General features: G+C 42.8%; 48 protein-coding genes, 4 tRNA genes, 1 rRNA gene, 2 pseudogenes and 1 other annotated feature (2 of these 56 cut by a window edge). Of the genes and pseudogenes, 46 read left to right on the forward strand and 9 right to left on the reverse strand.

The genetic code is table 11. The annotated features are described in order from the left end of the window. From ACDD58_RS10395 to ACDD58_RS10435, 9 genes are all read left to right on the forward strand, one after another. Positions 1–2,169 (forward strand): 23S ribosomal RNA (locus ACDD58_RS10395) (it extends 724 nt beyond the left edge of the window). A gap of 100 nt (positions 2,170–2,269) precedes the next feature. Then, positions 2,270–2,342 (forward strand) — tRNA-Asn (locus ACDD58_RS10400). Positions 2,343–2,390: 48 nt separating this feature from the next. Continuing rightward, positions 2,391–2,462, forward strand: a tRNA-Glu gene (locus tag ACDD58_RS10405). Positions 2,463–2,477: 15 nt separating this feature from the next. After that, a tRNA-Cys gene (locus ACDD58_RS10410) sits at positions 2,478–2,548 on the forward strand. Positions 2,549–2,747: 199 nt separating this feature from the next. Further along, complete coding sequence (locus ACDD58_RS10415; protein WP_118209299.1) at positions 2,748–4,895, forward strand: methyl-accepting chemotaxis protein; 2,148 nt, start codon at positions 2,748–2,750, stop codon at positions 4,893–4,895. Positions 4,896–5,071: 176 nt separating this feature from the next. Continuing rightward, positions 5,072–5,584 carry an RNA polymerase sigma factor gene (locus ACDD58_RS10420; protein WP_370777319.1) on the forward strand — a complete coding sequence of 171 codons (513 nt, stop codon included), beginning with the start codon at positions 5,072–5,074 and terminating at the stop codon, positions 5,582–5,584. Between the two features lie 58 nt (positions 5,585–5,642). Continuing rightward, positions 5,643–7,838, forward strand: a complete 2,196-nt coding sequence (locus ACDD58_RS10425; protein ID WP_370777321.1) for a beta-propeller domain-containing protein — start codon at positions 5,643–5,645, stop codon at positions 7,836–7,838. A gap of 129 nt (positions 7,839–7,967) precedes the next feature. Then, positions 7,968–8,038 (forward strand) — tRNA-Cys (locus ACDD58_RS10430). A gap of 129 nt (positions 8,039–8,167) precedes the next feature. Then, a complete protein-coding gene (locus tag ACDD58_RS10435) occupies positions 8,168–8,989 on the forward strand; it encodes an alpha/beta hydrolase (RefSeq protein WP_370777323.1) in 822 nt (273 codons plus the stop codon). Between the two features lie 4 nt (positions 8,990–8,993). On the opposite strand, the gene tyrS is transcribed toward ACDD58_RS10435, so the two are convergent. Then, entirely contained in the window at positions 8,994–10,220 is a 1,227-nt protein-coding gene (gene tyrS, locus ACDD58_RS10440; RefSeq protein ID WP_117920871.1) for a tyrosine--tRNA ligase, read from the reverse strand. A 98-nt stretch (positions 10,221–10,318) separates the two neighbouring features. Next, positions 10,319–10,579: a binding site (T-box leader), on the reverse strand. A gap of 420 nt (positions 10,580–10,999) precedes the next feature. Here tyrS and ACDD58_RS10445 point away from each other — a divergent pair. The 11 genes from ACDD58_RS10445 (at position 11,000) to ACDD58_RS10495 (ending at position 21,034) form a co-directional block, all read left to right on the forward strand. Next, a complete protein-coding gene (locus ACDD58_RS10445) occupies positions 11,000–11,488 on the forward strand; it encodes an RNA polymerase sigma factor (protein WP_015561507.1) in 489 nt (162 codons plus the stop codon). A gap of 2 nt (positions 11,489–11,490) precedes the next feature. Beyond that, entirely contained in the window at positions 11,491–12,969 is a 1,479-nt protein-coding gene (locus ACDD58_RS10450; RefSeq protein ID WP_370777326.1) for a DUF4367 domain-containing protein, read from the forward strand. 226 nt (positions 12,970–13,195) lie between these two features. Continuing rightward, positions 13,196–13,645 (forward strand): MarR family winged helix-turn-helix transcriptional regulator, encoded by a 450-nt coding sequence (locus ACDD58_RS10455; protein ID WP_117920868.1) that lies wholly within the window; start codon positions 13,196–13,198, stop codon positions 13,643–13,645. Continuing rightward, positions 13,638–14,972 (forward strand): MATE family efflux transporter, encoded by a 1,335-nt coding sequence (locus ACDD58_RS10460; RefSeq protein ID WP_118209295.1) that lies wholly within the window; start codon positions 13,638–13,640, stop codon positions 14,970–14,972. Before ACDD58_RS10455 ends, ACDD58_RS10460 begins: the two co-directional genes overlap by 8 nt. A gap of 169 nt (positions 14,973–15,141) precedes the next feature. Beyond that, complete coding sequence (locus tag ACDD58_RS10465) at positions 15,142–15,972, forward strand: HAD family hydrolase (protein WP_370777329.1); 831 nt, start codon at positions 15,142–15,144, stop codon at positions 15,970–15,972. Between the two features lie 73 nt (positions 15,973–16,045). Further along, a complete protein-coding gene (locus ACDD58_RS10470) occupies positions 16,046–16,885 on the forward strand; it encodes a hypothetical protein (RefSeq protein ID WP_117920865.1) in 840 nt (279 codons plus the stop codon). A gap of 187 nt (positions 16,886–17,072) precedes the next feature. Further along, positions 17,073–17,630: a biotin transporter BioY gene (locus ACDD58_RS10475; RefSeq protein WP_117920864.1), complete on the forward strand. Its 558-nt coding sequence runs from the start codon at positions 17,073–17,075 to the stop codon at positions 17,628–17,630. Positions 17,631–17,671: 41 nt separating this feature from the next. After that, complete coding sequence (bioB, locus tag ACDD58_RS10480; protein ID WP_370777331.1) at positions 17,672–18,667, forward strand: biotin synthase BioB; 996 nt, start codon at positions 17,672–17,674, stop codon at positions 18,665–18,667. Positions 18,668–18,749: 82 nt separating this feature from the next. Further along, entirely contained in the window at positions 18,750–19,433 is a 684-nt protein-coding gene (gene bioD / locus ACDD58_RS10485) for a dethiobiotin synthase (RefSeq protein ID WP_370777333.1), read from the forward strand. A gap of 73 nt (positions 19,434–19,506) precedes the next feature. After that, a complete protein-coding gene (gene bioA, locus ACDD58_RS10490) occupies positions 19,507–20,697 on the forward strand; it encodes an adenosylmethionine--8-amino-7-oxononanoate transaminase (protein WP_117920862.1) in 1,191 nt (396 codons plus the stop codon). A 121-nt stretch (positions 20,698–20,818) separates the two neighbouring features. Further along, the gene (locus tag ACDD58_RS10495; RefSeq protein WP_117920861.1) at positions 20,819–21,034 is read left to right on the forward strand and encodes a hypothetical protein; all 216 of its coding nucleotides are present in this window, start codon (positions 20,819–20,821) and stop codon (positions 21,032–21,034) included. Positions 21,035–21,037: 3 nt separating this feature from the next. Here the strand turns inward: ACDD58_RS10495 and ACDD58_RS10500 are convergent, their stop codons facing one another. After that, positions 21,038–23,419: a transketolase C-terminal domain-containing protein gene (locus ACDD58_RS10500; RefSeq protein WP_370777336.1), complete on the reverse strand. Its 2,382-nt coding sequence runs from the start codon at positions 23,417–23,419 to the stop codon at positions 21,038–21,040. Next, on the reverse strand, positions 23,419–24,540 hold the full coding sequence (locus tag ACDD58_RS10505) for a 2-oxoacid:acceptor oxidoreductase family protein (protein WP_370777338.1): 1,122 nt from the start codon (positions 24,538–24,540) through the stop codon (positions 23,419–23,421). The genes ACDD58_RS10500 and ACDD58_RS10505 overlap by 1 nt, the downstream gene beginning before the upstream one ends. A 217-nt stretch (positions 24,541–24,757) precedes the next feature. Here ACDD58_RS10505 and ACDD58_RS10510 point away from each other — a divergent pair, with 217 nt between their 5' ends. The 16 genes and pseudogenes from ACDD58_RS10510 to ACDD58_RS10585 all read left to right on the forward strand — a co-directional run bounded on the left by ACDD58_RS10510 (position 24,758) and on the right by ACDD58_RS10585 (position 42,657). Next, a complete protein-coding gene (locus tag ACDD58_RS10510; protein ID WP_370777340.1) occupies positions 24,758–25,885 on the forward strand; it encodes an SLC13 family permease in 1,128 nt (375 codons plus the stop codon). Positions 25,886–25,892: 7 nt separating this feature from the next. Further along, on the forward strand, positions 25,893–26,759 hold the full coding sequence (locus tag ACDD58_RS10515) for a DMT family transporter (protein ID WP_241070818.1): 867 nt from the start codon (positions 25,893–25,895) through the stop codon (positions 26,757–26,759). 246 nt (positions 26,760–27,005) lie between these two features. Next, positions 27,006–27,803, forward strand: coding sequence for a glycerophosphodiester phosphodiesterase (locus tag ACDD58_RS10520; RefSeq protein WP_370777342.1), 798 nt, complete (start codon positions 27,006–27,008; stop codon positions 27,801–27,803). Beyond that, positions 27,800–28,777: an alpha/beta fold hydrolase gene (locus tag ACDD58_RS10525; RefSeq protein ID WP_370777344.1), complete on the forward strand. Its 978-nt coding sequence runs from the start codon at positions 27,800–27,802 to the stop codon at positions 28,775–28,777. The genes ACDD58_RS10520 and ACDD58_RS10525 overlap by 4 nt, the downstream gene beginning before the upstream one ends. Positions 28,778–28,782: 5 nt before the next feature. After that, positions 28,783–29,681, forward strand: a pseudogene (locus ACDD58_RS10530) (MFS transporter). Beyond that, on the forward strand, positions 29,662–30,357 hold the full coding sequence (locus ACDD58_RS10535; RefSeq protein ID WP_370777346.1) for a GTP pyrophosphokinase family protein: 696 nt from the start codon (positions 29,662–29,664) through the stop codon (positions 30,355–30,357). The pseudogene ACDD58_RS10530 and the gene ACDD58_RS10535 overlap by 20 nt, the downstream one beginning before the upstream one ends. A 159-nt stretch (positions 30,358–30,516) precedes the next feature. Beyond that, positions 30,517–31,524, forward strand: coding sequence for a substrate-binding domain-containing protein (locus ACDD58_RS10540; protein ID WP_370777348.1), 1,008 nt, complete (start codon positions 30,517–30,519; stop codon positions 31,522–31,524). A 135-nt stretch (positions 31,525–31,659) separates the two neighbouring features. Beyond that, the gene (gene pstC / locus ACDD58_RS10545) at positions 31,660–32,514 is read left to right on the forward strand and encodes a phosphate ABC transporter permease subunit PstC (RefSeq protein WP_117920855.1); all 855 of its coding nucleotides are present in this window, start codon (positions 31,660–31,662) and stop codon (positions 32,512–32,514) included. A gap of 15 nt (positions 32,515–32,529) precedes the next feature. Continuing rightward, complete coding sequence (pstA, locus tag ACDD58_RS10550; protein WP_117920854.1) at positions 32,530–33,423, forward strand: phosphate ABC transporter permease PstA; 894 nt, start codon at positions 32,530–32,532, stop codon at positions 33,421–33,423. Positions 33,424–33,461: 38 nt separating this feature from the next. Beyond that, on the forward strand, positions 33,462–34,214 hold the full coding sequence (gene pstB, locus ACDD58_RS10555; RefSeq protein ID WP_370777350.1) for a phosphate ABC transporter ATP-binding protein PstB: 753 nt from the start codon (positions 33,462–33,464) through the stop codon (positions 34,212–34,214). Between the two features lie 92 nt (positions 34,215–34,306). Further along, the gene (phoU, locus tag ACDD58_RS10560) at positions 34,307–34,963 is read left to right on the forward strand and encodes a phosphate signaling complex protein PhoU (RefSeq protein WP_118209283.1); all 657 of its coding nucleotides are present in this window, start codon (positions 34,307–34,309) and stop codon (positions 34,961–34,963) included. A gap of 178 nt (positions 34,964–35,141) precedes the next feature. Then, entirely contained in the window at positions 35,142–36,902 is a 1,761-nt protein-coding gene (locus ACDD58_RS10565; protein WP_117920851.1) for a Na/Pi cotransporter family protein, read from the forward strand. An 88-nt stretch (positions 36,903–36,990) separates the two neighbouring features. Continuing rightward, the gene (locus ACDD58_RS10570) at positions 36,991–37,662 is read left to right on the forward strand and encodes a response regulator transcription factor (protein WP_117920850.1); all 672 of its coding nucleotides are present in this window, start codon (positions 36,991–36,993) and stop codon (positions 37,660–37,662) included. Next, on the forward strand, positions 37,659–38,972 hold the full coding sequence (locus ACDD58_RS10575; protein ID WP_117920849.1) for an ATP-binding protein: 1,314 nt from the start codon (positions 37,659–37,661) through the stop codon (positions 38,970–38,972). The genes ACDD58_RS10570 and ACDD58_RS10575 overlap by 4 nt, the downstream gene beginning before the upstream one ends. A gap of 93 nt (positions 38,973–39,065) precedes the next feature. Beyond that, positions 39,066–42,362: an SNF2 helicase associated domain-containing protein gene (locus ACDD58_RS10580; RefSeq protein ID WP_370777354.1), complete on the forward strand. Its 3,297-nt coding sequence runs from the start codon at positions 39,066–39,068 to the stop codon at positions 42,360–42,362. A 64-nt stretch (positions 42,363–42,426) separates the two neighbouring features. Next, entirely contained in the window at positions 42,427–42,657 is a 231-nt protein-coding gene (locus ACDD58_RS10585) for a hypothetical protein (protein ID WP_118209280.1), read from the forward strand. A 186-nt stretch (positions 42,658–42,843) separates the two neighbouring features. Here the strand turns inward: ACDD58_RS10585 and ACDD58_RS10590 are convergent. The 6 genes and pseudogenes from ACDD58_RS10590 to ACDD58_RS10615 all read right to left on the reverse strand — a co-directional run. Then, positions 42,844–43,086, reverse strand: a pseudogene (locus tag ACDD58_RS10590) (CNNM domain-containing protein); the annotation flags it as partial. A gap of 285 nt (positions 43,087–43,371) precedes the next feature. Next, a complete protein-coding gene (locus ACDD58_RS10595; RefSeq protein WP_370777356.1) occupies positions 43,372–44,070 on the reverse strand; it encodes a response regulator transcription factor in 699 nt (232 codons plus the stop codon). Then, a complete protein-coding gene (locus ACDD58_RS10600) occupies positions 44,063–46,033 on the reverse strand; it encodes a DUF4118 domain-containing protein (RefSeq protein WP_158576207.1) in 1,971 nt (656 codons plus the stop codon). The genes ACDD58_RS10595 and ACDD58_RS10600 overlap by 8 nt, the downstream gene beginning before the upstream one ends. A gap of 73 nt (positions 46,034–46,106) precedes the next feature. Next, a complete protein-coding gene (locus tag ACDD58_RS10605) occupies positions 46,107–46,640 on the reverse strand; it encodes a hypothetical protein (protein ID WP_118209277.1) in 534 nt (177 codons plus the stop codon). Positions 46,641–46,677: 37 nt separating this feature from the next. Next, positions 46,678–47,325: a TrkA family potassium uptake protein gene (locus ACDD58_RS10610; protein ID WP_117920843.1), complete on the reverse strand. Its 648-nt coding sequence runs from the start codon at positions 47,323–47,325 to the stop codon at positions 46,678–46,680. Between the two features lie 18 nt (positions 47,326–47,343). Beyond that, positions 47,344–48,672: a TrkH family potassium uptake protein gene (locus ACDD58_RS10615; RefSeq protein ID WP_241070816.1), complete on the reverse strand. Its 1,329-nt coding sequence runs from the start codon at positions 48,670–48,672 to the stop codon at positions 47,344–47,346. 238 nt (positions 48,673–48,910) lie between these two features. Here ACDD58_RS10615 and ACDD58_RS10620 point away from each other — a divergent pair, with 238 nt between their 5' ends. The 10 genes from ACDD58_RS10620 to ACDD58_RS10665 form a co-directional block, all read left to right on the forward strand. Further along, positions 48,911–50,002, forward strand: a complete 1,092-nt coding sequence (locus ACDD58_RS10620) for a recombinase zinc beta ribbon domain-containing protein (RefSeq protein ID WP_370777359.1) — start codon at positions 48,911–48,913, stop codon at positions 50,000–50,002. Beyond that, positions 49,965–50,381 carry an O-antigen ligase family protein gene (locus ACDD58_RS10625; protein ID WP_158570868.1) on the forward strand — a complete coding sequence of 139 codons (417 nt, stop codon included), beginning with the start codon at positions 49,965–49,967 and terminating at the stop codon, positions 50,379–50,381. Before ACDD58_RS10620 ends, ACDD58_RS10625 begins: the two co-directional genes overlap by 38 nt. Positions 50,382–50,818: 437 nt before the next feature. Next, positions 50,819–51,397 carry a manganese efflux pump MntP family protein gene (locus ACDD58_RS10630; protein WP_370777361.1) on the forward strand — a complete coding sequence of 193 codons (579 nt, stop codon included), beginning with the start codon at positions 50,819–50,821 and terminating at the stop codon, positions 51,395–51,397. A gap of 100 nt (positions 51,398–51,497) precedes the next feature. After that, a complete protein-coding gene (locus ACDD58_RS10635; protein ID WP_370777363.1) occupies positions 51,498–52,454 on the forward strand; it encodes a calcium/sodium antiporter in 957 nt (318 codons plus the stop codon). A 789-nt stretch (positions 52,455–53,243) separates the two neighbouring features. Further along, complete coding sequence (locus tag ACDD58_RS10640) at positions 53,244–53,573, forward strand: S8 family serine peptidase (protein ID WP_118598686.1); 330 nt, start codon at positions 53,244–53,246, stop codon at positions 53,571–53,573. Between the two features lie 632 nt (positions 53,574–54,205). Further along, entirely contained in the window at positions 54,206–54,592 is a 387-nt protein-coding gene (locus ACDD58_RS10645; RefSeq protein WP_015561532.1) for a zinc ribbon domain-containing protein, read from the forward strand. An 11-nt stretch (positions 54,593–54,603) separates the two neighbouring features. Then, positions 54,604–55,998: a hypothetical protein gene (locus ACDD58_RS10650; RefSeq protein ID WP_370777365.1), complete on the forward strand. Its 1,395-nt coding sequence runs from the start codon at positions 54,604–54,606 to the stop codon at positions 55,996–55,998. A gap of 140 nt (positions 55,999–56,138) precedes the next feature. After that, complete coding sequence (locus tag ACDD58_RS10655) at positions 56,139–56,756, forward strand: SGNH/GDSL hydrolase family protein (RefSeq protein ID WP_370777367.1); 618 nt, start codon at positions 56,139–56,141, stop codon at positions 56,754–56,756. 91 nt (positions 56,757–56,847) lie between these two features. After that, positions 56,848–57,192 carry a DUF6054 family protein gene (locus tag ACDD58_RS10660; protein WP_370777369.1) on the forward strand — a complete coding sequence of 115 codons (345 nt, stop codon included), beginning with the start codon at positions 56,848–56,850 and terminating at the stop codon, positions 57,190–57,192. 396 nt (positions 57,193–57,588) lie between these two features. Continuing rightward, positions 57,589–57,671, forward strand: the beginning of a protein-coding gene (locus ACDD58_RS10665) for a glycerol-3-phosphate responsive antiterminator (RefSeq protein ID WP_117920834.1). The gene runs 487 nt beyond the window's last position; the window shows 83 of its 570 coding nt (coding positions 1–83); it begins with the start codon at positions 57,589–57,591; the stop codon falls past the right edge of the window.

The raw sequence follows: 57,671 nt of genomic DNA on the forward strand, positions 1-57,671 counted from the left end.
CCCATGTCCAGGTTGAAGTTGCCGTAAAAGGCAATGGAGGACCGAACGCACATCCGTTGAAAAGGGTGGCGATGAGGTGTGGGTAGGGGAGAAATTCCAATCGAACCCGGAGATAGCTGGTTCTCCTCGAAATAGCTTTAGGGCTAGCCTCATTTTAGTCTTATGGAGGTAGAGCACTGAATTTCCGCGGGGGCGTCAAAGCTTACCAAAGAATATCAAACTCCGAATGCCATGTAGATGATGAATGGGAGTCAGACTGCACGAGATAAGTTGGGTGGTCAAAAGGGAAAGAGCCCAGACCTACAGCTAAGGTCCCAAAGTGCGTGTTAAGTGGAAAAGGATGTGGGATTTCAAAGACAACCAGGATGTTGGCTCAGAAGCAGCCATACATTCAAAGAGTGCGTAACAGCTCACTGGTCGAGAGGTCCTGCGCCGAAAATGTCCGGGGCTGAAACACGACACCGAAGCTTAGGAATCACATAGTGATTGGTAGAGGAGCATTCTTAAGACCGACGAAGCTGTACCGGAAGGAGCAGTGGAGGGATAAGAAGAGAGAATGCCGGAATGAGTAGCGAGAGGAAGGTGGGAATCCTTCCGGCCGAATATCTAAGGTTTCCAGAGTAAAGCTGATCTGCTCTGGGTAAGTCGGGGCCTAAGGAGAGGTCGAAAGACGTATCCGATGGACAACAGGTTTAGATTCCTGTACCACATATAAACAGAACTGTGGGGACGCATGTGGAAAGCATAAGCCGGGAATGGAAATACCGGTACAAGCGGAAGAGGTGTCAGGCTGGCAAATCCGCCTGATAAGCCAAAGACGTGATGTGTAGCGAAATAAAAGTAGCGAAGTGTGTGAGCCATGTGCCGAGAAAAGCCGCTATTGTTTTATATGTGCCCGTACCGTAAACCGACACAGGTGGATGAGGAGAGAATCCTAAGGCCGACGGAAGAAGCATTGTTAAGGAACTCGGCAAAATGACCCCGTAACTTCGGGAGAAGGGGTGCCCACTTCAGGGTGGGCCGCAGAGAATAGGCTCAAGCAACTGTTTAGCAAAAACACAGGTCTATGCGAAACCGTAAGGTGAAGTATATGGGCTGACGCCTGCCCGGTGCTGGAAGGTTAAGAGGAGAGGTTAGTCGCAAGATGAAGCTTTGAATTTAAGCCCCAGTAAACGGCGGCCGTAACTATAACGGTCCTAAGGTAGCGAAATTCCTTGTCGGGTAAGTTCCGACCCGCACGAAAGGCGTAATGATTTGAGCACTGTCTCGACAATGCATCCGGTGAAATTGAAGTACCAGTGAAGATGCTGGTTACCCGCGCCAGGACGGAAAGACCCCATGGAGCTTTACTCCAGTTTGGTACTGGGATTCGGTACTGCACGTACAGGATAGGTGGGAGACTGAGAACTTGGGACGCCAGTTTCAAGGGAGTCGCTGTTGGGATACCACCCCTGCAGTATTGGGTTTCTAACCAGCCGCTGTGATCCAGCGGTGGGACAATGCCAGGCGGGGAGTTTGACTGGGGCGGTCGCCTCCGAAAGGGTATCGGAGGCGCTCAAAGGTTCCCTCAGAATGGTCGGAAACCATTTGAAGAGTGCAAAGGCAGAAGGGAGCTTGACTGCGACACCGACGGGTGGAGCAGGTACGAAAGTAGGACTTAGTGATCCGGTGGCATAAAGTGGGATTGCCATCGCTCAACGGATAAAAGCTACCCTGGGGATAACAGGCTTATCACTCCCAAGAGTTCACATCGACGGAGTGGTTTGGCACCTCGATGTCGGCTCATCGCATCCTGGGGCTGTAGCAGGTCCCAAGGGTTGGGCTGTTCGCCCATTAAAGCGGTACGCGAGCTGGGTTCAGAACGTCGTGAGACAGTTCGGTCCCTATCCGGCGCGGGCGGAGGATATTTGAGAGGAGCTGTCCTTAGTACGAGAGGACCGGGATGGACGGACCACTGGTGTATCTGCTGTCGACCAACGGCATGGCAGAGTAGCCAAGTCCGGAAGGGATAAACGCTGAAGGCATCTAAGCGTGAAGCCCCCCTCAAGATGAGATATCCCTCACAAAAGTGAGTAAGATCCCTTGAAGAGTACAAGGTAGATAGGGCAGAGGTGGAAGCACGGTAACGTGTGGAGCTGACTGTTACTAATCGATCGAGGGCTTGACCAAATAGAATCGGAGTTCTGTATGAAGTTTTGAAGGTACTAACTTTTAATACATATGATAAAAATGACGTATCAAATACGTCGTTTTGTTATATATTTAATATTCCTCGATAGCTCAGTTGGTAGAGCACGCGGCTGTTAACCGCGCTGTCGTAGGTTCGAGTCCTACTCGGGGAGTTTTTTTATCCGGTAAATCATAGTTTGTGTTTATCTGGATCATACTCCGGCTCCGTGGTCAAGCGGTTAAGACATCGCCCTTTCACGGCGGTAACACGGGTTCGATTCCCGTCGGAGTCACTTACAATATTATATGGCGACATAGCCAAGCGGTAAGGCACGGGTCTGCAACACCCTTATCATCGGTTCGATTCCGATTGTCGCCTCTGAAAAGTAGAGAGCTTTAGGATTTTCTAGAGCTCTTTGTTGTATTTATAAATATAAACAGAACAAAAAGCGCAATAAAAAGTAAAAATTTACAAAAATTGACTTTTTAAAACTCATTTTTTGTGATATTCTAGTATATATTCTAAATATTATTATGTTGGAGAGGCAGCAGAAGATTCTGCTCAAGAGGGTAGTGTTATGGCCAATAAGAACAAAAAATCACCTGTAAAAGGTGTAAGATCACAAAGGTCAAAAAAAGTTCCGAAACAGACAATGGTTCAAAAAAAGGAACAGAAGAAAGGCGTACTGTTTAGTATACGTGCGAAGATTTTTTTATGTTTTCTGGTTCCGATCCTATTTTTGATTTTGGTTGGGGTATTTTCTTATAAAAAAGCAGCTGCTGGTATGTATGATACATTCCGGGATTCAAATGAACAGACAATCAATATGGCAAACCAGTATATTGATGTAAGTAACTCTTTTATTGAGGCAGAGGCATTAAAGTATGCATTTCAGTCAGATCTTGGAAAATATATGATAGGTCTGTATGAGACTGATTCCACGCAGAAAAAATCTGTTATTAACAGTGTGGGATCAAGTATCCGTGCATCTCAGGCAGGAAATGAGTTTATCAGCAATATACATATTGTGACAATTGAAGATATCCAGATGTTATCCACAAGGGCAGGCGGAACTGCAATGGGTATCTACAAAGAGTATAAGGATGAAATGCTTGGATATTCTGATAATGAAAAAAAATTACCAGAATGGGTTGATTATCATAAGACTTTAGACGAAACCCTTGGTTTAAAACAGTCAGATTATATTATGGCATATCAAACAACGCCACAGTCTGGTAAAGGATTTATTGTAATTGATATCAAAGCATCTGCTATTCAGGAATTTTTAGATAGCCTTGATATGGGAGAAGGTAGTATCATTGGTTTTGTTACTAAGTCAGGAAGGGAAATTATTTCCGAAAAACTTCCGGAAGGTCAGGAGAGTACCAGAGCGGATGGTGAGACAGTATTCTATGGACAGGATTTCTTTAATAATATTGAAGACCAGCAGACTACCAAAGAGGTCAGCATAAATGGAAAGAGCTACCTGTTCTTTTACAGCCGGATGGAGCGTACAAATGCTGCGGTATGTGCACTTGTACCAATGGAGATTGTCAATGGACAGGCAGATGAGATCCGCAATGTGACGATCGCAGTAGTAGTAATTGCATGTATTGTTGCAGTAATGATCGGTATTATCATCAGTACCGGAATACAGAAGAATATGATACGTATTTCCGGAAGACTTGAAGAGGTTGCAGAGGGAAATCTTACAACTAAGGTCAGCGTTAAAGGTCATGATGAATTTAACAATCTTGCAGTTGTTGCAAATAATATGATCAATAATAATAAAAAGCTGGTTCAGAAAGTAAGTGGAGCAACTGACACATTAGAGTCATCTGCGCAGGAAGTAAGACAGGCATCAGATGTTATGAAAGATTATTCTGCGAACATTATCCAGGCGATAGATGAGATTAATGATGGTATAACAAAGCAGTCTGAACATGCAGAAGAGTGTGTAAGAAAGACAGATACGCTTTCAGAGGAAATTCAAAATGTCAGCAGCATTGTAGGCCAGGTCGAGAAACTTGTCTCTGAGGCAGAAAGTATGATTAGTCATGGTATGGAGATGGTTCAGACGTTGGGTGAACGTGCAACAAAAACAACAGATGTAACCATAAAGGTAGAGACCAGTATTGAGGAGCTCAAAAAGGAATCTGAGATTATCAATGAGTTTGTGGAAACAATCACAGATATTTCTGAACAGACGAATCTGCTTTCTTTAAATGCTTCTATTGAAGCGGCGAGAGCAGGAGAGGCAGGAAGAGGATTTGCAGTGGTTGCTGAGGAGATCAGAAAGCTTGCAGATCATTCTGCAGAGGCAGCCGGAGAAATTCAGAACAATGTAACTCATATCAGTGACCAGACGGTAAACAGTGTAGAAAATGCAAAACAGGCACGAGACATGGTTGCACTTCAGACAGAAGCTGTACAGGAAGTTGTTGGAGTTTTTGATGACATGAATCAGTGTATGCAGAAGCTGTTTGATGGATTGAAAGAAATCGTATCCAGTACAGAGCAGGCGGATAAAGAGCGTGAAGATACTTTGGCTGCAGTAAAGAATATTTCGGATATTATTGCAGAAACAGCAGAGGGAACAAAACTGGTTCAGAGTGTTGCTGCAAAACTTCAGGAGAATGTAGATACCATGAATCAGACGGCTCAGTCACTGGGTGATAATATGAATGATCTGAAATCGGAGATTTCAGTATTTAAAACAGAATAAAAAAATTATGTTAAATGGGGAAAGTATAGAGTGCTTTCCCCATTTTTATGTCGTAAGCGGCGTACTAATCAGCAGCCGGCTTTTTTTATTTTCTTGCAACAAAACCTGCCTTTATTTAGACTATATATATGACAGAAAAATAAGTATCTAATGAAAATCCCATGGAGAAAATATTTATGGAAAATTATCTGAAGCTTGTGTGGCGGGCAAAACGCGGAGACGTGGATGCATTTGCCCAACTGTATGCCGGAATATACGAGGATATGTACCGCTTTGCATTGTATACGTTGCGAAATGCAAGTGATGCGGAGGATGCGGTAAGTGATGCCGTTACTGACGCGTTTGCATCAGTTAAAAAGCTGCGCAGTGAAGAAGCATTTAAGAGCTGGATATTTCGGATTTTATCCAATAAATGCAAGGATAAACTGCGTGAGTATGCGGGCAAAAATGAGACAGGGATTGAGGATACAGAGGAGATTGCGTGTGATTCCGGACCAGAGATGACAGAATGTATACAGATCAGGAAGCTATTTTTTGAACTTGCGGATGAAGAGCGCCTGATCATCAGCTTGCATCAGTTTGCAGGTTATACGAGCCGTGAGATTGCTGAAATATTACATATGAATGAAAATACCGTGCGTTCCAAAGAAAGCCGCGCTTTAAAAAAAATGGAACAGCAGTTGCAATGAATGGTTATCAGAGGTAAATGCAGTAGTGAAAATTTTTCATTACAGAATGGAGGTGCCTATGTCAGAAAAAGAAATCTTAGACAAAATAAAGAAATCTGCCGAACAGGAAGAAATTCCAGAGAGTATTGAACCGGAGCAGATCAAAAGAAAATTAAAGGAGAACCAGAAAAATAAGGTAAAACGAAGAAGCGGGATCACTTATTACGGGGCTGTCGCAGCGGCGGCACTTGTGCTAGTCGTAGGTGTGGCAGGAGGAATCCATGCAGTTACCGGGGGAGAAACAGGGTTTATGACGGCGCCGGTGGGTATAGAAAAAGCGGCATCCGGGCAAAAGTCAGATGAAGGATCAGAAGGCAGCAGCGAATTAAAAGATGGAGCGACTGCAGGCGTAGAGAAAAATGCACAAAAAAAAGATGCAGGATCTTTGTATACAGTCGCAAAAAATTATGGAGAGGTCTATGATGCAATTTGCTCTGGCAGTGGTCAAGAAAAGGAAGCAGACGGAATAGCGGTTGCGGAGGGAGAAAATTCAAGTTCCGGTGATGTTACAACATATATTATGGGCGACACGGCAGATACAGCAGGTGCAGTAGTAGATGGTGTGGAAGATATAGGCAGTACACAAATGATAAAAGGTGCCGGAGCACAGTCAGGGAAGGAAACCGCAGATGTGTCATCTGATACGGCAGAACAGCGGTATTCCGGGACAAATCTGCAGACGCAAGGCGTGGATGAGAGCGATTTTGTCAAAACAGATGGTTCTTATATTTACACGGTAAGCCACAATGAAATATTGATTACGGATATCCGGAAAAAAGCATTAAAACAGACCGGAAAAATACAGATTTCTGAAACTTCATCCGACCGTGTGCTTGAGATGTATGTGGATGGTGATATTTTAAGCGTGATTGTGGAAAGTGAAGATTCCGGACTGGAAATGCAGGCAGATGATACAGAAAATTATACGGAAGACTGTATTTATTATTTCAGGGATGGAACAAAAACGAGGGTGATCACTTATGATATCAGTAATCCCAAAAAGCCTGTAAAGACCGGGTGTGTGACGCAGGATGGAAGGTATCAGACATCAAGAAAGATCGGAAATATCATTTATCTTTTTACCAATAAAAGAATCAGTATGCCACAACAGACAAAAGAAGAAGCCGTTACGGAAGAAAATGTAAGTGGATGGATTCCGTTAGTCAATGATAAGGCGGTAGATGCAGAAGATATTTACGTGGACAATGGCGTTGGAGGAAGCAACAGTCTGCTGATATCCTCAGTAAATGTGAAAAATCCGGATCAGGTTGTGGATAATACCATGATTTTAAGTCAGTATGTGGATATCTATGTGAGTGAAAGTGCGCTTTATGTGTATCAGATAAAAGGTTCCTGGAATGATGCGGTAACACAGATTGCAAAATTTGGGCTTGCTGATGGGAAGATGGATGCTGATGGAGCAGTTTCAGTGAACGGGAGAGTTACAGATACATTTGCGATAAATGAACAGAGCGGAAAACTACGGGTTTTAACGACCAGCCAGGATTCAGTAAATGGAGAGGACACGAATAATCTTTATTTGTTTGATAAAAATCTGAGTCTTACAGGCAAGATAGAAGGCCTTGCACAGGGAGAGGAAATCTATGCTGCGCGTTATCTGGGGAATATGGCATATTTTGTTACCTATCGCAATACAGATCCGCTTTTTGCTGTAGATTTATCGGATGATAGAAATCCAAAGGTACTTGGAGAATTAAAGATCAGTGGATTTTCAGAGTATCTGCATTTCTGGGGCGATGATAAACTGATCGGGATTGGATATGAGACGGATGAAAAGACAGGAGAACATACAGGTATTAAGATCACAATGTTTGATATTTCAGATCCTGCAGATTTAAAAGAGGTGGAGAGCCTTGTTTTAAAGGATTATAATTACAGTGAGGCGCTCTACAATTATAAATGTGTACTTGCAGATGCGGACGAAAATCTGCTTGGATTTGCACTGCAGTCTTATGGTGATGGGGAGAGTGTTACGTATCTTTTACTTACATGGAATGGAGAAAAATTTGAAACTCTGCTGTCACAAAGTCTGACTGATAAGGCGGGAAATCCGGATCAGTCCAAAGCGGCAGATACATCAGCATATAGGGGAATTTATGCGGGAGATATGTTTTATATTGTAAGTACTGAAAAAATCATCTCTTACGACAGAACACAGGAATATTGTATGAAAAAAAGCATAGATTTTAAGTAGAATTTTAAGTAGAAAATTAAAATCGGTCTTGACGCAGAAGTTTTGTTCTGATAAAATCTTAACAGAACTTCTGCGAGAGATTGGAAGTTAAAAATAACAGAAGAGACAGCATCTGTTATAACATCATATGGCGCGGTAGCCAAGCGGTAAGGCTCCGGTCTGCAACACCGTCATCACCGGTTCGAATCCGGTCCGTGCCTCTTAAAACCTCGAAAATATCTATTTTCGAGGTTTTGTTTTTTTATTCTTGATAATAGAACGTTTATGGAGCATGCATTTTGTTATAGTAAAAGTAATTTATAGCAGAAAATATAAATGGAGAAGAAATTATGTTAACGGAAGTTTTTCATTTACACGAAAAAGGTTCACTTGCGGATGCAAGACTTTGTACTTATATACTGGACGATTCGGATTCCATTGCGATTGATAAGCGTCCTATGATGCTGATCTGTCCGGGTGGCGGTTATGAACACACGTCTGACAGGGAATCAGAGCCGCTTGCCATGCATTTTTTGAGTATAGGATATCATGTGGCGGTGCTGCGTTATTCGGTGGCACCGGCAGTTTATCCGACGGCACTTTTAGAGGCGGCCGCATCCATGAAGCTGATTCATGAGCATGCAAAAGAGTGGCATGTGGATACGGATAAGATCGTTGTCCAAGGGTCTTCCGCGGGCGGACACCTTGCAGCATGCCTTTCTATGTTCTGGCATACGAAGTGGCTGGCTGAGGCTGCCGGTGTGACGAATGAGATATTAAAACCTGCGGCAATGCTTTTAAATTATCCGGTTATCACATCCGGGGAATATGCACACCGTGGATCTTTTAAGCAGCTTCTCGGTGGCAATGAGACAGAAGAAATGTTAGAATTGCTTTCTCTTGAAAAACAGGTGACAGAGTATACACCGCCGGCATTTATCTGGCATACTTACACAGATCAGTCAGTCCCGGTGCAAAATTCTCTGCTTTTGATCGAGGCAATGAAAAAATATGAGATACCGGTGGAATTTCATATGTATCCGGTCGGGAAACATGGTCTCAGTACCTGCAGCAGGCTCACAGCAATGCGGGATGGTACAGGAATCCAGCAGGAGTGCGAGAGCTGGCTGCCGTTGGCAAAGAGGTGGCTGATCGCACTCCGGGATAAGTAAAAAATTATTTTACAATAATTTTTACAAATTTCTTTTTACCACGTTTTACCACGAGTCCGTCAGCACCGAAGGAATCTGCATTGTAAGTGGTCTGGATGTCTGTTATTTTTTCATCGGCAACTGAGACACCACCCTGCTGTACGGCACGTCTTGCGTCGGAGCGGGATGGAGCAAGTTCTGCTTTTACTAAAAGTGCAAGGATATCTAAGTCTCCATCTGCAAAGTCAGCAGCAGTCAGTTCTAAGGTTGGCATGTGGGCAGAATCGCCACCACCTGCGAATAAAGCGTGGGAAGCTTCTTTTGCCTTGTTTGCTTCCTCTTCACCGTGTACCAGTTTCGTCAGCTCAAATGCAAGAATTTCTTTTGCCTGGTTAAGCTGTGCGCCTTCCCAGCTTTCCATTGCATCGATTTCTTCTAATGGAAGGAATGTCAGCATACGGATGCATTTTAATACGTCTGCATCAGAAACGTTTCTCCAGTACTGGAAGAAGTCAAACGGAGAAGTCTTGTTCGGATCAAGCCATACAGCACCGGACTGTGTTTTTCCCATTTTTTTGCCTTCCGAATTAAGAAGGAGGTTGATGGTCATTGCGTAAGCGTCTTTTCCAAGTTTTCTGCGGATCAGTTCAGTACCGCCTAACATGTTGCTCCACTGGTCGTCACCGCCGAACTCCATGTTGCAGCCGTATTTCTGGTATAAGGTGTAGAAGTCGTAGCTCTGCATGATCATGTAGTTGAACTCTAAGAAACTTAAACCTTTTTCCATACGCTGTTTGTAGCACTCTGCGGTTAACATACGGTTAACGGAGAAATGAGCACCAACTTCACGCAGTACATCGATATAATTTAAGTCCATCAGCCAGTCTGCGTTGTTTACCATAAGTGCTTTTCCATCGGAAAAATCGATGAAACGGCTCATCTGTTTCTTGAAGCAGTCACAGTTGTGCTGGATTGTTTCCGGTGTCATCATCTGGCGCATGTCGGTACGGCCGGATGGATCTCCGATCATGGCGGTTCCGCCGCCGATTAAAGCGATCGGTTTGTTGCCTGCCATCTGGAGACGTTTCATTAAGCATAATGCCATAAAATGTCCTACATGAAGACTGTCTGCGGTTGGATCAAAGCCAATGTAAAAAGTAGCTTTTCCGTTGTTGATCAGATCTTTGATTTCTGCTTCGTCAGTTACCTGGGCGATCAGACCTCTGGCAACTAATTCATCGTACAATGTCATAATTGTAAATCCTCCTAAAATTAAATTGAATCGTTTATAACAATAGATCAGCTCTTTTAGAGCAATATTTCCTGTTACATAAAAAAATCCCCGTCCTAAAAAAGGACGAGGATAAAAACCCGTGTTACCACCTTTGTTCGCAGGCAATTCACATTGTCTGCCTTATCGAGTGTCCGACAACACTCAGGCGCTTGTAACGTGCGCCGCTACGTCACAGCCTACTATCGCATCTTTCAAAAATACGAATTTGGTGTGAAGCTCGGGGATGTATTCGAAATAAGTTTTCCGTGCACCTCTCATCAGCCGGTTGCTTTCTGTTCGTTCCGCTTATTTTTACTTCTTCCCGTCAACGCTGTTGTTCTGCTTCAATTAACGCCATTATACGCATGATAGATAAAATTTGTCAAGAAAATAATTTTTTAAAAGCTGCGACCTTTTTTATTTTCCATGCGTCTAATCTATGTAAAGGTTCAGTGGTCAGAATGTTTCCACTGGATGATACAAATAGCATGAAAAATTGTATACTCAGAGGTAAAGGCAGCATGGGATATGCAATGACATGCCATTCTATGAGCTCATAAGAAACGCTATTGTTCACACACTGTGTGAGCAGTATCAATTACAGCCCATTTGAAATGCATCTTCGATGCATGGGGCTGTAATCTGGCAAAATATAGTCTTTGGCGCACAGTTTGACAGCAAGTGTCAAACTTGCGAGTGAACAGTAACGAAGAAACAACAGAATATACAGAATATGTAAGCCGGCGGAAAGGAAAGTTATGAAAAAAGAAGAATTGGGAGAGCTGATCATCGCATCGGAAGATATGATGTATCATGTGGCGAAAACGCTGCTGTATCGGGATGCGGACTGTGCAGATGCAATCCAGGAAACGATCGTGAAAGCATTTTCCAAATTACACACGTTAAAATCAGATGCCTATGCGAAAACGTGGCTGACCAGGATACTGATCAATGAATGTTATACCGTGATAAGAAAGGAAAAGAAAGTGGTATCGTTAGAAGATTATCAGATGGAGGAACAGGCTGCGGAGACAAAGGATTACTCCGAATTATATGAAGCGATCAGCCATCTGTCAGAGGATGCGAGGCTTTCTGTCACACTGTATTATATGGAAGGGTACAGTGTGCGGGAAATAGCAGGAATTTTAGGCGTGACGGAAAGCACCATAAAAAACCGCCTGTCACGTGCAAGGGCGAGATTGAAAAACGAATTGGAACAGGAAAACAGTTACGGAATGGAGAGTTGAGTATGAATATTGAAAATATGGAGCAGGAATTTCCGAAAATGCCGCAGAGTATGCGGGATATGATAGAAAAAGAAGTAGAAAAACAGGTAAAAATAACACCTCAGAAAGGCTATTTTTCATTGAAAAAAGCGGTGGTGGCGTCACTGGCGGCGACATTTATTCTTGGAACAACGATTTTTGCAGGAACAAAATTATACCGTATGAGCAGCAGTCCTCAGGGAAATTACGGCAGGATGACAGCAATTGAAAAGACAGATGGGACAGAAAATACCGGAAAAACAGGTGCTCAGGCATCACAGCTTACTGCGCAGGATACGACACAAAATGTAGCACCGGTTGCAATGAAATTATCTTATCTGCCGGATGGAATGAAAGAGACAGAAGAAGGAAAATACAGCTATGAACAGACACCCGGACAGGGGGGAATCTCCATTGTATTTTATCAGATGGATACAGGGGATGAATCTTTTGGGATGCAGGATGATTATGTGACGGAAAGTGAAAATATCCAGGTTGGAAATCATGATGGTGTCTATATAAAAAAGCAAAATACATCTGATCAGGATAAAGCATTTGATCAGATGATCTATGTGGCTTATCCGGAGTATCATTATGTAATGCAGATGTATATCGGTCATGATGTGACAAAAGAGGAAGCCTGCAAGGTGGCAGAGGGGATTGTTTTAGCATCTGCAGAGGAACTTTCGGATGGCACGGTCATTCATCCATATAACTGGAGTGATTATAAGGCGACTGTGGCAGAGGATATGAAAGAGGATTCCGAAGATGGGGAGTTAAAAACAACTGCAACTGCAGATGAAATGAAAAATCTGCATAAGATTGGAGAAGAATTTGCAGTGCAGGGAGAAACTGGCAGAGAAGCTAAGAATCTGTGGATCAAAGTAACAGATGTGAAAGTAACGGATGATACCGGAATCCTTGATCCGGCTTTTGTGGACAGGGATATGATTGGCACAGATGAAAATGGAAAACTGATACCGGATACGGTTTCTTATATCAAATCCGGAGATGGAGTGAATACACTTGATGAGGTTATAAGCAGCAGGGAGGTACCGAAGAAATTAGTATATGTTACGTTAGAATACAGCAATACCGGGGATACAGAGATGAAAGACATTTTATTTTTTAATTCTGTCATGAAAATCAAAGAAGAGAACGGAATTTATGAAATCTGCGGTGCAGAGCAGCCGAAAGAGGGAGAAACATGGGATACGGTCAGCTCTGACAGCAGCAGTTTAGAATATGGTGAGGAGATGAGATATTTTGATGTGACCGGCGGAGAGCGGGGAAATAATTATTTTGACAGTATCAAAGCGGGGGAGACAAAAACGTTACATGTCGGATTTGTTGTGGATGAAGATGTGCTTCCGTATCTTTATTTAAATACCAGTACGTCAGGCTGTGGTTATGAATTTATGGAACAGGATTTAGAGCAGGGACTTGTGGATATCCGGCAGTAAAAAGAGAATATAAAGAAATGACCGAAATCGGACAGAATACCCCGAAAGCAGACAGATCCAATAACTGGAAGCTGCTTTCGGGGTATTTTTATTGGAAAATAAAGAGTTTATCTTGTGTATGAGGTATCAAAATCTTATTGACAATCTATATATACTGCCGTATAATTACCAATGGTAATTACCAAGAGTAATTATATAGAGCAGAACAGAAAAAGGAAGTGAAAGAATGACAGCAGAAAAGATAAAAAGAATGTTAGATGCCTGTTATCTTGCAAAAAGAATCCGGGAACTGCTCCCGGAACTGCCAGAAGGAGTAACACCGGCATATATTCAGTATATGGATGTGATCCACAGTCAGCAGGAGAGTAAGGAAAGAGTAAAAGTATCAGATATCAGTGATACCTTAAAGCTGCCAAGACCGGGGGTTACAAGAACGGTCAAGGAGATGGAAAAAAAGGGTTATCTCACCAAATATGCATCGGAGGAAGATGGGAGAATCACATATGTTGCGATTACAGAAAAAGGTGAAGAATTGTGGGATAAGTACGATAAAAATTATTACAGCCGGCTTTTAAAATATATGGATCATATTTCCGAAGAAGAAGCAGACTGTATGATTCAGACTATTGAAAAATTTTATGAAGTCATGAGTAAAAGGAGAGTTGACATTGAATAATTCAAAATCAGATTTTACACAGGGAAGTATTTTGGGAAAATTACTGCCATTTATGATGCCGATATTAGGTGCACTGGTGCTTCAGGCGGCTTATGGTGCAGTAGATCTTTTAGTCGTGGGAAGGTTTGGAACAACCTCCGGGCTTTCAGCTGTATCGACAGGAAGTCAGGTGCTTAACTTAGTTACGTTTGTGATCACGCAGTTTGCAATGGGTATCACAGTATTGATCGCACGGTATATCGGGGAGAAAAAACCGCAGTATATAGGGGCTTTGATCGGTGGCGCGACAATTATTTTTGCAATCGTTTCTGCGGTGCTTTTTGTAATCATGATTGGGTTTTCACAGCCGATTGCAGTATTGATGCAGGCACCGGAAGAAGCAGTGGAATTGACTTCCACTTATGTGCGCATCTGCGGCGGCGGAATCTTTTTCATTGTTGCGTATAATCTGCTCGCAGCTATTTTCAGAGGTCTTGGAGACAGCAAATCCCCATTATTATTTGTTGCGGTTGCCTGTGTGGTTAATATTGCAGGAGATCTGATTTTAGTTGCAGGACTGCATCTGGATGCAGCTGGAGCTGCGATCGCAACGGTAGCAGCACAGGCAGTCAGTGTTGTGTTTGCATTATTCCTGCTGGTAAAAAGAGAACTGCCATTTGAAATCAGTAAACACGATTTTAAAATCAATATGCACTGTGTGAGAGCCTTAAAGATCGGTCTGCCGCTTGCCTTGCAGGAATTTCTGACGCAGATATCTTTTCTTGCACTCTGCGCATTTGTCAACCGGCTCGGACTTGAAGCGTCTTCCGGATACGGAGTTGCCTGTAAGATTGTCAATTTTGCAATGCTCATCCCAAGTTCCCTCATGCAGTCCATGGCATCCTTTGTATCGCAGAATGTGGGTGCAGGCAACGAAAAGAGAGCAAAAAAGGCAATGTTTACAGGCATGGGTGTTGGACTTGTGATCGGATGTATCGTATTTACGCTTGTCTGGTTTAAAGGAAATCTTCTGACTGGAATTTTTACAACAGATGCAGCCGTTGTGCAGAATGGTTATGATTATCTAAAAGGTTTTGCGTTAGAAACGATCGTGACAGCTATTTTATTCAGCATAATCGGTTATTTTAATGGACACGATAAGACAGTCTGGGTTATGGTGCAGGGGCTTGTCCAGACACTGCTGGTGCGCTTGCCGTTAGCATATTATATGAGCATCCAGCCGGACGCAAGTCTTACAAAGATTGGTTTTGCGGCTCCGGCAGCAACGATATTTGGAATTGTTCTCAATGTGATCTATTATTTATATGCGAACAGAAAGCAGCAGTGATTACAATCCATTTTAAATACAGCTTTGATGTAAGGAGGAATGTATATTGAAAGCCTGTGAAATGCATGATAAGATAAAATAATAGTGTAAATGATCAGGTTAGGAAAGGGTCCGTCGGTAAAAAGGAACTTTAGAGTGTAGATGAATTTACGGGCTGGTGATGTGGAAAATGGATAAAAAAGTAGTATTTCTTGATGTAGATGGAACAATGGTCAATGAAAAGGGCGAGATCCCGGAGTCTGCACAGTACGCAGTCCGCACAGCGCAGGCAAACGGCCACCGGATGGTGGTATGCAGCGGACGGAGCCGTTTTCAGATTTATGACGGGCTGTTAGAACTTGGATTTTCCGGCATTGTCGGTGGAGCGGGTGCTTTTGTGGAAGACGAAGGAAAAGAGTTTTATCATGCCTATATTGATGAGGAGCACAGAAAAAGCAGTTTTGACTATCTGGAGAGTAATGGATTTTTATTCTGCTATCAGGCGGATGACGGCGTGGTGCTAAACCAGAGAAGCTGTGACGGCATGTTAAAGGTATACCGGGATGCCGGAATGAGTAAAGAGCGCTTAGACCGTCTGATCGGACGGATGCATCTGACCGAGAAGCCATGGGAAAATGAAAAAAATGAGAAGATCATTTATTATGGTGCACCGTTTCCGGTTGCTAAGGTACATGCGGATATGGAACCGTATTTTGATGCGGTGGCGATCAGCCTGGATGGAATGGGCGATTTTGCGGGCGAGATCGGAATTAATGGAATTAATAAGGCGACCGGTATGGAGCGTTATTTAAATCATGTCGGCATTTCACGGGAGAATTGCATTGCAGTTGGTGACGGACCGAATGATCTCCAGATGATGGAGTACGCCGGGATCAGTGTTGCAATGGGGAATGCCAGAGATGAGGTAAAAAGGTTAGCGGACATGGTAACAGACCATATTGATGAGGATGGAATTTTACATGCATTTGAGCGGCTTGGGCTGATAAACGATTGTATTTGATGGAAAATGATGATACCATGAAATGGTGCAAGTAAAATCACGAATGAAGTCGTGATGAGATCGGAGGAGCCCTATGGATAAAAAATCAGTTCAGGCAGTTTTAGTCACTATTTTTTCCGGGGTGTTATTTTTGGAAAGTATGTTTGCAGGCGGGGTCGCAAGTGAGGAGACTGGTAAAGTCTTAGATGCCATGCGGGGGCTGCGCAGAGTAAATAATGTGCATTATCTGGTGACGAACAGTTATTCAGGAAATCAGGATATTGTGCAGCAGACGCAGGAGGTCTGGGCTGATCTGTTAGATGAAACCTGGATGGTGGAATATAAGAATACAGATGCAGATGGAGCCATGACGTATGTGAAAGAATTTTGCGATGGTGTTACGGTAAATTCCTACCAGGCAGGAACCTGGAGTGAATGGAATGGTTACAGCACGACAACAGATATCCCCAATTATCAGGCACTTACCAATCCGGGTTATCGGGAGGAAGATATTGTTTCTGCAGAGACGGCAGATTTGGATGATGGAGCAAAGCAGATCATCTTTTCTTTGTCTGGGCAGCAGTTAAAAGAAAAAAGAGATCAGGCACTTGACTTAATAGAACCGGCGGGGTTTAAGGAACAGGACGATACAGAACAGATGGATAAGATGTCTGTTTATTATGAGCAGTATCAGAAGACCGGTTACCAGAATGAGCGTATTGTATATACCATTAATAAATCAGGTGTTCTGACTGGAATGGAATACAGTTTTGATGTAAAACGTCCGAAAGTAGTGATAAAAGGCGGTGTGCAGAAGCTCGAAGGGGAAGAGCAGTATGCAATGGGTGTAAAGATCGAAGTGCTTTCTTATAATCAGGCGAATATTCCCAAAGTGATAAGGAAATGTGCGGCGGATGCCGGGTATGACAGGTAAAGCATACATGTATGTCTTATGAATCCTGATATTGAAAATGTTTAAAAGTGTATATTGTATGTGATTATGATGATACAAATTGTTTTAATAAAATGGGATAATGTTAACTTATAAAATAAAAAGAGTTGACATTATCCCATTTTTTAACTAATATTGTTAACTATAAGAACATTGGAGGTTAACAAAGATGAAAACAAAAGGTGTGATTTACTGTGGACTATTCACGGCACTGATCGCAGTTGGAGCATTTATCAAGATCCCGATACCGGTCGTGCCGTTTACCCTGCAATATCTGTTTACAATGCTGGCGGGGCTGCTGCTTGGATCAAGGCTTGGAACGTTGTCTGTGCTCTCGTATATGCTGCTTGGACTTGCCGGACTTCCCATTTTTTCAGAGGGGGGCGGAATCTGGTATGTGTTTAAGCCGAGTTTTGGATATATCATCGGATTTGCCGTAGGAACATTTGTAACCGGGTGGATCGCAGAACACATGGAAAAAAAGACCATAACGCGGTATCTGATTGCAAACCTGGCGGGACTTTTCTGCGTGTATGCAATCGGCATGATTTATTACTATATCATCTGTAACTTTGTGATCGATACGCCGATCGCCGTAGGACCATTGTTTTTGTACTGCTTTGTTCTGGCTGTACCGGGGGATATTGCTTTAAGTATTCTTGGAGCAGTGGTGGCAAAGCGTGTCAGACCGGTGCTTGCATATGAGGTGGTGAGAATGAGATCGTGAAAAATTCACGGTATCCGACAAAATGAGAGGGAGAAAAGGAAATGAATGCACTTACATTAGCAGAAGAAATTATTAACGGAAGAAGAATCACAAGGGAAGATGATCTGTCATTTTTTCTGACCTGTGATTTAGAGGAGCTTTGTGAGGGAGCAGACAGGATCAGAGAAGTAAGGCTCGGGGATAAGGTAGACCTGTGCTCGATCATCAACGGGCGCAGCGGAAGATGCCCGGAGGACTGTAAATATTGTGCACAGTCGGCACACCATCATACAAACTGTGAAGAATATGATTTCCTTCCGGAGGAAGAGATTTTGGCGGCCTGTAAAATGAACGAGAGGGAAGGTGTTGACCGTTTTTCCATCGTTACGGCGGGAAGAGCACTGACGGGAGAGGAATTTGACAAGGCGATCCATGCATATGAGACGATGAAAAAAGAATGTAAGATCGATCTGTGTGCATCTATGGGGTTCCTTTCTGCAGAGCAGCTGCACAGACTGCATGAAGCGGGTGTCACCAGTTATCATCACAATATTGAGACGTCAAGACGTAATTTCCCGAATATCTGCACGACACATACTTACGATATGAAGATCGAAACTTTAAAAAAAGTAAAAGCAGAGGGCATGTGCGCCTGCTCCGGCGGAATCATCGGTATGGGAGAAACATGGGAGGACAGACTTGATATGGCGATAAGCCTTGCGGAACTGGGAATTGACTCCATCCCGATTAATGCGCTGATGCCGATACCGGGAACACCGTTAGAACACCTGTCAAGACTGTCGGAGGCTGATATTTTGCGCACAATCGCATTTTTCCGTTATATCAACCCGGATGCCAATATCCGTCTTGCAGCGGGAAGAGCACTTTTGACAAACGATGGGGAGATCGCATTCCAGTCAGGAGCATCCGCATCCATTACCGGAAACATGCTGACAACGGTGGCATGCGCAACGATCCGCAGCGACAGACAGCTGCTTGAGGATTTAGGCCGCGATGTCACACCGGAATACTGGAAAGAGGAAAAAAAGGAAGCATAGAAATACGCAGCATATATTGGGAAAGCGTTACAAAAAGTTGTGCAGGAATGAAGAAGTAAAATGCACAGAAAAGAGGATGGATATGAGCAAGGCTTTATTTATCACAGGAACAGGTACGGATATCGGAAAAACATATGTGACAGGACTGATCGTAAAAAAACTGGCAGAAGCCGGGAAATCTGCTGCCTACTATAAAGCGGCAATGAGTGGAAATGACCGTCGGGAGGATGGCTCTCTGATACCGGGGGATGCTCTTTTTGTGCAGAAAATGTCGGGGATTGCGCAGCCGCTTGAGGAAATGTGCCCTTATGTATATGAACATGCATATTCACCGCATCTTGCTTCAAGGATCGAGGGGCATCCGGTGCAGATGGATGTGGTGAAAAATGGATATAAAGCTGTATGTGATACGTATGATTATGTGACGGTGGAGGGAAGCGGCGGTATTTTATGCCCGATCTGCTTCGATGAAGCGAAGATCCAGCTGGAAGATGTGGTGTCAGAGCTTGGACTTAACAGTATTCTGATCGCAGATGCAGGACTTGGTACGATCAACAGTGTGGTTCTGACGGCAGAATATATGAAGGCGCATCATTTGCCGTTAAAAGGAATCATATTTAACCATTATCATCCGGGTGATGTGATGGAGGACGACAATATTTATATGTGCGAATACATGACAGGACTATCTGTGCTTGCGAAGGTGCAGGACGGTGACACGGAGCTTAAGATGGATGTGGAAACACTTGCGGCATTATATGAATAAGATATCTGGTCTGGTTATTTACGGAATATGTATCTGAAAACAGTAGGAAATGATAGAAAAGAGGAGTAAAAATATGATCTGGTATCCTTATGAACAGATGAAAACAATGCGGGAACCGTATAAAATTTTAGATGCAAAAGGTGTTTATCTTTACACAAAAGATCAGAAACTGATCGATTCAGTATCGTCCTGGTGGTGCATGATCCATGGATATAAGCATCCAGAACTGACCGCTGCCATCAAGGAGCAGGCAGATCATTTCTGCCATGTGATGCTTGGCGGACTGACACATGAACCGGTGCAGAAGCTTTCGGATAAATTGCAGGAATATTTACCGGGAGATTTAGACTATTGTTTTTTCTCGGATTCCGGAAGTGTTGCAGTGGAAGTTTCCTTAAAAATGGCATTGCAGTACAACACAAATCAGGGCAGAAAACGTCCGCTTGTACTGGCATTAGAGCATGCGTACCATGGGGATACATTTAAGGCAATGGAAGTAGGGGATGATGAGGATTATCATTTTGCGTTTGAGGAAAAAACAGGAGTGGTTCACATTCCGACAGAAATACCGGCATTAGAGGAGGCATTTGAAAAATATCATGACAGGTTAAACTGCTTTATCGTAGAACCGCTGCTGCAGGGAGCAGGCGGGATGCGTATGTATGATATTTCTTTTCTGAAACGCGCACGGGAATTGTGTGATCAGTATGACGTGCTTTTGATCTTTGACGAAGTTGCAACGGGATTTGGAAGAACCGGCAACCGTTTTGTTGCAGATCTGGTGCTGCCGGATATTTTAGTGCTTGGAAAAGCATTGACCGGAGGTTATATCGGACATGCGGTAACAGTGGCAAACCATAAGGTATTTGATGCATTTTACAGTGATAATGACCGCCATGCGCTGATGCATGGACCGACTTTTATGGGAAATGCGCTTGCCTGTGCCGTAGCTCTGAAAGGAATTGAGATCTTTGAGCGGGAAAATTATATGGGAAAAATCAAACGCATTGAAGAAATCTCACATCGTGAGATGGACGGATTTACCGATCAAAGAATCAAAGAAGTGCGTGTGATGGGTGGCTGTACCTGTGTGGAAGTATATGATGGTGCGACACTGGAAGGATTCCAGCAGTTTGCATACGAGAGAGGCGTTTTTTGCCGTCCGTTCTTAAAATATATGTATTCCATGGTTCCTTATATTATAGAGGAAGACGAACTTGTGCAGATTTTTGATGTAATGAAAGAATGGTTTCGCAGAGGTTAAAGCAGGGACTTGACATTAGACAGACAACTGTTAACATAGGATTAACAAAACTGTTATTGCAGACATATCACAATTACAGTGATTTAAGGCAAAAATTCTGTATGAAAAAGGAGAGAGGACTATGTTAACAGCGCTGTTTATTATTTTGATGTTTGCTGTATTTGGTAAAATGATCATATTTGCATTTAAAGCATCCTGGGGGATTTTAAAAGTTTTACTTACGATCATTATCTTCCCATTGTTTCTGATCGGGTTATTTTTCTCAGGACTGGTTTATATTGCACTGATACTGCTTTTGATCGCAGGAATCGTGTCGGTGGTTAAATCTTTGACATAAAAGCTACAGCAGTGGATGTCCGGCACGAGCCAATAGACGTTCATAGCGCCTGTCGACTTCTGCCTGGATCTGGTCTGCAACTGGTTTATATTCTTCGGTGGCGAGATGTTTTGTACGCCCCATCATGGAAAACCATTCTGTGATGGGGATTTTTTTATGCGCTTTCTGTGGGTCATAGCTAAGTGATGTGATGCCGCGTTCAATTTCATAGAGCGGAAAATAACAGCAGTCTACGGCGGCAGCAATAACTTTTCGTTCTGTGTCGGGGCGGTCATTCCAGTTTAGTGGGCAGGCGGAAAGCGCTTTTACATAGGCAGTGCCAGATTCCCTTGCGTAGGCAGCGGCTTTTGCAGCTTTTTTGATAAAATCATTCGGGTTCGACTCTGCAACGGTTGCCACATAGGGCAGGTGGGTTGCAGCCATGATCTCCGGCATGTCTTTGTGAAAAAAAGTTTTTCCAAATTGTGTTTTCCCGAGATGGGAGGTGGAACTTTTTGCACCCATCGGGGTAGAGTAGGAGAGCTGGTAGCCGGTATTCATATATCCGCCGTTGTCATATTCAAACATGAGCAGATGATGACCGCGCAGCGCAGTCCCAAGCGCGGAACCCATGCCGATATCCATGCCGCCGTCACCGCTTGCCATGATAAAGGTGATTTCACCTTTAGGATATTCGCCGCGCTTTTGCCGTTCTTCAAACACTTCCACCAGTCCGCTTAGAGTTGCAGCTCCATTTTGAAACAGGTTGTGGATATACGGGATGCGGAAAGCTGTTTTAGGATATGCAGTGGTTGTCACCATGCCGCATCCGGTCTGGAAGAGAAAGACCACATTTCCCTCGATGCCTTTTAACAGAAGGTTTAAGTTTACCGGGATGCCGCATCCGGGGCAGGTTCCGATTCCGGGGGCGATACGTTTTGGCATGGCGGTGGCATCTTTGACGAGCCCGCCTTTTACGATCATTTTTCCGGTTTCGGGATCAAAAGTGCAGGCTGTGACACCCGGAGACTGGCGTTCTTTTGTGAGCGGCGCAAAATATTGTGGCTGTGGATTTCCTGTCTTGCCCGGTGTAATACCGTAATAATCAAAAGATTTGGCGTCAGAAGAAAGTCCTTCACGAAACAGTGAAACCGCATCTTCTACAAAAAAGTCCTTACCGCCAAGACCGTAAATACGTGTCAGTACGCGGATCGGATGCGCAGAGTCCGTGGTATCCTGCAGTGCGGCGCGCAGCTCTAAGGACATATTTCCGCCGCCGGCTCCGTAGCTGTCCTGGCGGTCTGCGGCAACGATCGTCTGCGCATGCATACAGAGTTTACGCAGTTCATCCGCTGGAAATGGGCGGAGTACATTTAAGGTAATAACGCCGGCGCGGATGCCTTCTTTACGCAGTGTATCGGCGGCAACGGTTGCAGTGTGAAAAGAAGAGCCAAGCAGAAAAAGGATAATATCTGCATCTTCATACCTGTATCCGCGGCAAAAAGTATACATTCTGCCGGAGAGGGAGGCAAACTCATCAAACAGTACCGGGAGTTTTTTTCTTGTTTCTTCCATGGCAAGGGAAAGCTGGTATTTATTATTGATGATATCCGGTTCATTCATATAAGAGCCGACAGAGATCGGATGATTCAGGTCAAGTACACTGAAAAAATGATTTTCACCGGTTGAGTCATTTCCTGCAAAAGAAGAAATATCCGGATTGTCGCAGGAAAGTTTTTTACCGATAAAATTCTGTACGGTCTCATCCTCGGAAAAAACCATACATTTCTGTTTCTGATGGCTGGTAAAGAAACCGTCAAAGGCAACGACAACCGGCAAATTTACTTTTTCGGCAAGTTTTAAGGCAATGAGGTTGAAGTCATAGACCATCTGCGGGTCATCTGCAAATAAAATGATCCATCCGGTATTGAGCAGATACATGATGTCACTGTGGTCACCTTTGATGCATAGAGGACCGGAGACAGTACGGCAGGCTACATTCATGACCATTGGCATGCGTGTCCCGGACTGTACCGGAAACTGTTCTAAGGCATAGAGCAGGCCGTTGGCGCTTGTGGCATTAAATACACGCCCACCGCCGGCAGAGGCACCATAACAGATACCTGCGGCACTGTGTTCTCCCTCAGCGGCGATCAGGCGGATGTTGTGCTCGCCTCTTGCCCCCGAGAGATCGAGATTTTCCGCAATCTGTGTGGAGGGCGTGATCGGATAATAACCCATAATATGATAATTGATCTGCTTTGCAGCGTAGGCGGCAAGTTCATTTCCACTTTCATAGAGTTCTCGCTGCGCAGCAGTTTTCTTTACGAAAGTCTGCGATTTTTGTTGTGGCTGTTGATCTGAAATTAGAAAAGCCTGTGTTGTTGATTGCTGCTGATCCGACATTATACGATACCTCCGTCAATACGTTTTTCATCAAGATAAGAATCACTGGTGATCCAGGAGTTTGCACCTGTCTTCTGATACTGGATGCCTGCAGGCAGCAGATCCTGATCCGGCATAGAATATGGTTTTTCCGGGTAATCTTTTTCAAGCGCCTTTACGAGGGCATGTGTCGGACAGACATCGACACAGCGCAGACATCCTTTGCAGTGCCGGTAATCAAGTCCCTGGTTGACCATTGTTTCTTTTCCCTTATAAATTCCAGGAGCAAACTGAAATACCATATCCGGGCAGGTGGAGTCACACAGTCCGCAGTTGATACAACGTTCCTGCAGAAAGAGAGGAATATAACCTTCACGGGACGGGGAGAGATCGTTTGATACGGTGCTTCCGGGACGCGTATTGATCCCGCCGATCGGAGCATTTTTATATCCCCAGACATAGGTCTCATTTGCGAGAGCAGAGGAGGCGGGGGAGTCTAAGGCCATGTCAGAGGCGTGTTTGGATCTATGGGAAAGTTTTTGTTCGGAAGTTTTTTCATACCCCATTTTTAAACCAAGCAGGTTTGCTTCGATCAGAGCCGGATATTTTTTCCCAACCGTATTTTTGCAGAGTGATTCGACAGATTCCATCGGGATAAAGGGACAGGCTCTGGCGATTGCCCCGAGCATGACCATGTTGATGCGGGATCTGGATTTCATGGCGATAGAGAGTGCGTCCAGACAATATAGTGTTCCAATGGAAATATTGTATTTTTCTGCCGCTTCATCGCATGACAAAGGTGTATTTAGAACAATTTTTGTGTCGGCGGAAATTCCGTCTAATACCGGATAAGTACCGATCAGTCCTTCGTGGAAAATGCCAAGTACATGCGGTCTTAAGACAGGACTGTTGATGCGAAGCGGGGTGGAAGCAGGACTCCAGCGGATATAGGATTTTACCGGCGAACCGCGTTTTTCGGAACCGTAGCTGGAAAAACTCAAGGAGTTTAAGGAAAGATACAGGGCACCGAGCTCACCGAGCATTTTTCCACAGAGATTTGCGCCGAGACCGCCGATACTCTCTAACCGTATTTCAAAATAACCATATTCATTTGTGACAGGGAGTGTTACAGCTGGGTACATAAGATCCTCCATTTTTGTCCGGTTTTGTGACATGTAAATTTGCATGCACAGCAGTCATTAGGTAAAATATCAATGATGCTTATAGTGTGCACGGAATGCAGGAAATTATGTACGGCTTTTTTTGAAAATGTGTACACATGTTAGTTGACCTGGTATCTTTACATTCGGGGGGAAAGTGATTAGAATAGACAGGTAAGTTTTATGGGTGGTGTTATATATGAAAGAAAAAATCATAGCATTTGTAAAAAAAGAAACAGTGCTGGCCGCTGCAGCAATTTTAGCGGTAATATCCGCTTTTTTTGTGCATCCGGATCAGCAGTATGTGAATTATATTGATTTTCGTGTACTGGGAATATTGCTTTCACTGATGATCATTATGGCGGGGGTACAGAATAACGGGATTTTTGATGAAATCGGGCGGAGGCTTTTAGCGCATACGAAAAATACAGCCCAACTGGCATTTGTGCTTGTTTTTTTGTGTTTTTTTTCCAGTATGGTCATTACAAATGATGTTGCGCTTCTGACGTTTGTTCCGTTTGCACTTCTGACTTTGCAAAAATGCGGTCAGGAGCGTCTTATGGTTCCGGTCATCGTACTTCAGACGATAGCAGCAAATCTTGGCAGTATGCTGACGCCGATCGGAAATCCACAGAATCTGTATCTTTATAATCTCTCCGAAATGAATGTCGGGGAATTTATCGTATTTATGCTTCCATATACCGTTATTTCCGGTGTACTGCTTGCACTGACTATTTTTGTTTTAAGTGCGAGAAAAAGGAAAATCAGACTGACCGACTGCCATTTTTCGGAAGAGAAAAAGGAAATGAACAAAAAGCTGACGGTCATGTATGTGGTTTTATTTGTGATGGCACTTCTTGTTGTGGCAAGAATCCTGCCATATTATATTTTGCTTGCGGCAGTGGTTTTAGCGGTATTTCTGGCAGATAGAAAGGTGCTTGCACAGGTGGACTATTGTCTGATCTTTACCTTTATCGCTTTCTTTATTTTTACCGGAAATATCGGACGGCTGCCGGTGTTTCAGAAAACATTGCAGACATTGGTAAATGGAAGGGAGCTTTTCGTTGGACTTGTGGCAAGCCAGGTGATCAGTAATGTCCCGGCGGCATTGTTGTTATCTGGATTTTCAAGTGATTTAAAGCAGCTTTTACTGGGCGTGAATTTAGGAGGGCTTGGTACACTGATCGCTTCCATGGCGAGTCTGATCTCCTATAAGATCTATGCACATAATTATAACCGAACAAAGGGGTATTATCTGTTGTGGTTTCATCTGGCAAATATCATATTCCTTGCTGTGCTTGTGCTGCCCGCACTGGTAATGAGGTGAAGCAGAAATGAGGATTAAAATGCGGGAAAAACAGTTAGATAAAGAAAGTATGAAAGGAACCATTTATGTGCTGCTCTCTGCAGTATGTTTCAGTACAGGAGGCGTTCTGATAAAGTCGATTCCGTGGAGTTCCATTACGATCCAGGGAATCCGCAGTATTTTTTCATTTATGCTGATCGCCTCTTATATGGTGATCACAAAACGAAAATTTGTATGGAATAAGACGGTACTGTTTGGTGCTGTCTGCAATACAGTTATGGCACTGACGTTTGTCTCTGCGACAAAGATGACAACGGCGGCAAATGCGATCGTGCTCCAATTTACAGAGCCAATCTTTGTGATCCTGCTGATGTGGATATTATATAAGAAGAAACCGAAAAAGGCGGCAGTGATCGCGTGCGCGGTCGTGTTCGCAGGGATATTGTGTTTCTTTTTAGATTCCCTAAGTGCCGGCGGAATGGCAGGAAATCTGCTTGCAGTATTTTCAGGATTTACCTATGCATTGGTTATGATGATGAAAGGTTTTCCTGGCGCTGATTTTGAGTCATCACTTTTAGCATCCCATGTTATGAGCCTCTGCATTGGACTGCCGTCGTTTTTAGGGGAGACCGATCATTCTGCGAAGGCATGGATCTGCATTATTCTTCTTGGTGTGATCCAGTTTGGATTATCCTACATCTTTTTATCGAGGGGCTTAGATTGTGTTTCACCGGTTACGGCATCCTTAACTTCTACATTAGAGCCGATCTTGAACCCGATTCTTGTTGCGATCTTTTGCGGAGAGACGATCGGACGCACGGCGTTTATCGGGGCTGCGCTCGTGATTGGGGCTGCGGCATGCTATAACGTTTATGAGGCTGCGCATAAGGATTAGAATCATCAGGGAAAAAGGAATCACAGGAAGAAATAAAGGCATGTTACAGAATCACAGAAATGTGGTTCTGTATTTTTTTACCCATTTTTTACATAATACTCCACACCCATTTTACAATCACCGCTTAAGATAAGGAAAAAAGAGAAAAGCAAAAAAGCCGGGCAGAAGGAAAAACAGGCAGGATAAAAATTCTGGAAAAGAAAAACCATCAGGAAAAAGAAGAAACCGGCAGGAATGGAGTAAAAAATGGAAAGAACACTCGTGTGGGGACACCGTGGTGCGAGCGGATACGCACCGGAAAATACAATGGCAGCTTTTGAGAAAGCGGTGGAGATTGGCGCAGACGGGATCGAGCTGGATGTGCAGCTTACAAAAGACGGAGAACTTGTTGTCATCCATGATGAAACGATTGACCGTGTGACCGATGGAAGCGGCTGGGTAAAAGATTTTACTTATGCAAAGTTGACAAAGCATAATTTCAACCGCACGCATCCGGAATATGAGCATGCACAGATTCCCACATTAGAGGAAGTATATGCGTTGATAAAGCCAACAGATCTGACAATTAATGTGGAAATCAAGACAGGTGTTGTATTTTATCCGGAGATTGAGGAGCGGGTGTTAGACCTCACAGAGCGTATGGGACTGATGGAACGTGTGATTTTTTCTTCATTTAATCATTATTCCATACAAAAAATCAAGGAGATCAATCCACAGGCGAAGACCGGAATGCTTTATGAAGACGGGATTGTCAATCCAGTCAGTTATGCATCTTATGTGGTAGGCGCAGATGCACTGCATCCGGCACTTTATAATATTCAGTATGAAGGATTCATGGAGGAGTGCAGGAGGCAGAAAAAGAAAGTCCATGTATGGACTGTAAATGAGGAAAAATATATGCGGCTTGTCTGTGCGGCACGTGCCGATGCAATGATCACAAATTACCCGGACCGCGGCAAAAAAATTGCGGAAGAGTACAGTGATGGGAAATTGACACCGGAGCTGGTGAAATTGTTGAAGCATAAAGAAATGGCGGCGTTATGAATGCGGCAGGCAGTCTGTATTTTGCAGACGAAGGATACCGGAATTGGCAAAAAAATCTGGTGGAACCATATTTAAAGCAATATCGGAAATATGGCTGCTTTCACAGTTATGACGGGGCAGTCATTTTTTATCAGCAGTATCTTAATGCAGAGGCGGACACCTGTATTGTGATCTCACACGGATTCAGCGAGTTTGCGGAAAAATATAACGAGGTTATTTATTATTTCTTACAGCAGGGCTGTTCTGTTTATATCTTAGAGCATCGTGGGCATGGTTATTCAGAACGTGAAGTCCCGGATGCACAGAAAGTATATATCCGCAATTTTGAAGATTATGTAAAAGACTTAGACTGCTTTATGAAAAAAATGAATTACCGGATGGAGCAGCACAGGATTCTTTTTGCACATTCTATGGGCGGTGCGATCGCAGCGCGGTATGTTGAGGAACATCCGAAAGTATTTGAACGAGCAATCCTTTCCTCACCGATGTTTCGGATGCAGACTGGAAAATATCCGTGGTGGGCAGCAAAAATGACGGCAGCTTTTTATGTGAAAACAAAAAGAGGTGATCGTTATGCTGCAGGACAGAGCGGATTTTCCGGCAGACCGGATTTTGAGCATAGCAGCTGCATTTCAAGAGAACGCTATTACTATATTTTTGGTCAAAGACTGGAAAATTCCAGGTACCAGACGAATGGAGGTACATATGGATGGCTTCTGGCATCGATGAAGGCAACAGAGGTACTGATGCAAAAAAAGAACTTAGAGCGCATTAAGATTCCTGTTTTGATCTTTATAGCAGGAAATGATCATATGGTAGATAATCGTGCGATCGCAGTTTTTGCAAATCATGTGGATACAGCTTCATTGGTCTGTATGCCGGCATCCAAACATGAAATTTTTAATGCAGATTATAAAACAAGATGCAGATATTATCATGAAATTTTTGATTTTATCATGAAGAATCGAGGTTAGTGAAAATGAAACAGAAATTGAATAAACTTGAAAAATACTGGGTAATGTATGATGTCGGAAACTCTGCCTTTGCACTTTTAGTGTCCACGATCATACCGATCTATTTTAAAAATATGGCAACACAGAACGGCATATCTGCTGCTGACTCTACGGCATATTTAAGCTATGCGATCTCAATTTCCACTTTGATCGTGGCAATATTAGGGCCGGTGCTCGGAACGGTTGCAGATGGAAAGAACCGGAAGAAACCATTATTTACACTTTTTATGATGGTAGGAGTTATTGGATGTGCCGCACTTGCGCTTCCGAAGAGTGCCATGTTATTTCTGGTGGTATTTGTGATCACCAAAGTCGGATTTTCCGGCAGTCTCATCTTTTATGATTCCATGCTCGTGGATGTGACGACAGATGAGCGCATGGATGATGTATCCTCGCAGGGATATGCATGGGGATATATCGGAAGCTGTGTGCCGTTTATGCGCTCTGGCTTGATGCGGCGTGGAAATTCTGGATGATGGCAACTTTTGTCGGAGTATTTCAGGGAGCGATCCAGGCATTATCGCGTTCTTATTATGCGAGGATCATACCGAAAGAAAAATCCAGTGAATATTTTGGAATTTTTGATATTTTTGGAAAGGGAGCATCTTTTATGGGAACGATGCTCATGGGAATCTCCACGCAGATTTTTCATACTTCAAAAGCCGGTGTTATCGTGATCGCAGCAATGTTTGTGATCGGGATTGTCGTTTTTAAGCTTCAGGCAAATGCGATGCAGCACAAAGAAAAGGATTTTGCACAGAAAAATGTACGGGATGAGTTCGAAGCAGAAGATCAAAATGATTATTATGAAGACGAAGATGGTTACGAAATAGGAGATATGGATTTTGCCGAAGAAAGATTCTAAAAATCAGAAAAAACGCATAGGAATAAAAGAGAATTTAGCGGGAGCAGGTATCTTGCTCATGGAAAAACAAATAAAAGAACAGATTGAAGCACCTATGGTACGGATTTCTTATACATATGCGATGGATGTGGTGCAGGCAAAATTAAAAATGATCAATGCGGACCTGACGGAGCAATTTGGCCGTCAGGTTATTCGTACTATGACGGGACGGATCAAGCAGACAGACAGTATTGTAAAAAAACTGATGCGGAAGGGAAGAGAGGTAACGTTTCAGGCAGCGGTAGATACTTTAAACGATATTGCCGGAATCCGTGTCGTCTGTTTTTTCTGTGATGATATTTACCGCGTGGCGGATTATATAAAGAAACAGAAGGACATTAAACTGCTCAAAGAGAAGGATTATGTAAAAAATCCCAAAAAAAGCGGTTATCAGAGCATCCATCTGATCGTGGGTGTTCCTGTTACTTATCTGGAAAAAACAACAGAGGTGCGGGTGGAGATACAGATCCGTTCGTTTGCCATGGACTACTGGGCAGAACTGGATAACCAGATGTGCTACAAGAAAAATGCAGGACAGATTGAAAATGTGGAGCAGGCAACAAAAAATTATTCTGATGTGATCGCAAAAGTAGATAACCAGATGTTAGAACTGCGCAGACAGATCGAGAAGATGTAAAAGTAAGCGAAACATTTACCATTATTTTACATACATTTTACTAAACCTCTCTCATGTATTTTACATAAGTGCTTTAAAATAAAAACTGTCAAAAGGAAATGAAAAGAAAACAGCAGGAAAGCAGACAACCTGCAAATTGAAAAAAGAGAGGATTAAAAAATGAAAAAGAAAGTAATGTGTATGTTATTAACAGGTATGATGGCAGTTGGCATGATTGCAGGCTGTGGCAGCAACAGCAGCACAAATACAGGAGCTGACGCAAGTGCAGATGCAGGTTCAGATGCCAGCGCAGATGGTTCTGCAGATACGACAACTGATACAACAGCAGATACTCAGGCAGATACAACGGCAGCAGATGCAGCATCCGGTGATTTTGATAACAGCGAGTATATCAACGTGGTATCCCGTGAGGATGGTTCCGGTACAAGAGGCGCTTTCATCGAGCTGTTCGGTGTAGAAGAGAAAAACGATGCCGGTGAGAAAATCGATAATACAACAGATGAAGCGATCATTACAAACAGTACGGATGTTATGTTAACAACTGTTGCAGGTGATGAGTACTCTATCGGATATGTATCACTTGGTTCTTTAAATGACAGTGTAAAAGCAGTTTCCATCGATGGAGCAGAAGCTACCGTAGATAATATTAAGAGCGGGAATTACACGATCGCAAGACCGTTTAATATTGCAACAAAAGGAACACCAAGTGATGTAGCACAGGATTTTATCAACTTCATCATGAGCGCAGACGGACAGGCAGTTATTTCTGATAACAAATACATCCCGGTAGATGACGGTGCAGCAGCATTTGAGTCAAACGGCGCAAGTGGAAAAATCGTTGTAGCAGGATCTTCTTCCGTAACACCTGTTATGGAAAAATTAAAAGAGGCATATGCTGCAGTCAACAGCGGTGCAGAGATCGAGATTCAGGAGAGTGATTCTACCACAGGTATGACAGCAGCTATGGATGGAACCTGTGATATTGGTATGGCTTCCCGTGAATTAAAAGATTCTGAGACAGAGGGTGGCTTAACAGCAACCGTGATCGCTATGGATGGTATTGCAGTGATCGTAAACAATGACAACCCGACTGCAGATCTTTCCAAAGATACAGTCAAAGGCATCTACACAGGCGAGATCACATCCTGGGATGGCGTTACAGAGTAATACAGACAGATACAAACAACATATTTCATGGAATTCCTTATTATAAAACATCAGGTAAAGACCGGGAGAGACAGTTACTCTGCCGGTCTTTACATAAATAACGTACACAACTTTTTATCAGTCTGGAGAAAAATAATGAATCATATCAAAGAAAAAGTAATGGAAGGCGTTTTCCTCTTTACGGCAGTCATATCCATTATCGCGGTAGCCTTAATCTGTGTGTTCTTGTTTGCAAACGGATTTCCGGCAATGCAGAAAATCGGCGTATGGCAGTTCTTGTCGGGAAAAGTGTGGAAACCGACGAATAACATATTCGGAATCTTTCCGATGATCTTAGGAAGTATTTATGTAACCGGAGGAGCTCTCCTGATCGGTGTTCCGATCGGAATTCTGATGTCGATCTTTATGGCACGTTTCTGTCCGGAAAAACTGTACCGGATATTAAAACCGATCGTGGATCTCTTAGCAGGTATTCCTTCGATCGTATACGGATTTTTCGGTCTGGTTGTGTTAGTTCCATTTATCAGAGAGCATTTTAAAGGAAATGGAAACAGTATCTTAACAGCGTCGATCCTGCTTGGAATTATGATTCTGCCGACAATTATAGGTGTATCGGAATCAGCAATCCGTGCCGTGGAAAACAGCTATTATGAAGGAGCACTTGCACTTGGTGCAACACATGAGAGAAGTGTTTTTACTGTAATCGTTCCAGCAGCAAAATCCGGTATTATGGCAGCGGTCGTGCTCGGTGTCGGACGTGCGATTGGTGAGACAATGGCGGTTATGATGGTTGCAGGAAACCAGGCAAGAGTGCCATCGAGTATTTTTAAAGGAGTCCGTACCTTAACGGCAAATATTGTAATGGAAATGGGATACGCAACGGATCTTCACCGGGAAGCATTGATCGCAACCGGTGTGGTACTGTTTGTGTTTATCCTCATCATCAATGTCTCTTTCTCTATTTTAAAGAGACGTACAAAGGATAATTAGAAAGGGCGGAATCAGATGGAAAAACATATGGAATCTGAGATTGCTGCGATCAATCAGCAGTCTTTGAAAGACAAGATCAAATCATATATGAAACATCCGGGTTCATTCATATTGCTGCTTTTAGTGCTGATAGCAGCAGTGCTGACCGTAGGCGTTTTAGTGTTTCTGGTGGGGTATATTTTAATCCGCGGTATCCCGTACTTAAAACCATCGCTGTTTGCATGGACGTATAACTCAGATAACGTGTCAATGCTTCCGGCAATGATCAATACATTGTTTATGACAGTGCTGGCACTTTTGTTATCCGTGCCGTTTGGCGTAGGTGCAGCGATCTACCTTGTAGAATATGCAAAAAAAGGAAATAAGCTGGTTGGGATCATTCGTGTTACGGCAGAGACGCTGTCCGGTATTCCGTCTATCATTTATGGACTGTTTGGTATGCTGTTTTTTGTGACTGCATTAAAGTGGGGGTATTCGATGATGGCAGGTGCTGCAACACTCGCGATCATGGTACTCCCGGTCATCATGAGAACGACGGAGGAAGCACTTTTGTGTGTCCCTGATTCATTTCGCGAAGGAAGTTTCGGACTCGGCGCAGGAAAACTGCGTACCATATTTAAGATCGTACTACCAAGTGCAATTCCGGGTATTTTATCCGGCATCATCTTAGCAATCGGACGAATCGTCGGAGAAACGGCGGCACTGATTTACACCTCAGGTACGGTTGCAAATCTCGCGGGATTTTTCGATTCCGGACGTACTTTAGCGATTCACATGTACTCGTTATCGCGTGAGGGTATGCATACAAATGAGGCATATGCGACAGCAGTTGTACTTCTTGTCGTGGTACTAATCATCAACGGGGTATCTTCCCTGATCGCAAAGAAGTTTGAAGCACCGAAGCAGTGATGTGAAAAAGATTTGTAGGCAAAAATAGAGGAGAAAACATGTCAGAAAAATTTAAAATTTCAAACCTTGATTTATATTATGGCGATTTTCATGCATTAAAAGATATCAATATGTCGATCGGCTCAAATGAAATTACCGCTTTTATCGGACCGAGCGGCTGCGGAAAATCCACCTTTTTAAAAAGTTTAAACAGAATGAATGATTTAGTGGAAGGATGTAAGATCACCGGAAGCGTTCTTTTGGATGGAGAAGATATTTACAATGGCATGGACGTCAATCTTTTAAGAAAGCGTGTCGGGATGGTATTCCAGAAACCAAATCCGTTTCCAATGAGCATTTATGACAATATTGCCTATGGACCGAGAACACACGGTATCCGTTCCAAGGCAAAATTAGACGAGATTGTGGAAAAATCCCTGCGGGATGCAGCAATCTGGGATGAAGTCAAAGACAGACTGAAAAAAAGTGCACTTGGTATGTCCGGTGGACAGCAGCAGAGACTCTGTATTGCAAGGGCACTTGCAGTCAATCCGGAAGTTATCTTAATGGATGAGCCGACTTCTGCGCTTGATCCTATTTCAACATCAAAGATTGAGGATCTTGTCATTGAACTGAAAAAACAGTATACGATCATTATGGTAACGCATAACATGCAGCAGGCAGTCCGTGTATCGGATAAGACGGTATTTTTCCTTTTAGGAGAAGTCATTGAAGCCGGTGATACAGAGCGGTTATTCTCAGTTCCGCAGGATAAGAGAACAGAGGATTACATTACCGGACGTTTTGGATGATACCTCAGTTTTCATTGCTTATAACATACAAAAAGCGAAAGAAAATGCACATTAACATATTACAGTGAAAAGAAAGAAGGAAGTGGAAAATCATGAGAAACAGGTTTGACAGACAGCTTCAGACATTGAATGACGAATTAATAGAAATGGGAGGCCTGATCGAGCAGGCAATCGAGATGGCATGTTCTGCACTTGTGAAACAGGATGTGGAAAAAGCGGAAAAAGCGATCAGCTTTGATGAGGAGATCGATCATCAGGAGCGGGATATTGAAAGTCTTTGTATGAAATTATTACTGCAGCAGCAGCCGGTAGCAAAAGATCTGCGCCTGATCTCTGCAGCACTTAAAATGATCACAGATATGGAGCGTATCGGAGATCATGCATCCGATATTTCGGAGATGACGATCTTAATGGCAGATGCATCCTATGAAACCGGTGATCCGATCAATCTTGACCTTATCAAGGCGATGGCAAAAGAGACAACAAATATGGTGATCAAGAGTGTGGATGCATTCGTGCAGAAAGACATGGATTTAGCACACTGGGTCATCAAAGAAGATGATGTGGTGGATGATCTGTTTAACCAGTTCAGACAGCAGCTCATTAAAAAGATCAATGAAAATGTAAAAAATGGTGAACAGGCAACAGATATGCTGATGGTAGCAAAATATTTTGAGCGTATCGGAGACCATGCGACCAATATTGCAGAGTGGGTAATTTATTCTATTACCGGGCAGCATGAAAATTAAAAATAGACAAAAATAAATGGTTTCTTTGAGATTTTACATAGATTTTACATAAAGTTGACGGCGAATTTACATACTCCTTTTTATGCTAATTGCAAAATGACGAAAAATGCTGTATAAATAAATTATATGTCAAAAAAACGTAAAGAATAAGAAAAGCGGCATACAAAAGGAGATTGAGATGGATATTTTTGGAGTACTGACCCTCATTGGCGGATTGGCACTGTTCCTGTACGGAATGAATGTAATGGGTGCCGGACTGGAGAAGATGTCAGGAGGTAAATTAGAGAAGATCTTAGAGACTCTGACATCAAACCCGATCAAGGCAGTGTTGCTTGGTGCAGGTGTAACGGCAGTGATCCAGTCGTCATCGGCGACGACGGTTATGGTGGTTGGTTTTGTAAATTCCGGTATTATGAAGCTGTCACAGGCAGTCGGCATCATTATGGGTGCAAATATCGGAACAACGGTAACGTCATGGCTTTTGAGCTTAAGTGGACTGCAGGGGGATAACTTTTTTATCCAGATGTTAAAACCATCCTCCTTCTCACCGATCCTTGCAATGATCGGTATCATACTTTGTATGTCGAAAAAGAGCGACAAGAAAAAAGATATCGGCGAGATCTTACTTGGATTTGCAGTATTGATGTACGGTATGGAGAGCATGAGCGGGGCGGTAGAACCGCTTGCAGACGTGCCGGAATTTACGAATATCTTAACGATGTTCCATAATCCGTTCCTTGGTGTATTAGCAGGAGCTGTACTTACTGCGATCATCCAGAGTTCCTCTGCATCGGTCGGAATTTTACAGGCACTGTCTGTAACAGGAGCATTTACCTATGGTTCTGTGATCCCGATCATTATGGGACAGAATATCGGTACCTGTGTGACGGCGATGATCTCAGCAGTCGGCGCAAACAGAGGTGCAAAGAGAACGGCATTCGTGCATCTTTATTTTAATGTGATCGGTACGATCCTGTTTCTGGTATTGTTTTATACAGGCAATGCGCTGATCGGATTTGAATTTACCAATGAAGTCGTTGGAGCAGCGGGAATCGCAATGATCCACACCATATTTAATGTGTTCGCAACCCTGGTTTTACTTCCATTTACAAAGGGATTGGAGAAACTGGCATACTTAACGATCCCGAAAACTGCAGAGGAACAGAATCAGAAAGAGGATGTATTTGTGATCTTAGACGACCGCTTCTTAAGCAGTCCTGCATTTGCAATTGAGCAGTGTCACTCTCTTGCCAACCAGATGGCGAAGATCACACATGAAGGATTTTTAGAGGCTATGACCGTACTCGATGAATACTCCGAAGAAAAGGTCGGGGATGTCATTGCAAAAGAAAATATTGTAGATACCTATGATGATAAACTCAGCGCATACTTAACAAAGTTAAGCAGCCAGAATTTATCTTACAAAGACAGTCTGAAGGTGACATCTCTGCTTCACTGTCTGACAGATTTTGAGCGTATTTCCGACCATTCCATCAACGTAGTGGAAAATGCACAGCAGATGGTAAAAGAGGGAGCCGTATTTTCTAAGAAAGCAAAAGAAGAAATGCTGGTATACAGTGCGGCACTCCGCGATATCTTAGAGCGTACCACAAATGCGTTCGTGGAGGGGGATGAAGCACTGGCACGTACGGTAGAACCGTTAGAAGAAGTTATTGATGAGTTAAACAAGAAAGTAAAGAAAAACCATATGAAGCGTCTTAGAAAAGGGAAATGTACCATTGAGCTTGGTCTTGTATTGTCAGATCTTGCAATGAACTATGAGCGTGTTGCAGACCATTGTTCGAATATCGCGGTATATATGATGCAGTTAGAGGATACCCAGTTAGAGGAACACAGTTTTACCGAGCAGATGGATGCTGAGGAGAGTGCAGAGTTTACAAAACAGTTAAACGAGTTCGAGAAGATGTATCAGATTTAAGTGTGAAGGATTTTTAGCAATCGAATATTTGCATGGAACACAGTTGGTGTACAAAAAAGACGCTTGAAAATGGAGATTGAGGGAAAATATGGCAACAATCTATATAGTGGAAGACGATATTAATATTCGTGAAATTGAGCGGTATGCACTCAAAAACAGTGGCTATGAAGTGGAAGAATTTGAGGGCAGTGCACCATTTTTTAAGCGTCTGGAAAAAAATATTCCGTCACTGATCCTTTTAGATATCATGCTTCCGGGGGAGGACGGACTGGATATTTTAACAAAGATAAGGGCAGATAAGGCAACTGCAGAGGTTCCGGTCATCATGGTAACGGCAAAGACAAGTGAACTTGATAAAGTAAAAGGACTTGATCTTGGAGCAGATGATTATATCACAAAGCCGTTTGGCGTGATGGAGCTGATCTCCCGTGTGAAGGCAATGCTTAGAAGAACAAGCCGCGTGCATGAAGATTCACAGCTGATTCATGAAGATATTCTTATGGATATGGATAAACATGCTGTTACCGTTGCAGGGCAGACGTGTGAACTGACGTTTAAAGAGTTTGAATTACTGAAGTACCTGATGCTCAATCAGGGAATCGTTTTATCAAGAGATAAGATCATGGATCAGGTATGGGGTTTCGAGTATGAGGGTGAGAGCCGTACCGTTGATATGCATATCAAAACACTGCGGCAGAAACTTGGTGCAGCGGGAAGCTGTATCAAGACCGTGCGGAATGTGGGGTACATGATAGAATGAAGAAAAAGATCAATACCGGGTTTATGTTGATTGCGGCAATCGCCATTGTGGTGACTGCCGTTTGTTCTATGTTTCTGTTTTATCAGATTTTAGAAGAACAGATATTTGATGATCTAAAGGCAAATGCACATGTTGTTTCAGTGATAAGTCCGGATCAGTTATCGAAAGACATCACTTATTCTTTGGAAACCGATGGACTGCGCATTACATGCGTGGATGAAAATGGTGATGTGGAATATGACAGCATGGAAGATGTATCTTCCATGGAAAATCATAAAGAACGTCCGGAGATCGCAGAAGCAATGAAAAATGGTGAGGGAAAATCAATCCGTGTCTCATCCACTTCGTCGAAGCATACTTTTTATTATGCACTCAGAAAAGAAGATGGAAGTGTTGTGCGTGTGGCAAAAGAGAGCGGAAGCATTTATCATCTGGTGTCTACGATGTCGGGGCTGATCTTGGCGGTTGGACTGATGGTATTTCTGATGTGTGTATTTTATTCATACCGCCTGACGCGGAGACTGATGGCACCGATCGAGAAGATGGCAGACAATATCGTTCTCGTGGATGAGACAGAAGTTTATGAGGAAATGCAGCCATTTATTTCCATGATCAAAAAGCAGCATATGGATATCTTAAACCATGCGCAGATGCGGCAGGAATTTACAGCCAATGTCTCACATGAATTAAAAACGCCGTTGACAGCTATCTCCGGATATGCAGAACTGATCGCAAGCGGAATGACAGGCGGTGAGGATACCGTGCATTTTGCAAATGAGATCCATAAGAGCGCGGAGCGGCTGCAGTCGCTGATCAATGATATTATTAAGCTGTCAGAATTAGATGACAGTGATCTAAAACTTGAATTTGAGACGGTTGATCTGCATGAGCTTGGAGAGCAGTGCGTCAGCTCCATGCAGATGCAGGCAGAGAAAAACGAGGTGACATTGCAATTAGAGGGGACGTCTGTTCCGATGAGCGGGAATAAGACACTGCTTGAGGAACTGTTGTTTAACCTTTGCAGTAATGCGGTCCGTTATAATAAAAAAGGCGGTAGTGTCACGATCGTGACTGCCATCGAAAATACCAGACCGGTACTGATCGTAAAAGATACCGGTATCGGAATCCCAAAAGAACAGCAGGAACGTGTATTTGAGCGTTTCTACCGTGTCGACAAGAGTCGGTCAAAATCTACCGGCGGTACAGGTCTTGGACTTGCCATCGTAAAACACATTGTTGCCCAGCATGATGCACAGATTTCAATGACGAGTGAAGTCGGTGTGGGAACAGAGATCAAAGTTGTGTTTTAGAAGCAGTTTTTAGTAAAAAAATCTAACCGAATCCTCAAATTTATGCTACAATAAAAAGATGCAAGAAATATACGATTGAGGAGCAAAGCAGACATGTTTTCCATATCAGACATTAAACAGGAAGCATATCCGGCAGCATACCGCCGGGGAAAGGAATTGTATGAGCAGGGACTTGTACAGGAATTTTCCTATGATGTATACACGGAAGATGGCGTTCCAAAGGCAGAATTAACTGGAAAAGTAAAAGGACAAGTCGAGGATCATTATGATGTCCGGCTTGTGATAGATGAAGAATATGCGGAAGTTTCAGAGAGCCGCTGCAACTGTGAGGCATTCTGTAACTATGAGGGCATCTGCAAACACTGCGTTGCCATTGCACTCGCTTATGTGAACCGCAGACAGGCAAAAGATATTTTGAATGCAAAACTTGGCATCGCTCCTGAGAAGGAGACAAAGCCTTATGCGGAAAAAGAGTTAAAGACAGATACGTCGCTGAAAAATCTGTTAAACCGTTATTCCATGCGTGCAGGTTCTACTTATCTTCTACCGGAAAATATTTACGGTAAGGTGGAGTTAGAGCCATACTTTAAAATGGAATACAGTTACGCGACAGTAGAATTTAAGATCGGAATGGAACAGAAATATGTTCTCAAAAATATTTCTGCATTTTTACATTCGATCAAAATTAACGAAAAAGTCCGTTATGGAAAAAAACTGGAATTTTATCATCATTTAGATGCATTTACGGAATCTGCAAAACGCATCATCACATTTATGGAACAGCAGGAAATGGACAAAAGGCGTCAGAGCCAGTTCCATGCGTATTATGCGTATACAGGCAGCTATGAGCGCACAATGGAGTTAGATGGTGTGGGAATCGACCGCTTTTTTGAGGCAGTTGGTGACATGCCGTTTGAGGCGGAGGTAGGATTTTTACCGGAGGATACCTATACGTTTTCACCGGAAGAGAAAAAGCCGAAACTGGTCATCCGTCAGGGTGGTTCCGGCATCTTTCTGCTGCTGGAAGATGATTCTGTGATCATAGGTGAAAAATATTTTTATTTTTATGATGCGGATATGATCTACCGCAGTCCTGCAGGAATGAAGGAGACAGTCGGGGAGTTTTTTGAATTTATGCACCGTCAGACCGGGGGACAGGCCTATATTGCTGCAGATGAGCTTGCCATGTTCTGCCGTGATCTTCTTCCATTGCTCAAGAAATATTTTAAGGTGGAGAAAGAGGCCGGATTTGATGAGAGCCTTTATGTGCCGCCAAAGCCGGAGTTTGAACTTTACTTAGACAGACAGGATATGAATACGGTAGGCGCGAAACTGATGGCTGTTTACGGGGATGATAAATATAATGTCCTTGAGAAGATCGCACCGGGGGAAGTGCGTGACCTTGCAGAGGAACTCCGCATCAAAAATCTTGTAGAACCGTATTTTAATGAATACGCCATGGCACAGACCGTGTTTGTGCTGTCACATAATGAGGAAATGCTTTACCAGCTTGTTTCAGGCGGTCTCAGAAGACTGGGCGAATTTATGACCATATATACGACGGAGAATTTCCGTAATTTAAAGGTTGTATCTTCACCGGCTGTTTCTGTGGGCATTTCGTTAAAGAGCGATCTTCTGGAATTAAAAATTCATTCCGATGAAATGTCAAGGGAAGAACTTGCATATCTGCTTTCAAAATATGACCGGAAAAAGAAGTATATCCGTCTGAAAAACGGTGATTTTCTAAATATTGAAGAAGATGGACTGAGTACATTAGCGGAAGTCAGCGAGGATCTGCGCCTGACAGAAACAAACCTGAAAAAAGGCACTGTAATTGTTCCAAAATACCGCGCAATGTATCTTGATGCGGCATTAAAGAACAATCAGCTCCTATCGATCGAGAAAAATAAAGAGTTCAAGGGCATGGTCCGCAATATGAAAACGATCGAGGACAGTGACTATGAAGTGCCGGAAACGTTAAATTCGATCATGAGAAGTTACCAGAAGAATGGTTTCCTGTGGTTAAAGACACTCCGTGAAAATGGATTTGGCGGTATTTTGGCAGATGATATGGGACTTGGAAAGACGCTTCAGGTCATCAGTCTCCTGACAGCAGAACAGGAAGAGATGCAGTCCGGGGAAAAGGAGCTGCGGCGTTCGCTGATCGTGTGTCCGGCATCTTTGGTTTATAACTGGCAGAAGGAGATCTCGCGGTTTGCCCCGCAGTTGCAGACTGTCATAGTAGCCGGCAGTGTACCGGAGCGTGCATCGATCATAAGACACAGTAAAGAGGGCGAGATCCTTATTACCTCGTATGATCTGTTAAAGCGAGATGCAGAAGTGTACCAGAAATTTGTATTTGCGATCCAGGTCATTGATGAAGCCCAGTATATCAAGAATCCGTCCACCCAGGCGGCAAAAGGTGTGAAAAAGATCACTGCAGCATTCAAACTTGCATTGACCGGAACACCGATTGAAAACAGGCTCAGCGAGCTGTGGAGTATTTTTGATTATCTGATGCCGGGATTTTTATATACTTATCAGAAATTCCGGGAGGAAATTGAACTTCCGATCGCGGTAAATCAGGATGCAAACAAGATGGAGCGCTTACAGCGCATGATCCGTCCGTTTATTTTAAGACGTCTGAAGGGAGATGTATTAAAAGACCTTCCGGAGAAGATCGAAGAAAATGTATTTGCAAGGTTAGATGGCGAGCAGATGCAGCTATATGATGCTTATGCAACCAGAATGAAAGAGATGTTAAGCCGACAGAATGACAAAGAATTTCAGAAAGGAAAGATGCAGATATTGTCAGAACTTACAAAACTGCGTCAGCTCTGCTGTGATCCGGGACTTCTGTTAGAAGATTATCAGGGGGAATCGGCAAAGACGGATATGTGTATGGAACTGATCGTAAATGCAGTCGGAGCAGGACACAAGATCCTTTTGTTCTCACAGTTTACATCCATGTTAGATCGTCTGACAGATCGTCTGAAAAAGGAAGGTATTGATTATTATCTTCTGACAGGTTCTGTCAATAAGGAAAAACGTATGCAGATGGTAGATAGTTTTAATAATGATGATGTTCCGGTATTCTGTATCAGCTTAAAAGCAGGTGGAACCGGATTAAACCTTACCTCTGCGGACATCGTGATCCACTATGATCCATGGTGGAATGTTGCGGTACAGAACCAGGCGACAGACCGTGCACACCGTATCGGACAGAAGCACGTCGTGACAGTATACAAACTTGTGGCAGAGGGAACCATCGAGGAGAAGATCATCGATATCCAGGAGCGCAAAAAGAAACTTGCCGAGCAGGTACTTGAGGGCGAAGGAATGGATTCTGCAAGTTTCACCAAGGAAGAAATTCTTGAGTTGCTTGGCTGATAGGAGATAACCAGTAAAAAAAGCAGTAAGGGAAAAGAGAAAAACGGCAGGACATTTTAATGATTTGCTGCTGCCGGTGATCCTGGTATTGTGTGTTTTGCCATTTGTGGTGTATTTAGCGGAGTATGATACCGGATTTAGCCAGTATAACTGGAATTCAGATTACAGCATGATACCGGATTTTTATACCTGTTACCGGAGAAGTATTTTCCTTGTGGACGCATGGATTTTGTGCTGGTTTACATATACGAGAGCGGCGATCGTGGCACTGGTTGTGGTCGCGGCAGATATTTAAGCAGGGTGCTGGATCAGAAGAAAGATAACCGTTTAGAGTCAATCGTTACGTCCCAGGATGGCGTGACAATCACTTATGAAGGTAAATCTTACCGTTTCTTCAGCTTTTGGATAATGGACAATTACATTGATTGGAGCACTCTTTCTTGCGATACCACGCACCTCCCTCGGTATTTCAGTCTATGAGAGAGAAGTTATCCGCCGCAAATGCGGAACCCAGGAAGTCAGACAATGTGATGGCCACCTGAATGGTTGCCAGAAACTTGGCAGGCTCTCTTGTCAGACGGAACAGGCGTTTTGCTCGTTTATCTCCTTGATCCGCCATCCTTTCCAATTTTGTTTCGTTTATGGAAAGTACCGCAATCTCTGCACAAGCAAAAACTGCATTTAATGCAATCAATATAATCTGTAATAAAAACAATACTAACATTTTAACCTTTTTCTACAATAACAATATACTATCTTCAAAAAAGCAAAAGACACAGCCCATGCATGGATTCCAATGCACGAGTCGTGTCTTAACTTCTATATCTGAACAAATAGATTTTGTTATTGCATCGGTCAGGGTCAGGACAACTGTCGCTTGTATCCATTTTGTGATTCCACCTTCTTTCCCACAATATAATATTTTTTATTATAGAATAGCTCTCTGGCTATGTCACCAATTGCTTCATCAACAAAGTGTAAGTAGAGATTTTTTAACTGTTTCTTAGCATTATTCCACTTTCTGCATCCTATATCCAACGCCAATATGAGTCTGGATGTATTGTGGAGCGCCAGGGGTTTTCTCCAGCTTTTTTCGCAGAGTTGCCATAAAAACACGCAGAGAACCAATGTCATTCTCCCAACTGCTTCCCCATGCATTTTGTAAAATAAAACGATGTGTCAATACCTTGCCTGTGTTTCGTGCAAGTAAACACAGCAGCTTGTATTCCGTTGCAGTCAGAGACAGCTCATCGTCACCCAGATAAGCACAACCCACAGAATAGTCAATTCGAAGTGGACCGTTTTGATAGACTGCCTGTTCATTGCTCACATTTTGCATCAGCGCAAGGCGGCGCTGGGTAACACGCAGACGTGCTAGTAATTCTTCAACAGAGAACGGTTTTGTTAAATAATCATCTGCACCGGCATCCAGTGCATCAATTTTATCATTATCCTCAGCTCTTGCGCTGATAACAATGATTGGAACGTTTGACCAGCTACGGACACGGCGTATTACTTCCACTCCATCAATATCTGGTAGTCCCAAATCCAGTAAAATTATGTCAGGATTATGAGAAGCTACTTCCATCACGGCTCCTTCACCGGTGCCTGATGCAATAAAGCGGTAATCATGTGCTCTTAATGTTGTAGTTATTAGATTGCGTACCGGAGCATCATCCTCCACAACGAGGATTTGAAAGTTATTCATGTATTATTACCTCCTCCAGCGGAAGGGTAAAACGGAACACAGAACCATGCGGTAAATTGTCCGTAATGTGGATTGATCCGCCATGTGCCTCCACAATAGCCTTGCAGAGGTACAGACCCAGTCCAAGACTGCGGCGATTATCCGCTATTTTATGTTCGCCGCTGTAAAATTTATCAAATATTTTTCCTTTTTCCACGTCGCTGATGCCCTTGCCGGTGTCAGCGATTTTGATTTCCGCCATCCCGTTCTTGCATTCAGCACTGATACTAATCAAGGTGTCCGAAGGTGTGTATTTCAGTGCATTGTCCACAAGATTGATGATGACCTGTACGATCAGCTTTGCATCTGCCCGTACCATCAGTAAATCATCCCCATAATTCAAAGTGATGGAATGCTTTTTTGCATTGGGGCGGATATGCTGCATCGCTTCCTCGATGATTTCAGAAACCAGCTCTGGAGAGGTTTTCAGCATCATGCGACCTTCTTCGATACGAGTAGAGTACAAAAGATTTTCCACCAGGTTGGTCAACCACATGGAGTCATCGTAAATATCTGCATAAATCTGCTGTTTGGTTTCATCATCAAAGCTATGACTGTTGTGTAAAAGATTGCCTGCATTACCGGAAATCGTTGTCAGCGGAGTGCGTAAGTCATGGGAGATGGTTCGCAGCAGATTAGCTCTAAGTTGTTCACTCTCTGCCAGAATTGCTGCAGCTTCTTTTTCCCTGATATTCTTCTCATTTTCCAGTGCAAGCGCTGTTTCACCGAGAATAGACAAAAGGATGCCCTGCTCTGATGCATCCAAAGCACCTGCCATTGCATCAATTCCCACGACACCATATATTCGTTCATTGACACGAACAGCAAAATACAGATACTGTGCATCTGGGAAGTTCTTTGTTGTAGCTCCGGCATTATGATTGTTCTGAAGAACCCACTCTGCAATCGCAAGTTCTGTTTCTTCATCGTAAAAGCGCTGTTCATCCGAAATGAAACGTATCGGCTCAGATAATCGTCCACCTTCGTGGTCAAAAATGACTATACTTCGTCCGAGCAGCTTGTTGATCTGCTGTCCGGCAGTTTGCAGAATGGCTAATTTGTTTTCTGCCTTAGACAAAAGCTGATCTGTATCAAAAAGTACCTTTGTTCGTTTGGCGATTTTCTCTGATTGTCGTGCCTGTTCTTTATATCGAATGGCAAATGTACCTGTGATGTACGCCGTTAAAAACATAACTACGAATGTTACCGGATAACCGGTATCGTAAGCTGCGAGCGAGAATCGAGGTGCTGTAAACAGATAATTAAAGATAAATACACTGACTATGGATGAAATCAAGCTGTATATCTGATGGGATGTGGCAATAGATGTCAACAACACACCAAGAATATACACCATTATAATATTTGCATCGGTAAAGCCTATCTCGTGAAACAACAAACTGAGTAATGTTGCCGCAAACAGAATCAGAGCGCTCTTTACAGTGTTTTTTATGATTTGCTCGTGATGGTATTTCCTCGCCTTTTTGGGATGATAGGTCGTATCTGCTGCTTTATCTGGAATGATATGAATATCCAGCTCTGGTACATAGGACAACAGAAGTTGTGTTAATGTCGGCTTTCCAAACAGATGCTTTTGGATAGCGGAGCTTTGGCCCAAAACAATTCGAGTAATACCGGAGATGCGGGCAAACTCTGCAATTTGGTACGGAACATCGTCGCCATATACCGTTTCGATAGTCGCTCCAAGCTGTTCAGCCAACTTGCGGTTTTCCTCTAATCGCTTTTTGTTTTCGTCGGTAGCCACTGCAAAATCCGGTGTTTCAACGAATAATGCTGTAAACTGACTGTCAAAGGCTTTTGCCATTCTTGCGGCGGTACGAATGATCTTTGCATTGGACGGTGCCGACGACAGACAGGCGAGGATATGATCCTGCTTGCTGTTAATGTTATTTAGTTTATTCATTATCCTCACCTCCAATTTTGTAATAGATTCTACCATACAAAAGTCCTGATTTCTACCTCGAAAATGTGAACGATCAGTCTAAATAGTCAGCATATCCGCATTTTAGTCTACAATGTTCCATTTCCAATGCTGTAATTACTCGGTCACGATTTTTGGATTTCAAACTCTTTTTCCAAACAACACGAATCCATTTTTCCTCATCCAAATTTTCAACCGTTAGACCAAGCGTGGTTACCAGCATCTTTGTCTTTTCGTATGGAATCCGAACAGAAGCATATTGTTGCCCCAAAGGTTCTGTGCTGTCATCTGCCAGAAGAAGAATGTCGATACGTTCGTTTATTAGCTTATCTAAGAGATGATTGATTTGTCCGCTACTGAGAAAGAACTCAACATGAGGAGCAGATTCAGAACAGCTCTCTAATGCAGATGCAATGGAATTCAACAGCATCGGGGTTTCTGCTGCAATATGAATCTTGCATTGGCTATTTCGGTTACCTTCGGCGATTAGGCGTTGGTTTTCTTCAATGAAATCTCCGAATCTTGCAACAACATAGTATCCAAATGCAAAAGTTGCCAACAGAATTAGTATTAAAAACAGATCCTTCATCAAGAACACCTCCTTAGCCTGATTAAAAAAGGATTGATTATATGCGGAAGCACTTGTGGACGGCTTTTTCCTGTCCTAACACAAGAATCGATTTATTTCGACCAAGCACGGTATCCGGCGTAATGCTCATATTTAATCTTCCGTTCTCACGGATACCAAGGATGTTGATGCCAAACTTTTTACGAATGTCTAACTGTACAATGGTTTTTCCGTTCCACTCAAGTGGGATTTCCAATTCGAAAATAGCGTATTCGTTATCCAGTTCAATGTACTCCAAGATATTCTCAGAGGAACAACGGACTGCTGTCCATGCAGCCAACTGCTTTTCAGGGTAGACCACTTCATCTGCGCCATTACGTAGCAGAAACTTTTCCTGTATCTCACGAGATGCACGGGCAATAACCTTTTTAGCGCCCAATTCTTTCAGCAGATAAGCGGTTTCCAAAGAGTTTTGGAAGTTATCTCCAATGGCAACAATACAGGAATCGTAATTGCCAATACCCAGAGAAGCGAGGAATTCTTCATTGGTGCTGTCCCCAATCTGTGCATTGGTAACATAAGGAAGCAGTGCATTTACACGTTCCTCACTGGTATCTACTGCCATAACCTGATGTCCCATAGTGTGCAGCTTCATAGCAATAAACTTGCCAAATCGTCCAAGACCAATCAATAATATCGATTTCATAACAGAACCTCCTTGTTCTTAACCTACCGAGATTTTCTCGACAGGGAGTTTTGATAATGTGTTTTTTGTTGCCGGCAGTGTAGCGAAAATCAGCGTCAGCCCACCAACTCGGCCGATATACATCTGTGCAATCAGAATCAGTTTGCTTATAGCCCCAAGTTCCGGTGTGATACCCAGTGTCAAACCGACTGTGCCAACCGCCGATGCACTTTCATACAGGCAAGTTACAAGCGGAAGATTTTCCAGTTTACTGATTGCTATGCCACCAAGAAGAAATAACGAAATATACATAAAGAACACCGTTGCCGCATTTTTTACGGTATCATCATCGATGCGTCGCCCGAAGAAACAACCATTCTGACGTTTTTGAAAGACTGCCGCTGCGACAGATATCATTACTGCAAAGGTAGTAACTTTCATACCTCCTGCCGTAGAACCGGGCGCACCGCCGATGATCATCAACAATGATGTAATCATCTGTCCAGTTTCGCTCATTGCATTCAAGTCCACGGTGTTAAAGCCTGCTGTTCTCGGCGTAACAGCTTGGAACAAGGCTCCCCAAAAGCGTTCTGCAAACGGAAGATGTGCCAGTTCGAAAAAGAAGAAGTAGACCGTTGGAATCAGTATCAATCCTGAGGTAACAGTAAGGATAACTTTGCTTTGCATACGGTATCGCTTTATGTGGATGCCGTTGGTGCAAATATCTCTCCAAGTCAAAAATCCAAGTCCGCCGATGATAATCAGTAGCATGATTGCCAGATTGATAATTGGATTTGCAGCATATCCCATCAAAGAATTAAACAGAATACCATCATTTACAATGTCAAAACCGGCATTACAGAAGGCTGAGATAGAGTGAAATACTGCCATCCAAAGACCTTCGCCAAATCCGTAATCCCCGATGAACACAGGAGCCATGATCGCTGCGCCCAAAAGCTCAATAATTACGATGCCTTTCAAGATGAAACCAGTGAATCGGACAATGCCGCCAACCTGCGGTGCGGAAATTGCATCCTGCATTGTGCTTCTTTGCATCAAGGAGATTTTCTTTCCTGCTGCCATTGTAATCGCAGCAGCTACTGTGATAACGCCCATGCCGCCGATTTGAATTAACACAATAATGATTGCCTGCCCAAACACTGTCCAATGTGCCGCCGTATCATAAACCACAAGTCCGGTCACACAAACCGCCGAAGTCGATGTCAGCAGACAATCCAGAAACGGTGTAATCTCTCCACCTTTACTGGATACCGGCAGCATCAGAAGCAGCGCACCCAACAATATGACAGCGGCAAAACCGAGAATGATCATCTGTGAGGAGGATAATTTACGTTCCAGTTTCCCCATCTCAACACCTCCAACGTTCGTTTTCTTAATTGTATTATTGCATTTCAACCATAAAATGGGTATTAGCGTGCCGGTTATGGCATTAAATTCGCATTAAGATAAAGACCATCACTGGTTCTCAAATAGAGAACCGTGATGGCCTTCATTTTTAACAATATATCAATTCATTTAAGACGATTTCTTCCGCAGCATTGCGGATGAAGATGCCTATCAATTCTTTACTCAGCATGATACGGACTTGTTTTCAGACAAAGATGCCTTTGACAACAAGCATGGTATTATGGCTTACAACCGTACCGATCAGGAAAAAGGCAGAGCAACAAAGTACCTTCCTGCAAGTGAATGGATTGTATCTGTTGGCAAGCATCCGGGACTGATTCCGGGTAAAGTGTGGGTACAGATTCAAGAATCTTTGGAACGCAATAAATCCAAATCCTTTAGAAAGCCACGCAGTAATGAAGCGCTTCTGACTGGCTTGCTATTCTGTAGCTGCGGTGAGCGTATGTATCCGAAAATGAGCAAGCGCAAAACTGCGGATGGAAAAGTAATTTATACCTATGTATGCAAAATGAAGGAACGCAGTCAGAGGTCTGTATGCAACAGCAAGAATGCCAATGGCAATACATTGGATATGGCTGTGGTCGAGCAGATTAAAATGCTTGCGGAGGATAAGGATACTTTCATTGCACAGTTGGAACAGAGCCGTAGATTCTATACCGGCAATCGCATGGACTATGAGCAGCGACTTGATGAAATGAGAAAGGAAAAGGCAGAAACCGAGAAGAAAATCAATTCTCTGGTAGACGCCCTTGTAGATATGGGCGACAGCCCTGCCAAGGCGCATGTAACCAAACGAATTGAGCAGTTGAACGAGGAATACCAGTCCCTTGAAAAACGTATTCAGGAGCTGGAGGGTCTGACCACACAGCATGCTCTCAGCGATATTGAGTTTGACTTGATGCGTCAGCTGCTGACTGTCTTTAAGGATGGCATTGATGAAATGACCATAGAGCAGAAACGAGCAGCCATCCGCACCATCGTGCGTAAGGTTATCTGGGACGGAGTCAACGCTCATGTGGTTCTGTTTGGTGTGCAGGACGATGAAATCGAATACCCGGAAATCGCTTCTGTTGCTTCTGATAATACAGACGACGAGGACGAAAACGAGGAATTGGTGGCATTTTCTGATGTAGACTACGAAGATGACGATACGGAGGATGACTGCCTGGGAAAAACTAATCCCCTCAGTGCATCAAAAACGCATTGGGGGGAGGATAGCAAATGCAATACAGATGGATGCAAAAGAAGAATTAATATTTTGGCTGGATGATTATACACTGGAATTTTCAAAACTTGCTGCGGGATATTATTATGAGACAGAATGGGGAAAAGCGGATGAGATGGTGGAAATACCGCATGCTAATTTCCACGGACTGGAATATTTAGGAAGCGGCCGCCTTTACATCTGGTCAAGGATACTCCCAATGTTAAAACATTATATCTTAAAAGGGAGCGGTCCGGACACCTTTGCAGAAGTGTTTCCGCAAAATGATTATGTTGGAAAGATGATCTATGCGGAGAGCACCGGCAGGATCATGGAGCGTGCGCACAATGATTTCCTCGCGCACTGGGTGCAGACAGGATTGCTGTCACTTCTTGCACTGCTGTTGTTTTATGTGTTCCTTGGAATCGCGCTTGCAGCGGTGTAATGTTTTTTTAACGAAACATTCATTGACAAATCATGGTGTATAAGATATGATGTGAAAACAGCGTTTGGCATAAGTGAAAAACTTATGATGAGCACAGGCTGTTTTGAAGGAAAGCAGTCTGTGAAACCGTGAGGGAGTAGTTCGCGTGATCGCGTGGTTTGTCAACATACCGGTTTCTTTTGGTGGGCACACACGAAAAGAACCTGGCAAATCTTAAAGAATGAGACTCATGTATATTTTTGTAGGGATATCTGCGAGGATATCCGGTACAGGAATATACGTGGAGTCTCTTTTTTTGTCATATTTATTTGAGAAATATTATCATTTAAAGTATGTCAGAAATTGGAAATCACTGCAGGAATGACGCATACAGTACAAAATAACTGAGGAAACATCACGGAAAATGTCTGATACAAAAAGAAAGCGGGTAAAAAAAGATGGCTATTTTTATTGAATTGTTCCTGATGGGCGTCGGGCTGTCCATGGATGCATTTGCAGTGTCGATCTGCAAAGGACTTGGGATGCGTAAGGTCAACAAGAAACAGGCACTTGTGATCGGATTATTTTTTGGAGGTTTTCAGGCATTGATGCCTCTTATCGGATGGCTTTTGGGAAGTCAGTTTGAAAAATATATCACAAGCATTGACCATTGGATCGCATTTATACTTCTTGGAGTGATCGGTGGTAAAATGATCATCGAATCCATAAAACCGGATCAGGAAGAGGATGAGGTAAAAGAACTAGATGCGCCACTCGATCTCAAAGAGATGTTTGTGCTTGCAGTTGCGACAAGTATTGATGCACTTGCAGTCGGGATCACATTTGCATTTCTGGACTATCCGATCGTGGAGGCAATCACGATCATTGGAATCACCACCTTTTGTATCTCGATTGGCGGGGTTTATGTTGGAAACTTTTTTGGAAATAAATACGAAAAAAAGGCAGAGTTTGTCGGAGGGCTCATTTTAGTGCTGCTTGGAGTCAGGATTCTGTTGACACATCTGGGGATTTTATAATTATTGAATATGATCAGCAGATGCCAGATTGTGTTTTGGTAAGAAAATCCACCTATTTGGGATAAACAGAAAATGGAAAATAAAAAAGGAGAGAATGTGTATGATGGAGATGCTAAAATCAATCGTTTTATTATTAGTGGGCTTTGTATTGTTGATTAAAGGTGCAGATTTTTTTGTTGAAGGAAGTTCTTCCGTGGCAAAGTCGTTGAGGATTCCATCCATGATTGTAGGACTTACAATTGTTGCAATGGGGACAAGTCTGCCGGAACTTGCAGTCAGTGTTACAGCTTCGCTGGCAGGCAACAATGCGCTGGCTGTCAGCAATGTGATCGGGTCAAATATTTTTAATTTAATGCTGGTGTGTGGTGCATGTGCATTATTTGCACCTCTGATTGTGCAGAAAAATACATTGAAAAAAGAAATACCGCTTTCTGTTGTGTGTGTGGTACTTCTTCTTGTGCTGGGCTGGTTCGGCATGGAGATAGGAAGAACAGATGGGGTGATTTTGTTAATCCTTTTTATTGGATTTTTAGTCTGGATGGTAAAGTCTGCATTAAAAGCACATGCGGAATCAGCAAATTTAGAAGAATCTGACAATGAATATAAAATTTATCCTGCATGGAAATGTGCATTATATATTGTGGGTGGTGCAGTGGCTATTAAATTTGGCGGGGATTTTGTTGTAGATGGTGCGTCAGCGATTGCCGTAAAAGCCGGGTTAAGCCAGAATCTGATTGGACTTACGATCGTTGCAATGGGAACCAGCCTGCCGGAATTTGTCACCTCTGTGGTAGCTGCAAGAAAAAATGAAGTTGATATGGCATTTGGAAATGTGATCGGATCAAATATTTTTAATATTCTGTTTATTCTGGGAGTGACAGCAGCGATAAGTCCGGTAGCGTTTATTATGGAAAATGTGGTGGACAGTATACTTCTGGTGTTGGTAAGCATTCTTGTATGGGTGTTTGCATGGAGCAGGCTTCATATAGAGAAAAAAGAAGGTGTGGTGCTGCTTGCATGTTATGCAGGATATCTGATATATATCTGTACGAGATAAGAAAGATAATGTATAAGATGAAAAAGGTGTTTATTGAAGAAATACAGGGAAAAGAGTATAATTCTGTTTTGACAGTTTAAAAAATTAAATCGCTCTCATCAATTGCTACTTCAAAACTAAGTTTTTCACAAACAGTATTCAATCAATCAACATATAAAGATGGAAAGCGAAAAAATTCTAAATATAAAGTTACAGAATCATTTAATTGGCTAAAGTGTTATTATCCTTGGAGTTATACAGACACAATTGGTGTTGCATGGAGTGGAGGTTTTGCCTATAGTACAAATTCAAAAAGCATAACGTATTATAATATGCTAGGAACACCACCATCGTTTAAATGGGCTAAAACATCAAAAGGAAGTAAACAAGCATTAGCAGATGGAACACCAGCGAAAGGATGCAAATATAATTTTTGCTTCATTATTTATACAGACTGCAGGATGCGAACAGACTGAATATTGAAAAAATAAAATACATATAGAAGATGTTTGGAAGGAAACATATGGAAATGAAAACATTATTGCGGGAATTATAGATAGTGGTATAGATATTACATCTTCTGATTTACAAAGTGTAATATATCATAACGATCAAGAAATTTCTAATAATCAAGTTGATGATGTGGTTAATGCAATTAAATATGGATATAATAAGGGAATTCGTCTTTTTAATTGTAGTTGGGATATGGAAGTATATAGTGAAAAATTATATACAATAATGAAAGAATGTTCAGATGCAATTTTTGTTTGCTCAGGTGGGAAAAATAGTTCTAATGTAGATGAATAACATGTGTATCCAGGTTGTTTTGAGTTACCCAATGTTATATGTGTAGGAGGTTTGGGGATAAATGGTAAAATATATGAGTTTTCTGGATATGGAGAAAAAATTGATATATATGCTCCGGCGGAGAAAGTATATTGTTTAATGCCGGAGGACACATATACTTATTCCGAAGGTGTGTCTATTTCAGTAGCATATGTTACAGGAACAATTGCATTGGCAAAAAGCATAAATCCTACATTGAAATGTGAAGAAATAAAAAATAGATTGCATAAGTGTTACAATGAGGAATTAAATATACCAGTATTAGACGTAAAGAAGATATGTATTCAGGAGTGAAATAATGGATAGAATCATAATTTTAATTATAGTATATCTTATTGCATGCTATATATGGAAAAAGATTGATTGTTCAAGACATAGGAAAATACATAATGCAGTGTTATTTATATCAAGTATAATGGTAATCATCGGTTGTATAACACCATTAAATTCCACATATATAATTTTGTGCGCAATCATACTGATATTATTAGATTGTCTGGTAAAAAAAGTATGGACTGCATAAGGTAATATTTTTTTAACGAAACATTCATTGACAAAAGCCGGAGCAGATTTTGGTGACTTTGGGAGAAAATTAGAAAATCTTGGTCTGCCGGTCACGTCACTCCGAGAAAACCTACATCAGGCACATTTAGATTGCCTTATTTTCGTACAACGGAACAAAAATTACTCCGGCTTTGCGAGGGATGCCACTCATAAGCCTGCGACACACCATTTGAACGGGCAGATCATATCAATCGTACTGTGTAATCAGCAGCGATTAACCCCATTTTATATAAAGTTAAGACCTTATTTATTGAAGATATATTAGGAAAAGAGTATAATGTGCGTAAGCAATGAGCAGTGTCAAAACAGGTACTGCGTAGTATAGAAACAATCAGGAAACCAATTCAGGGAGGTAGCACAGTATGGAGTTTTTTGATAAGTTAAGCGAGACAATCGTGAGTGCAGGTAAGGATGTTGGTCAGAAAGCGAAGGATGTATCCGGGATCGCAAAGTTAAAGATGGATATCAGATCCAAAGAAGATTTTGTGGAAAAACAGTATGCGGAACTTGGAAAAGCATATTATGAGAAACACAAGGATGAAGAGAGCGCAGAAGGCGAAGAAAAGACACCGGAACAGGAGCACTTTTTCCTGATCACGGAGGCGCTTGGAGAGATTGAGCGCATGCGCGCAGAAGTATTTAAACTTCAGGGAGCCGTGGAATGTCCGAAATGTGGTGCCAAAATGCCACAGGGAGCAGCATTCTGCAGTAGCTGCGGAACAAAAATGGACGATATATTTGAGGAATAGGAGCCGGATGCGTGGAAAATCAGAATAAAGCCCGGGCAGATCTGCGTCAGTTAATGCCTTTTTTCATTGTGGCCTTTGTGGGGATTATTTATCATCTAAGGATTCGTCCGATGGCGGGAGATGATGTGTTTTTTTCGCAGGCAACGTCAGAACTTGGATTGTGGGATTATCTGATACAGCGTTATGAGACGTGGACATCCCGGTTTGTGATAGAGTTTCTTCTTGTCTGGATCATAAAGTATCCAATTTTGTGGAGACTCATTGATCTGACGCTTTTTATTTCGTTTCCGGTATTAATCTCAAAAATATTTGATGGCGGAAAACTGATGGACTGGTGTGCGGCAGCGGCGGTTCTTTTATATCCGTTTCATGATATGGGAACGGCCGGCTGGATTACCACAACGGTAAATTATTTCTGGCCGGTCTGGGGAATGTTCTTTGTTGGATTTCTGCTGAAAAAAATGCTGGTACATAAGAAAATCAATATTGTGGAAGGTATTGCAGGGGTACTTGTCTGTGTGATCGCAAGCAGTCATGAGCACGTAGCGGTGATCCTGTTTGTGATTTTTATATTGTATGGCATTTATCTGATTTGTGGGAAATCTAAAAAGACGCCTTTGGTGCAGGATTCTGCTGGAAGCACGCTGACAGACAAAAAAGTGATACACAGCAATAATCTGTATCTGGCAGGAATGGTACTTGTTAATATCATAACACTGATCTCAATCCTGCTCTGTCCGGGAAATGCCGGAAGAAATGCGGTCAGCATTGCAGATCTTCCAATTTTTGAGACATATGGATTTGGAGATAAACTGTATCTTGGTCTGCTCAGTATTGAGCGTGTGTTTATAGCAAACTGCGATGCCGTATTTCTGACAGTTGCATTGGTGCTTGCAATGCTTGTCTATGTAAAAACGGATGACTATAAAAAGACCATTATTTCTGCGTTACCGGTCTTGATTTTATTCGGACAGACGGCAATGCGTACTGCTTATCCGGGATTATCAGGTCTGTTTGTCATGCCGCAGGAGATCACAGAATGGAGCTGGGGCACGCTTTCTACCTGGCTTCCGATGGTGTATCTTGCAGTCACAGTGGCGGCGATGCTTTATGCATTGTGGATTATCCTGGGAGAGCAGCCGATAGAGTATATTTACGCGCTTCTTATGTTGGGATGCGGATTTGGTGCAGGCATGATCCTTGGATTTATGGCGACGATCTATGTTTCCGGTGAGCGTGTTTATATCACCCTGTATTTTATATTGCTGTTTGTGACAATGTTTTGCATTTACCGTATGGAAGATGCTGTGGCAGAAAAATTAAAGCAGACAGGCGGAAAGCTGGCGGTGACACTGCTTGCATTGATCTGCCTTATAAATATTGGATTTGTAACCCTATCCTGTTAAGGATAGGGTTTTCTGTCATTGTTAAGGACAGGGTTTTCTGTCAACATATTTTTTTGTTGACAAAACATAGTATTCATATTAACATAGTAGGAAATAAGACGATGAGGATACAAAATAGTTCAGATAGAAGGGAGATTACTATGAAAGAAATATTATGCTTTGGAGATTCCAATACTTATGGATTGATACCGGGAACGAAAAACCGCTACGGCAGAGATACAAGATGGACAGGGCTGATCGAACAGCAGTTATATGGAAAAGGCTACCGCATCATTGAGGAAGGACTGTGCGGCAGGACAACGGTTTTTGAGGATGAGCTGCGTGAGGGAAGAAAAGGAGCTGCATTGCTGCCAACTCTTTTAGAGAGTCATGCACCGGTGGATCGTGTCGTTTTGATGCTTGGAACGAATGACTGCAAGACATTTTACAATGCCTCAGCAGAGGTGATCGGTCTTGGTGTGGAACGTCTGGTGGAGCAGATACGTAAGGCAGATCAGAATATCCGGATTTTACTGATCTCCCCGATACAGCTTGGGGAAGGTGTCTGGGAGCCGGGATATGATCCGGAGTTTAATGAGAGATCTGTGGAAGTATCAAAAGGTCTGAAGGAGGTTTATCAGAAAGTTGCAGAAAAATATGACTGTGATTTCCTTGCAGCATCCGATGTGGCAGAGCCGAGTAAAGAGGACAGAGAACATCTGAATAAGGAAGGCCACAAAAAGCTGGCGGAGGCAGTGCTTGGAGTGCTGGCGGCGTAATTGACGTTACAAAATCAATGATGTAAAATTGTTATAAATCAGTTTTAAATAGTAGCTGCGCAGGAAAAACATTTTGGGGGAGGCGTGTCATATGGCTGTATTTGAGAAGGTAGTTCATGGTAACTTGAAGAATGTGATCCAAAATACAGATATGCTGTTGAAAGAAGGAAAGCATAAATTAGATTTCCGGGATGAATACAGCATGACGTCCCAGGGAATGGATGTTACGGTCAGAATCTATCAGAGATACAATGTTATACCGGGCAATTCTACCTGTATTACGTTGCTATTTCAGGATAATAAAGATGGAGACATTAAGATCGTCGGACTTTTAGCAGGAGACGAATATGGAATCTTTGGTATGGATTTAGGCATGGGAGCACGCACGGCGCAGGCATGTGAGGAAAAGTTAAACAGTATGGACGGAGCATCATAACAGACCGGATAAAATGACAGGTAAGAAGTTTGATTTGGATGATTTTTAGACAGAATGAAACGAAATGTTATATATTGATAAAAATATAACAAAGAGGCTCTGGATAAAGAAACGGAATTGTGCATTATATATAAAACAAAACGAATAAAACTGTAAAACACAAACAAAAATGATAAAAAGCATCAAGAAAGTATTGCATTGCATTGTGCATTATGATATGATGCAGTCAGTTTAATAAGAGAGCTATGACAGGAGAGCGAATAGAACGGCCGATGAAGCCGTTGGTATTGTCGCTCTTTTTTATGTTATATTAAAACTGCAATGTAAAAACGTCATGAGGTGACCATTAGTTGTATACATATGAATTAGGAAAAAGGTGTCTGGGAAGGGGAAAGCATGAATCAGAATTTTTATGAAGCAGTAGTGGATAATCCCATCATTGCAGCGGTAAAAAATATGGAAGATGTGACAGAATGCTG

The sequence above is a fragment of the Roseburia sp. genome, assembly GCF_041325975.1.
GTDB classification, from domain to species: domain Bacteria; phylum Bacillota; class Clostridia; order Lachnospirales; family Lachnospiraceae; genus Roseburia; species Roseburia rectibacter.

Excerpts from the sequence above, each read along its gene's own strand:
- ACDD58_RS10415 (WP_118209299.1), top strand. The coding sequence starts at position 2,748 with ATGGCCAATAAGAACAAAAAATCACCTGTAAAAGGTGTAAGATCACAA.
- ACDD58_RS10420 (WP_370777319.1), top strand. The coding sequence starts at position 5,072 with ATGGAAAATTATCTGAAGCTTGTGTGGCGGGCAAAACGCGGAGACGTG.
- ACDD58_RS10425 (WP_370777321.1), top strand. The coding sequence starts at position 5,643 with ATGTCAGAAAAAGAAATCTTAGACAAAATAAAGAAATCTGCCGAACAG.
- ACDD58_RS10435 (WP_370777323.1), top strand. The coding sequence starts at position 8,168 with ATGTTAACGGAAGTTTTTCATTTACACGAAAAAGGTTCACTTGCGGAT.
- tyrS (WP_117920871.1), bottom strand. The coding sequence starts at position 10,220 with ATGACATTGTACGATGAATTAGTTGCCAGAGGTCTGATCGCCCAGGTA.
- ACDD58_RS10445 (WP_015561507.1), top strand. The coding sequence starts at position 11,000 with ATGAAAAAAGAAGAATTGGGAGAGCTGATCATCGCATCGGAAGATATG.
- ACDD58_RS10450 (WP_370777326.1), top strand. The coding sequence starts at position 11,491 with ATGAATATTGAAAATATGGAGCAGGAATTTCCGAAAATGCCGCAGAGT.
- ACDD58_RS10455 (WP_117920868.1), top strand. The coding sequence starts at position 13,196 with ATGACAGCAGAAAAGATAAAAAGAATGTTAGATGCCTGTTATCTTGCA.
- ACDD58_RS10465 (WP_370777329.1), top strand. The coding sequence starts at position 15,142 with ATGGATAAAAAAGTAGTATTTCTTGATGTAGATGGAACAATGGTCAAT.
- ACDD58_RS10470 (WP_117920865.1), top strand. The coding sequence starts at position 16,046 with ATGGATAAAAAATCAGTTCAGGCAGTTTTAGTCACTATTTTTTCCGGG.
- ACDD58_RS10475 (WP_117920864.1), top strand. The coding sequence starts at position 17,073 with ATGAAAACAAAAGGTGTGATTTACTGTGGACTATTCACGGCACTGATC.
- bioB (WP_370777331.1), top strand. The coding sequence starts at position 17,672 with ATGAATGCACTTACATTAGCAGAAGAAATTATTAACGGAAGAAGAATC.
- bioD (WP_370777333.1), top strand. The coding sequence starts at position 18,750 with ATGAGCAAGGCTTTATTTATCACAGGAACAGGTACGGATATCGGAAAA.
- bioA (WP_117920862.1), top strand. The coding sequence starts at position 19,507 with ATGATCTGGTATCCTTATGAACAGATGAAAACAATGCGGGAACCGTAT.
- ACDD58_RS10495 (WP_117920861.1), top strand. The coding sequence starts at position 20,819 with ATGTTAACAGCGCTGTTTATTATTTTGATGTTTGCTGTATTTGGTAAA.
- ACDD58_RS10500 (WP_370777336.1), bottom strand. The coding sequence starts at position 23,419 with ATGTCGGATCAGCAGCAATCAACAACACAGGCTTTTCTAATTTCAGAT.
- ACDD58_RS10505 (WP_370777338.1), bottom strand. The coding sequence starts at position 24,540 with ATGTACCCAGCTGTAACACTCCCTGTCACAAATGAATATGGTTATTTT.
- ACDD58_RS10510 (WP_370777340.1), top strand. The coding sequence starts at position 24,758 with ATGAAAGAAAAAATCATAGCATTTGTAAAAAAAGAAACAGTGCTGGCC.
- ACDD58_RS10515 (WP_241070818.1), top strand. The coding sequence starts at position 25,893 with ATGAGGATTAAAATGCGGGAAAAACAGTTAGATAAAGAAAGTATGAAA.
- ACDD58_RS10520 (WP_370777342.1), top strand. The coding sequence starts at position 27,006 with ATGGAAAGAACACTCGTGTGGGGACACCGTGGTGCGAGCGGATACGCA.
- ACDD58_RS10525 (WP_370777344.1), top strand. The coding sequence starts at position 27,800 with ATGAATGCGGCAGGCAGTCTGTATTTTGCAGACGAAGGATACCGGAAT.
- ACDD58_RS10540 (WP_370777348.1), top strand. The coding sequence starts at position 30,517 with ATGAAAAAGAAAGTAATGTGTATGTTATTAACAGGTATGATGGCAGTT.
- pstC (WP_117920855.1), top strand. The coding sequence starts at position 31,660 with ATGAATCATATCAAAGAAAAAGTAATGGAAGGCGTTTTCCTCTTTACG.
- pstA (WP_117920854.1), top strand. The coding sequence starts at position 32,530 with ATGGAAAAACATATGGAATCTGAGATTGCTGCGATCAATCAGCAGTCT.
- pstB (WP_370777350.1), top strand. The coding sequence starts at position 33,462 with ATGTCAGAAAAATTTAAAATTTCAAACCTTGATTTATATTATGGCGAT.
- phoU (WP_118209283.1), top strand. The coding sequence starts at position 34,307 with ATGAGAAACAGGTTTGACAGACAGCTTCAGACATTGAATGACGAATTA.
- ACDD58_RS10565 (WP_117920851.1), top strand. The coding sequence starts at position 35,142 with ATGGATATTTTTGGAGTACTGACCCTCATTGGCGGATTGGCACTGTTC.
- ACDD58_RS10570 (WP_117920850.1), top strand. The coding sequence starts at position 36,991 with ATGGCAACAATCTATATAGTGGAAGACGATATTAATATTCGTGAAATT.
- ACDD58_RS10575 (WP_117920849.1), top strand. The coding sequence starts at position 37,659 with ATGAAGAAAAAGATCAATACCGGGTTTATGTTGATTGCGGCAATCGCC.
- ACDD58_RS10580 (WP_370777354.1), top strand. The coding sequence starts at position 39,066 with ATGTTTTCCATATCAGACATTAAACAGGAAGCATATCCGGCAGCATAC.
- ACDD58_RS10595 (WP_370777356.1), bottom strand. The coding sequence starts at position 44,070 with ATGAATAACTTTCAAATCCTCGTTGTGGAGGATGATGCTCCGGTACGC.
- ACDD58_RS10600 (WP_158576207.1), bottom strand. The coding sequence starts at position 46,033 with ATGAATAAACTAAATAACATTAACAGCAAGCAGGATCATATCCTCGCC.
- ACDD58_RS10605 (WP_118209277.1), bottom strand. The coding sequence starts at position 46,640 with ATGAAGGATCTGTTTTTAATACTAATTCTGTTGGCAACTTTTGCATTT.
- ACDD58_RS10610 (WP_117920843.1), bottom strand. The coding sequence starts at position 47,325 with ATGAAATCGATATTATTGATTGGTCTTGGACGATTTGGCAAGTTTATT.
- ACDD58_RS10615 (WP_241070816.1), bottom strand. The coding sequence starts at position 48,672 with ATGGGGAAACTGGAACGTAAATTATCCTCCTCACAGATGATCATTCTC.
- ACDD58_RS10625 (WP_158570868.1), top strand. The coding sequence starts at position 49,965 with ATGGATGCAAAAGAAGAATTAATATTTTGGCTGGATGATTATACACTG.
- ACDD58_RS10630 (WP_370777361.1), top strand. The coding sequence starts at position 50,819 with ATGGCTATTTTTATTGAATTGTTCCTGATGGGCGTCGGGCTGTCCATG.
- ACDD58_RS10635 (WP_370777363.1), top strand. The coding sequence starts at position 51,498 with ATGATGGAGATGCTAAAATCAATCGTTTTATTATTAGTGGGCTTTGTA.
- ACDD58_RS10645 (WP_015561532.1), top strand. The coding sequence starts at position 54,206 with ATGGAGTTTTTTGATAAGTTAAGCGAGACAATCGTGAGTGCAGGTAAG.
- ACDD58_RS10655 (WP_370777367.1), top strand. The coding sequence starts at position 56,139 with ATGAAAGAAATATTATGCTTTGGAGATTCCAATACTTATGGATTGATA.
- ACDD58_RS10660 (WP_370777369.1), top strand. The coding sequence starts at position 56,848 with ATGGCTGTATTTGAGAAGGTAGTTCATGGTAACTTGAAGAATGTGATC.